Below are 57,671 nucleotides of genomic sequence, written 5' to 3'. Positions count from 1 at the left end.
TGATCTCGTTTCAGGACAGCGGTTACAGCGACGAGGTGATGCGCAGCTTCCTGCCGCCGATGGAGTGAGAGCCATCCACACGCCGGACATCAGGCCCGGTTTTTGAATGACCGGGATGGGACCGGCGGGAAGCGGGGTACTCTCGGCAGGTCGCCGCTGTCAGATGCCGCCCAGCCCTTTGCCTGCTTGGGCAGGCCTAAGCGCCTTTGCCGTGACGTCGAATCCTTGTTGATAGTGTGTGCCTACCCTCGCATCAAACCAGGCAGCACCAGCGCAACGGCCGCGGCGATGCGCTCGCGGATGTCGCTGCCCGGCGCCAGCAAGCCGAGTGCCATCTGGCGTAGCGGCTCCGCCATGGTCATCGCCAGCAGCAGGTCACTGGTTTGTGCGACGTCGAGCGCGCGTAGCCAACCCAGTTGCTGCTGGCGCTGCAACCAGTCCGCCAGCGTCGCCCTGCCGCGCGCAATGCCGTTGTCCTGATAGGCCGCCAGCAGTGCATCCCGCCCCTGAAACTCATGTTGCAGCAGCCGGAACATGCCTACCGCCGGCGCGCTCAGCACCTGGCTCGCAATGGCCTGCAACCCCTGCTCCAGCATCTCCCCCAGGGCATCGGGGCTACCGGCATCCAGCTCGAATGCCGGTTGAAATGCATCGGTCCAGCTGCGTACCGCCTGTGCCACCAGCTCGTCGCGGTTGGCGGCGAAGCGGTACAGGGTCTTCTTGGCAACCCCCGCCTGTTTGGCTACCGCATCCACGGTTGCGGTGGCGTACCCCCCCTTAAGCAACAAGGTCAGCGTTGCCTCGACCAGAGCGGCGCGCAGGTCGGATTCCGGGGTGGCCGGCCGGCCGCGTGAACGTACTATGTCATTGGATTGGTTTGACATGTTTGGCTCCTGGAAAGCATTGACAGACACAGCATACAGGCATAGCTTAAATTAAGAAACGAATTTGGTTTCCAAATTAAATCGGAGTCACATCATGAATCCTTCCGCTTTGCTTGCCCCCTGGGGCGTCAATGACATCAATGAGTTGCTCAGGCTGCAGCCGCTGCGCCTGGAAATGGGCCTGACCCGCAGTACCGACGGCTTGCTGACGGTCGCCATCCGCACCGATCTGCATGGGTGCAAGGGGCGCATGCTGGATTGGTGGTTCACGTTTTTCGAGACGACCCAGCACATCAAGTGGTGGCACCCGCATGACCACGTCGAGCACCGGGGCTGGGACCATCACTGGAAAAAAGGGGAGCGCTATGTGGGGGCCAGCATAGATGCGGTGGAGTGGCTTGCCGAACTGCCGCCGGTGGCGGCCCGCCTCAAGTTTCACAGCGCCGAAGAGGTGTTCGCCCCTCAATCGCTACACGAGGCGTGGGAGACGCAGGCACTGTCTGCCGCCATTTGCGCTCGCATCGGCTTTGGCGATCAGGTGGCTCTGGATGAGCAGGGGGCGCCGCTGGACGGCGAGATGCTGCACCTGGCGCGCGATACCCCTTATGGTTGCGTGCTGCGCAGCCGCTTCCTGCTGGGCAAGGCCTGCGCCAATCCACTTGATGAGGTGCCGGACGAAATCGGCTTCAATCTGATGCGCCACTGCTATAGCGAGTTCAGCTATCTGGCGCAGTTTTTGCCGTCGCTCTATTATGCGGAAAACGGCCGTGAATCCGCGCCGCAGCTTTGGTGAAGACGCGCCCATGGTTGGTGCCAACAAGCGTGGGGTGTCTGGTCCCATAGAAGGGGCAAGACCGGCCATCGGAGTGGTTCGTTAGCCGTCGGAGGAGTAATAAAAAACCGGGCACTTGGCCCGGTTTGGTCAATCAGTCACGCTGTGATTACTGGAGGACCAGCACCATCAGCAGGCCGACGGTAATGGCAGACACCAGGAAGGCGAAGCCATAGAACACATAGTGGTGCAGCTTGGTGGTGTGGATCCCCAGATCATGCAGACCGTGGTAGATACGGTGCATGCCATGCCAGATCGGCAGGGCGATGATCACCAGCAGTATGCAGGCACCCCACCAGGAGCTGGCGAATGCGTGGACACGATCAAAGCTCATGGTCTCCACGTCCATGATGCCCATGGGCACCAGCAGACCTGTGATGAGGACAATCACCGGCAGCAGCATGGCAACCACCATGCCACCGGCACCAAACAATCCCCAGTAGATGGGCTCGTCAGAACGTCTCATTATTAATCTCCTCAAGCCACGATGATCAGGATCAGCAGGGATACCACCGCCAACGCCACATACTGGGCGATAACGATCGGCTTCTCCGGCACCAGGTCTTCACCACGGAAGATGCGCATGGCCTTGGGCGCCAGGGCGAACCAGGTCTTGGCGTGGAACAGGCAGGCCGCCAGCGCGATGACGTGGAACAGGATGGCGATCGGGCTTTGCAGGGATTCCAGCCAGCCGTTGAACGCTTCCTGACCCTGAACCAGACGCAGCAGACCCCACATCAGCACGACGGCATAGATGGAGACGAAGATGCTGGTGCCTTCGCGGATCATGTAACCGGTGTAGAAGGCATTCTTCAGCCACCAGTCTTTCTTCATTTCGCGGACGTAAGGCTTACGTTTGCTATTGGTGTTGTTCATGGTCTCATTCCTGATCTCAATCTGGCTTGAACATGGCGATCATGTAGTCCTTGGCGCTCTCGACCTTGCCAAGCTGGATGGCTGCGGCCGGATCCACGCCCTTGGGGCAGACATCGGAGCAATAACCCACGAAGGTACAACCCCAGACACCCTCGTCCTGGCTGATGATCTTCATCCGCTCTTTGGACGCGCTGTCGCGGTTGTCGGCGTTATAGCGATAGGCCAGTGCCAGTGCCGCCGGACCGGTGAACTTCTTGTTGATGCCATACTGCGGGCAGGCCGCGTAGCACAGACCACAGTTGATGCACATGGAGAACTGGTGATACTTCGCCATGTCGGCCGGAGTCTGGGTGTACTCGCCCTCGCACAGGCTGCGCGGTTCGCTCGGGATGATGTAGGGCTTGATGCTCTCCAGCTTCTCGATGAAATCGGACATGTCGACCACCAGATCGCGCTCGATCGGGAAGTTGTTGAGCGGCTCGATTTTCATCTTGCCCGGCAGATAATCGCGCAGGAAGGTCTTGCAACCCAGCTTGGGAATACCGTTGACCATCATGCCGCAGGAGCCGCAGATCGCCATCCGGCAGGACCAGCGGAAGCTCAGGGTGGAGTCGAGCTGATCCTTGATGTATTGCAGTGCATCCAGCAGGGACATCTCTTTCAGGTAAGGTACCTGAAAGGTCTGCATCCAAGGCTCGTTGTCCTGCTCCGGGCGATAACGCAGGATTTCAATTTCGATCATCTCAGCCATTCTTCTTAGCCTCGTCTTGTTTCTCACCCTCGGAACCGTACACACGCTTGGCCGGTTGGGATTTAGTGATCTTCACATCGGAGTAATCGATGGTCGGGGCGCCTTCCTGGTTGTAGAAGGAGAGGGTGTGCTTGAGGAAGTTCATGTCATCACGCTCTTCGTAACCGTCCAGACGCTGGTGGGAACCGCGGGACTCTTTCCGGTTGAGAGCGGAGTGCGCCATGGCTTCGGCCACGTCCAGCATGTAGCCCAGCTCGATGGCGTACAGCAGATCCGTGTTGAAGACAGAGGACTTGTCGTTGATCTTGACCTTTTTGTAGCGAGCCTTCAGCTCATTGATCTTGTCGATGGTGCCTTGCATCAGCTCTTCGGTACGGTAGATACCGACACCGGCTTCCATGGACATGCCCAATTCGTTGCGGATGTCGGCCGGGTTTTCGGTACCGTCTATGTCCATCAGCGAGAGGTGTTGCTTGATCAACTGCTCGGCCTTGGCGGCCAGCGCTTGGGTATCGCCGTGTGCCTGGGTCTTGGCGAATTCACCGGCGTGCTCGCCCGCTACCTTGCCGAATACCACTATCTCGGACAGGGAGTTGGAGCCCAGACGGTTGGCACCGTGCAGACCGACGGAGGCACACTCGCCCAGGGCGTAGAGGCCAGGCATGCGGGTCGCGCACTGACCGTTGGTCTCGATACCACCCATGGTGTAGTGGGCGGTCGGACGTACCGGGATAGGTTCCTTGACCGGATCCACACCCACGTAGGCCTTGGCCAGCTCGCAGATGAAGGGCAGACGCTCTTTCAGATACTTCTCGCCGAGGTGGCGCAGGTCGAGGTGAACCACGTCGCCCATCGGGCCCTGGATCACGCGCCCTTTCTGCTGCTCTTGCCAGAATGCCTGGGAGAGACGGTCACGGGGACCCAGCTCCATGTGCTTGTTCTTCGGCTGGCCGACCGGGGTTTCCGGGCCCAGACCATAGTCTTGCAGATAGCGGTAGCCATCCTTGTTGACCAGAATGCCACCCTCACCGCGACAACCTTCGGTCATCAGTATGCCGGTGCCTGGCAGGCCGGTCGGGTGATATTGAACGAACTCCATGTCGCGCAATGGCACACCATGGCGGTAGGCCAGGGCCATGCCATCACCGGTGACTATGCCACCGTTGGTGTTGTAGCGGTAAACACGACCGGCGCCACCTGTGGCCAGAATGACAGACTTGGCCTGGATGAAGCGGGAGACACCGTTCTGGATATCGAAGGTCAGGACGCCTTGCACGCGGCCATCTTCCACGATCAAGTCCATGCAGAAGTGCTCATCGAAGCGTTTGATGGTCGGATACTTGATGGAGGTCTGGAACAGGGTGTGCAGAATGTGGAAACCGGATTTGTCAGCCGCGAACCAGGTGCGGGGGATCTTCATCCCGCCGAAGCGACGTACGTTGGCTTTGCCGTCCGGCTTGCGGCTCCAGGGGCAACCCCAGTGCTCAAGTTGAACCATCTCTTTGGTGGCATTGTTGACGAAGTAGTCGACCACGTCTTGCTCACACAACCAGTCGCCACCAGATACGGTGTCGTTGAAGTGGTTTTCGAGGGAGTCATCATCACGGACAACACCGGCGGCACCGCCCTCTGCGGCCACTGTGTGGCTGCGCATCGGGTAGACCTTGGAGATCAGGGCGATCTCCAGCTCCGGGTGGGCTTCTGCTATGGCGATTGCGGCACGCAGGCCACCACCACCGGCACCGATGATGGCGACATCGGTCTTGATAATATCCACATCTGCCTCCTTAGGGATAGATTTGCTGGGCACGATTTTGCTCTATTAAAAAAATTCAGGCTTGATGCAAGTCAAACTGGTTTGTTTTAGTGCTTGGCAATGGTGAGTTTTATTAAAATCACCCCATTCCTTGGATGAAAACGCCGTAATTATCGCCATCCTTCAGTTATCGGTATCAGCCGCTGTCATTGCTATGGTTATTTTAAGCTCAGGATTATACGTAGTTTTCTTTCAAAAAAATGAGAAACACCTCTCTTTTTAGGTATTACCCATAAAGTTTTTAAGTTTTTTATCAAAAATATTTAATAAGAATTATTCACTAATTCGTGTTGGGTTGTTTTGGTTAAAAAAACTAATCCAAATGCGGAGTGGGATTTGTTGTTTCATGACGGGGAACTGTGCTGGATGAGCATTTATTTCCTCATAGTCCAGACGGTTCATGTGGTAATAACTATTGAAACAAAAGCATTTTTTCATAAAAAAAGGGGCCTACATGGCCCCTTTAGTTTGTGCTGATCAGATGCGGAACATGCCGACCTGATTGCTCAGTTCACCTGAAATATTTTTAAGTTGTTCAGAGAGGTTGCGTGAGCTGTCGGCATCGACTGCCAGCTCGTCGGAGACATCCTTGACCGCCTGGATGTTGCGACTGACCTCGTCGGTGACGGCACGCTGCTCCTCGGCGGCACTGGATATCTGGGTCGCCATGTCGGAGATCTGGTTGATGGAGGTGGTGATTTGCTCCAGTGCCTGAGTGGCATCGTTCGCATCTTCCACGCTGTTCTGGGCCAGCAACTGGCCTTCGTGCATGGTGCTGACAGCGCCCTGGGTATTACGCTGCAGCGTCTCAATCATGCTGCGGATCTCGACGGTGGAGCTGTGAGTACGTTGTGACAGCACCCGCACCTCGTCGGCGACTACGGCAAAGCCACGACCCTGCTCACCCGCCCGTGCAGCCTCGATGGCGGCGTTGAGCGCCAGCAGGTTGGTCTGCTCGGCGATCCCCTGGATGGTCGAAAGGATGGTGTTGATCTCCTGGGCGTTCTTCTCCAGTTCCTGAATGATGCCGGAGGCCTGTTTGACCTGAGTGGCGAGATCCGTGATGGAACGCTGGTTGCGGGCGATGACTTGCTTGCCATGCTCACAACTGCTGGAGGAGCTGCGGGCCGCATCGGCGGTCTGTTCGGCGTTGTTGGCCACTTCCACCGCAGTAGCTGACATTTCGTGCACTGCCGTGGCGATCTGGGAGATCTCGTTTTGCTGACGTGCCAGACCCTGACTCGATTTCTCGGCCATGTTGTGGGAGGACTTGGCCTGGTGGTTAAGCTGACCGGAGGAGTTGGAAATATCCTGCACCATCACGTGGATGCGATCGATGAAGGTGTTGACGTGCTTGGCTACAGCACCCACCTCATCTTCTCGCTCGATCTTGATGCGGCGAGTCAGGTCGCCGTTGCCACGGGAGAGGTCGGCAATGGCTTCCCCCAGGGTTTTCAGCGGAGCCAGCGAACCGTTGATGGCCACATAGGAGAAACCGGCCACTATCAGTATGGTCAGCAAGCCTTGCAGCAGGGCGGAGGTGACCATGCGGGAGACAGACTGATAGGCCACGGCTTCGTCCACCATCATGCCGTAATACCAGTTGGTATTCGGGATAGCGTTGAAGTCATAGACCTCTTTCTTGCCGCTGATCACCAGCTCATTGATCATGCCATCGTGAGCCACCTGGTTGATGTAAGCCGCTGTCAACTCAGGTGCCAGACTGGTGGCGGGCTTCAGACTCAAGGAGGCATCAGGGTGGGCGATGATGGTGCCATTGCTGTCTACCAGAATGGCGTAGGTGCCTTCTGTGGTGACCGCCAGAATGTCAGAAACCAGCGAGCTGATGGAGAGGTCTCCGGCGATGACCCCCTGGGTATTGCCACGCTGGAAGGGTTCGGCAATGGTCACGATCAACTGGCCAGTGGTGACGTCTGCATAGGGTGAGGTGATGGCCAGTTTGCCCGCAGCCATTGCATCCTTGTACCAGGGGCGTTGGCGGGGATCGTAACCGGCCGGCAGATCGGTCGGTTTACTCTGGATCATGCGCCCATCAGTGGTGCCGGCATAAACCAGATCAAAGCCACCCGCGTTCATGGATTGAGCCAGATGGCTGATCGGCTCATCTTCTTTGGCGAAGGCCTCCTTGGTGGAGGTGACCATGTTGATCCTGGCATCGAGCCAGCGGGAGATCCCCTTGACGTTGGCCACCGAGCTTTCGTCAATGATATTCCATACCAGCCGTTGGGTTTCGCTGCGCAGTTGGGAGGTGTTGTACCAGACTTGCAGGCCTGTGATGACCAGGATAATGACCCCGATGGCGAGGACAAGTTTGTTCTTGATGGATAAGTTCATGTGTACATCCTTGTGAGCGTCAGTCTGCGATGTGAGGTGTTATTGTTATGAGCCAACTCTTATCGGCCAAAGTTGAACTTTTTGTATCCCGGTGCGCACTTAAATTTATAGCCTAAATCAGCGCTTAGGGATCTCCTGCCGAAGTAATGAGTCCCCTTGCTTCGGGGGCAGGAAGCGATCCGGCCGGTTGGTAAATATGCCGTCAACCCCCATGGCCGCCAGTGCGGTCAGATCGTCACCATGATCGACCGTATAGACCAGCACTTTCAATCCGCGGTTGTGGGCATCCTGCACCAGCGCCTCATCGACGAAGTCCACATCACAGTTGAGAGACCAGGCTCCGAGCTCGGCAGCAAAGCGCGCCAGGGTGAGTGGTAGGGTAGCGGTCAGCGCCCCAAGCCGGATCTCGGGTCGCAAGGCAGCGAAACGGGCCAGTTCCGGGTGGTGGAAGGAGGAGACGACCCACTTAGCCGGTGTGAAACCCAGTTCGGCTTCGGCGCGCCGGGTCAGCAAGGCCACCTCGCTGGCAGTGTGCGCCCCTTTCAGCTCTATGTGCAGCTCGGCGCGACCGGCAATGGTTGTCATCACCTGCCACAAGGTTGGGATTGACTCCCCTTGTCCGGCATCCAGACTGGCCAGATAGGCGCAAGATTGGGCTGTCAGCACGCCGCTTCCGTCAGTGCAGCGCTCGAGCCGCCGGTCGTGGAATACCCACAGCTCGCCATCGGCCTGCTGCACGTCTATTTCGATGGCTGCAGCCCCCAGTTCCAGCGCCAGCTGGATGGCCTTGAGGGTATTTTCCGGCGCCAGGCCACTGGCCCCGCGATGGGCGATGATCTGCATCATATAACTCCTTTTATGTCCCGTTCAGGCGCGGCTAAGTCGAATATCGATCTGCTGGTGCGGCAGTCCCATACCCTGTTGTTGCAGCTTCTCCAGCACCAGCGAGTGTACCTCGTGGGTGATGGGCATGCGGTGATCCATGCTGTTCACATAGAGGCGCATCTCGTAGATCAGCGCCGAATCGGTGAACTCGATCAGGAATACTTCGGGGGTGGGGGTCTCCAGCACCAGAGTGGAGGCCTTGATCGAATCTTCCAGAATGGTCTGTATCCGTTTGGGGTCCTGAGTCAGGCCGATGCGGATGCGCAGTTTGACCCGGGTGATGGAATCAGAGAGTGACCAGTTGATGAACTGCTCCGTGATGAAGGCCTTGTTGGGAACAATGATCTCCTTGCGATCCCAGTCCACTATGGTGGTGGCGCGGGTTTTGATCTTGGTCACTGTGCCGGTCAGCTCGCGGATGGTGACAGTGTCGCCGAGCCGGATCGGCTTCTCGAACAGTATGATGAGGCCGGAGACGAAGTTGGCGAAGATCTCCTGCAGGCCGAAACCCAGGCCCACCGAGAGGGCTGCCACCATCCACTGCGCCTTGGACCAGTCGATACCAAGAATGGAGAAGCCGCTCAGCGCCCCCACTACCAGCACTATGTACTTGGTGACAGTGGTGATGGCAAACCCTGTGCCCGGGGAGAGGCTCAGGTGCTGGAGCAGGGTCAGCTCCATCAGGCCCGGCAGGTTGCGGGCAGTGACCACCGTCAGTATGAAGGTGAATGCCGTCAGCATCAGGTCCTGCAGTGTGATGGGTGAGAGTTGCTCTATGCCGCCAATCTTGCTGGTGACGTGCCACACTTCGATGCTGCGCAGGAAACTGAACGCCGAGTTGAGTTCGGACCACTGCACCACCAACAGCATGGTGAATCCCAGCATCAGCAGGGTGCGCACCAGCCCCAACGACTGGGCACTGATGGTGTCCAGATCCAGCTCGGTATCTTCCACCACGTCCGGTATCTCGGAGCTGAGCTCGTCGTTCCCCTCTTCCCGGCCGCGTTGGGCGAGTATCTCGGCCCGTTTGCTCTTGGCCCGATCGAAGGCGAGACGACGGCGCTGGATCAGCATCCAGCGATGGGCCAGATAGTAGATGAGCAGGCAGCCGAGCCCCATCAGCAAGCTGAGCTCCAGCTGACGCAGCAGGATGCGGGAGGTGTAGAAGTAGCCGAGCAGGGAGCCGATCACCGCCAGCAGGGGGGCCAGCATCAGGCTGTTCCAGATGAAGTGGTGCAGCAGATGGGGCTTGCTCATGTCGGCCTGGCCCCAGGTCAGCGGCAGTCGCTCCCGGTTGAGGCGGGCAAAGAACAGCAGCAACCAGAGGGCGCCGACGATGAACGCCATCCGGCCGAGGGAGTCATAGAAAGCGTGTTCCTGATAGCTGTTGGCCATGCCCTGCACGAAAAAGCTGGGGATGATCACCAGCAGCAGGGTACGAAACTGGCTCCACACCTTCTGTACCCACTCCTTCTGCCAGCGAAAATGCAGGATCAGTATCCCTTTTTCCAGCGTCAGGTGGCGTGCCATCAAGAGTGCCAGCAGCAGGAACCAGATTTCACTCAGGCCCCGGGCGACCGCCACCGCGAACGGGTATTGCCAGGCGCCGTCGAGCAGGCCATGCGCCATCAGTACCATGGCGGGCAGGGGCAGGGAGGCGAGTAAGGAGCGCACCAGCAGGCGGCTGGTGAGGCTGAACTTGTCCTGGGTGACCTTGCCGATGCGCGGTGCTATGTGCTGACTGTAATGCGTCAGGTGGCGGGCGAGCTTGAACCAGCACCAGGCCAGCACCAGTATGCCGATACCGGCCAGGGTGAGGGTGATGGGATTGTTCTCGGCGATGGCTTGCGGCAGTTGCAGCCAGTTGGTCGGGTTGAAGGCAAGGCCGAGGGCCGCCGGAATGCCGAGCAGCACGGTCGGGGTGAGCGGGCGTACGTCCGGCATCCAGAACAGGTGGCTGGCGCTGAGATCGCGGATCTCGTCGATCTTGCTGTTCTGGCGGCTGTAGAGCAGCTTGAGACGGGTCTGCTCCTGGATCAGGCTGTCGGACGCGTCATTGAGACGGGTCAGCAGTTGCCGTCTGGCCTTGAGCAGATTGTCGAGTACCGCCTGCTGGGAGCGATCGAGCGCCACCTCGTCGGTGGCCATCAGCCGCTCGCGCATCTGGCGCGGATCCTTGAGGGCATCCTGCTCGGTTTCGTACTGGTATTTGGCCATGCGGGCGTTGACGATGGCGGACTCCAGCTTGTCGAGCGGGAAGTAGGCGGGCAGGTCGGAGAGCTTGCTGCGCAGGTTCTCGCCGTAGGCGTTGCTGATCTGCAGCCACTCCAATTGCTCCCGCACCGAATTGACCAGATCGTTCAGGGCCGACAGGTTCTGGTCGACGGCCCTTTGATCGTCCTGCACCCGCTCTATCTGATCTTCCAGCGCGCCTAGCTGGATGGAGAGCGCCTGATTCTGCTGTTGCTGCTCCAGCAGCAACGGCATGTCGGAGGTGAGCTGCTTGCGCAGCCGCTCGCTTTCGGCCAGCGCCTGCTCCGTCTTGTCGCGGCGCAGCTGGTTCTGCTGGTTGAGCAGGCTGGCCTGCCACTCGTCTTCATCCGTGATGGCGAGATTGAGCTCCTGCAACTTCAGCTTGCCGAGATCGTTGCGCTGCTGGGCGGAGAGCTGCTCCAGCTCCAGCATCTGGATCCGGTCGGAGAGGCTCTGCTCCTTGAGGCGGGTGGCCAGCCGCTGGGCTTCCTGCAGGCGATCCGACTCGCTGCTGAAGCTGAGTCGGTCGAGCAGGGTGCGGGTCTGCTGCAACTGCTTGCGCAGCTCGTCGACCCTCAGGTGGTACTCCTGGCCCGTGCTCTCCAACTGGTTGAGGCTGTCCATCACCGCCTGACGCTCCTTGCGCAGGTTGAGTTGACGGTTGCTGCTCAGGCCGATGGCCTGGCGCAGGGCTTCTTCTTTCAGGGAGGAGAGGGACGGGCGGGACTGGGGCTGGTAGTTGTGCAGGCTCTCCTTGAGACGGGCCGACTCCTTGGGGTAATCAATCAGGATTTGCTGATAGGCCTTGCCCTGCTCACGATAGCGCTGGGCTTCCCGGGCAAACTGCAGCGCCTGTTGATAACTCTCCCGCAATTTCTGGTTTTCCGGGGTGTCCGTCTTGGGGACGCTCTGCAGCAACTCCTCTACCTGGGTGATGGCGTCATCGGCCTGTACGAGCACGGGAAAGAGAGAGAGGGAGAGCAGCAGCAGAGAGAGCAGGCGTTGCAACATGGCGCACGTTTCCGTTCATGAGAGGTCGCCCTAGCCTAAAGCAGGGGCCGGAGCGGGTAAAGTTTTCCATATTAATGATTTGTAACATAAATAACGGGCGATCCTGGCCTTGTTTGGCTATGATTCTGGCCGTTTCTCCCTCCTTTGAGCATCTTATGTCTGCAGTCGATCTGGGCACGGCCCCACTCTCTCGCCTGTTTTTGCGCTACGTCACGCCGACCGTGGCCGCCATGCTGGTCACCGGCATCTATGTCACCATAGACGGCATCTTCGTCGGCCATATCCTGGGTCAGGACGGACTGGCGGGCATGATGCTGGCGTATCCCATCTGCGCCGTGCTCTATGCGGTGGGGGCGCTGATCGGCATGGGCTCCTCGTCGCTCGCCTCCTTCTATCTCGGCAAGGGGGAACAGGCAACTGCGCGTCACATCGTCGGCAATGCGCTGGTGATGGTGCTGATGGCCTCGGCCGTGCTCACCTTTATCGGCATTCGCTATGGTGAGGCCATGCTCTCCTGGATGGGAGCCGAGGGGGAGATCTTCAACGCTGGCATGGCTTATCTGCGCTGGTATGCCTTGCTCGGGGTATTTGCCGTGCTCTCCATGGCATTTACCGCCTTGCTGCGCAACGACGGGCGACCGGGTCTCACCACCTGGATCCTGGTCGGCGGTGGCGTGCTCAACGTGCTGCTCGACTATCTGCTGATGGCAGTCATTCCCTGGGGACTGGCGGGGGCGGCCATTGCGACCATGCTATCTCAAGCCGTGACCGGCGGACTCTGTCTGTGGCACTTTTTCACCCCCCGCAGCCAGTTGCGTATTCGCTGGGATACCCTGACGCCGAACTGGCGGCTGATGGGGGAGACACTGCGCCTCGGGATATCGAGCTTTCTGATGTACCTCTACCTGTCGGTGGTGCTGGCGATGCACAACAAGGCGCTGCTGGCGGTGGGCACCTCGCTGCACGTGGCAGCCTATGGCGTCATCAGCTATAGCGAAGCCTTCTTCTATCTCATCTTCGAGGGGATCGCCATGGGCATACAGCCCATCGCCAGCTTCAACGCGGGGGCGGGCAACTGGCAACGGGTGTTGCGTGTGCGCAACCTGGCGCTGGGGGTCACCCTGTTGGTGGCACTGTGCGGCATGATCCCGCTCTATCTGTGGCCTGAGGGGGTCGTCTACCTATTTGCCGGCGACAATGCGGCCCTCCTGCCGGTGGCGAGCCTCGGCATCTGGCTCTACTTCTGGGGCCTGCCGATGGAGGGTTTGCTGCTGGTGGGGGCAACCTACTTCCAGGCCATCAACCGGGCGCGCATCGCCTCCCTGCTCACCGGCGGCAAGCTGGTGCTGATCGGCGGCTTCCTGTGGGGCTTCTCCTCCCTGTGGGGGGTATCAGGTGTCTGGCTGGCGTTGCCGACTTGCAGCACTGTGCTGGTGCTGGTGATGTGGCGCGCCATGCGCAAAGAAGCGGGATTGCACATTTCCGCCCATTGAGCGGTATCCCCAAAACAGAAAAAGGCAGCCCTGGCTGCCTTTTCTGTTTTATCCGGTCTGCTCATCATGGCTGATGCGCTGGATTGGCTGTCTCGAGTCAGGGCTTGAAGGCCCCGATAAAGATGGCGGGATCGACCCTGGCATCGTTGAGGCTGACGTTCCAGTGCATATGGGGGCCGGTGGCACGGCCGGTTGCGCCGACTCGACCGACGATGCCGCCGCGGGGCAGGCTCTGGCCCAGCTTCACGTCCACCTTGGACATGTGACAGAACATGCTGATGAGCCCCTGGCCGTGATCGACGAACACCGTATTGCCGTTGAAGAAGTAGTTGCCAATCAGGATCACCTTGCCGGCGGCCGGTGCCTTGATGGGGGTACCGGCACCGACCGCGAAGTCGAGTCCTGAGTGGGGGTTGCGCTCCTCGCCATTGAAGAAGCGGCGCAGACCAAACGGGCTGGAGAGGGGCCCCTTGACCGGTTTGTCGAACAGCAAATTGCTGGGTTGGGTGGGACTGAAGGTCTGATAGGCCAGGGTCTGCTCGGCCAGTTCGCGGCTGATGCGCACCATGTCTTCGGCCAGCGGATTGACCTGGCGGCTGTTCTTGAGCTTGATGTGCTGCTCGCGATAGTGCTTGGGCGTGACAGTGAAGCTGAGGGTGCGGCCATCATTGACCGTCAGCTGCTGGGTTCCCTGCGGGGTTTTGAGGGGAATGCCGACGATGGCAATCCAGCGTTGGCCATCCTCTCGCACGACCAGCACAGGCTTGTCCTGATAGCGGACTGTGGGGGCCTGCAGCCCATTCCCGAGTGGTACCACGGCCACACCCCCGGGTACTGGGTGATTGAGCAGACGGCTGATAAATCCCTCGGCGAGGGCGGACTGGCTGGCCAATAGCAACAACAGACAACAAACGACTCTCATGACAGATCCACGCTATGGGTTGGGTCAAACGAACAAGGTTAAGGGCATCAGGAGGCTGGCTGGAAGTGCTGGTAGATGGCCTCCATCTGGACCGAGACCTCCTGGCGCACCAGATCCAGCTCCAGCATCTCTTGCAGCACTTTCAGCTGGCTCGGGTTCAGGAAGGCTCGGCTGCTCTCCAGCACGCGTTGGGTATAGGCCTTCTGGTTTTCCAGATAGGTACTGGCATCGCCACTCTCCTGCTGGGACAGTTGCTGGTTGGCATCACTGAGCAGACGCGTCAGGGATTGGCGCTGGTCGGGGGCCAGCAGCTCGCCGCGTTCCGCCAGCCGGCCCTGGATCTCCAGCAGCCGATTGATGTCACCCGAGTAGAGATCCTGCTCCAGCCGGGTGCGGGTATCCTCACCCAGCAGGTTGCTGATATTGCTCCAGATCCGCTGGCTCTCCTGCTCATAGGCATCGGGGTGATCGAAGCCGAGGCGGTAGAGCTCGCGCAACAGCTCCAGCACCTGACCGCGCACATCTTCCACTACGTCCAGCCGGTCGAATACCGTGGTGAGATGGCGGCCCTGCTCTGCATCGTAGAGGCGCTCGATCAGCACAGAGCCGTCGCTGGACTGGCTCCACTGGCTGATGGCGGCCTCCAGCTCCGGATTGGGGGGAATGGCTTCCTGAGTGGTAGCTGGCTCCCCTTGCGTTTTTTTGCCGGGCAGCTTGGCCATCAGGTTCTGGCCCGTGCTCTGGCTGGCGTTCGGGTTTGCAGCCCCATCGCACTGCGCCGTCCGGGGGCCGGTATCGGGCTCGGGTTGGGAATGGTCTGCGGTGGCAGGCTGGGCCTGCCATTGCCAGAGATTGAGCAGCAGTGAGGCCAGCAGGATCAGTGCCAGATGAAGTTTACGCATCTTGGATTCTCTTGAATAAGTGAATGCCCCTGGTGCGGGGGTCTCTCATGATAACCGTAACGCCTGATACAAGCAGCCATGACATGCGAAGTGCTCACCTATGGTCACCGCCATTGAGTCAGCCGGCCCATGGCTCTAGAATCGGCAGCCAGCCCGTTATCATCTGAGGAAACGTTATGAATGGATTGTCCCCCCTGCGAGCCGAACCCGCCCGTCACCCCATCGGGCGTGGCTGGGTCTGGGTACGATCCGGCTTCGATATTTTCAACAAGGGCATGGGTGTCAGCGTCGCCATGGTCCTGATCTGGTTTGCGGTCGGTCTGCTGCTGGATAGCCTGCCGGCGGGCGGCCTCATCTCCCAGTTGCTTTATATGGTGTGGGGTGCTGGCTGGGTGGTCGTGGCCCATCGGGGCTATGAGGGAAATGAGCTCAAGTTTGCCGACTTCTTCGCCGGGTTTCGCAACAAGCTGACCCCGCTGATGCTGGGGGGTCTGCTGGTGCTGGCCCTGTTCACTCTGATCGGCCTCATTTGCCTGGGGCTGCTCTCCATGTGGGGGCTGACCTCCCTGCTGACCCAGGATCCCGAATCCATGGTGGTGAGCGTGGCTCAGGCGCAAGGGCTCTTGCTCTGTCTGTTGCTGGGACTGGCACTGCTGATCCCGGTGCTGATGGCCATCACCTTCGCACCCGCCCTTATCTATTTCCACAATATGGGCATATTGCAGGCAGCCAGATTGAGTTTCAGGGGCTGTCTCACCAACATGTGGCCTTTCCTCTGGTGGGGCCTGATCACGGCTGGTCTGATGCTGTTTGGCGCCGCCCTGATGTTGATTGGCCTGCTGGTGGTGATACCAGCCCTCAACTACTCCATCTATGTGGCGTATCGGGACATCTATCTGGATGTGGCTCAGGAGGCTCAGTCCGAGGCGCCATTGACCGGTTTTGAAGCCTGATCCGGCTACAACTGACCGGAATATACAATGACAAGGGGCCTGCGGGCCCCTTTTGCATGACGTCGCTTTACTCCTGCCACATGGGGTCGGCCCCCATTCTGACCACCAAAAAATCGAGGAAGCTGCGCAGCAGGGGAGACATCTGTTTGCGGGTACCATACACACCGTAGACGCCGAGCCGCTTGGGTTGCCACTGGCTCAGCAGGGGCACCAGAGCACCGCTTTCCAGATAAGGTTGCGCCGAGTAGCGGGGCTGCATGCTGATGCCTGCCCCGCCCAGTGTGGCCTCCAGCAGCAGGTTGGAGATGTTGGCGCTGAGATTGCCGCTGACTGGCACAGATTCCGGTCCGGCCGGCCCCTGAAACTCCCACAGACTCTTGCCAAAATAGGTGTAGGTGAGGCAGTTGTGCAGGGCGAGATCCTGCACTTTCTGTGGAGTCGGGTGCCTTGCCAGATAAGCCGGGCTGGCACAGACCACTGAGTGGCAGGTGCCGAGCCGGCGGGCCACCAGGTTGGGGTCCAGATCATTGGTGATGCGAATGGCCAAGTCGATCCGCTCCTCCACCAGATTGACGGTGCGGTCCAGCAGCAGTATATCGATGGCGGTACCCGCATACTGGGCCAGGTAGTCATTGGCCGCTCCCACTAGCAGGGCCTCCGATATGGAGTAGCTGCTGGTGATACGCAGTTGTCCCTTGGGAGCCTCATCGCCCCGGATGGCGATCTGCTCCATCTCTTCCCCCAGCGCCAGCATGGCTCTGGCCCGGTTCAGTGCCTCTTCCCCCGGGCCGGTCAGGCTCAGTCTGCGTGTGGTGCGATGCAGCAGACGAGCCCCCATCCACTGTTCCAGTTCCGCCAGATAGCGCGTCACCATGGCGCGTGACATCTCCAGCTTCTCCCCGGCGCCACTCAGGCTGCCCTGTTCGACTACGCTGACAAAGACCCGTAATGCGGTCAGTCGATCCATGTGCAGGTCCTCTATATGTTCGATTAATGCAATAGTGATGCGCTTATTATGCTGTATTTGTACCGTTAATGATCCAATAAACTGTGTCCATCTGATGAACCACCCGATGACTTGATAAGGAATACCCGATGAACAATACCCTGATCCGCAATCTGACCCTGGCTACCACCCTGTTGAGTGGCGCTGCCCTGGCGGGCCCCCTGACCGTGACTGTCTACAACCCGGGCGAGAAAGCGATCTTCCCGGTCTCTTCCTCCCTGGTGGCTGGCGACAAAGAGGCCATTCTGATCGACGCCCAGTTTGATGTGAAAAACGGTCAGGCCCTGGTCGACATGATCAAGAAAAGCGGCAAGCAGTTGACCACCGTTTATATCAGTGCGGGCGACCCCGATTTCTACTTCGGTCTGGAGCCCATCCTGGCTGCATTCCCAGGCGTCAAAGTGCTGGCAGACCAGCATGTGATCGACCACATCAACAAGACCAAAGATGACAAGCTGACCTATTGGGGACCCATACTGGGCGAAGGTTCACCCAAGAGCCTGACAGTACCTCAGGTACTGACGGCCAACCACCTGACCCTGGAAGGGGAAAAGATTGAAATCAAAGAGATGAACACCCCGACCGCTTACCTCTGGGCGCCGTCCATCAAGACCGCATTCGGTGGCGTACCGGTTTATCACGGTGTTCACGTGTGGATGGCGGACAGCCAGACCAAGGAAGCCCGTGCTCACTGGGTGAAGACCCTCAACGAATTGCAGGCGATGAAGCCCGAGCGCGTCGTACCGGGCCACTTCCTGGGCACTGAGCCCAAGGGAACCGAAGCCGTGACCTTTACCCGTGACTACGTACAGCGTTTCGAGCAGGAGCTGGCCACATCCAAGAATTCTGGCGAGTTGATTGAAAGCATGAAGAAAGCCTTCCCGTCCCTGCCGGTTGATGACGGCCTGGCCATTGGTGCCAAGGTCAACACCGGCGAAATGAAGTGGTAAACCACTGAGCCTGCTTTCCCTGTGTTTTTTACCGGGCCCTGGGGCCCGGTTTTTTTTAGCCAGACAATCGAGAGTGAATCACATGAAAGAGACAAGCCTGCATTACGTATATGACCCCCTCTGCGGCTGGTGCTATGGCGCAGCCCCCTTGTTGCAAGCGGCTACCGGGATAGCGGGCCTTCGCATTGAACTCCATGCCGGCGGCCTCTGGCTTGGCGAGCGTCGCCAGCCCATGGGCCTGGCCCTGCGCGATTACGTTCGCCCTCATGACGAGCGGATCCAGGCCCTGACCGGCCAACCCTTCGGCGAGTACTACTTCAACGACTTGCTGCTCAGTGATGGCCTCTTGCTCGATTCGGAGCAGCCCATCCGTGCCATCCTGGCGATCACGGCGTTGGGTGGCAATGGCCTGGCCCTGCTTCATCGCATCCAGCAGTCCCATTATCGCGATGGCATCTGGGTCGGTTCCCTCGCGCACCTGAGCAGCCTGGCGGCAGAGCAGGGCATTGACTCAGCTGCATTTGTTGATGCCTATCAGAACGTGGATCTGACTACTCATCTGGCGGACAGCCAGGGCTGGATGCGCCGCCTCGGCGGTCAGGGCTATCCCACTCTGGGTCTGGTGCAGGGTGCCAAAGTGACGCCTGTGTCGGCTTCGTCCTTCCTGGGGGAACCGGATGCATTTGCTCGCAAGCTCCGGGAGCTGATGGGGCGTTGAATTCCTTCCCCTGCTGTTGAGGCGCAGGATGAGCAGGAGGCTTGGTGGCGAGATGCCGCTTTTCATCTACCCGCCTTGCGCCGAGCCCTTGGCTGATATGACGTTATATCGATTGACGGATAGTTTGAAAATCATCCGCTTGCACTCATCACGCTATGCTTTATGGGAAGTTGCTCGGGAGCATGGCTCCACGGGTTTGCGTCCAGCTGCCAAGGATATCAATCATGTTCAAAAATATGTCTATCGGTCAGAAGTTGAGTACAGGGTTTGCGGTGCTGGCGCTGCTTGTGTTTGTGCTGGCAGGCTTCGGGATTTCCCGGCTCTCTTACCTGAACAACAATACCCAGCTCATTACCGATAATCTGGTACCTTCCATTCGGTATGCAAGTCAGATGCAGGTAGCCTTGCTGGATGCGCGCAGAGCCCAGTTGGCCATGGTGATTGCACTGGCCAACAATGACAGCGCCGACATCACAAGACGCAACGACAGCGTCACTGAAGCAAAAGGGCGTTTTGCCAAGGCTGTGGCTGACTATGGGCGCCTGACATTCAATGCAACCGATGAAGAGCAGACATATGCAGCCTTGCAGCCAGCAGGTGAGGCATATTTCAGTGCTCATGATCAGCTCTATCAGGCTGTGATGCAGAACGATGGTGCCCGCATTGGCGAGTATCGGGACGGCTTGACACGGACGACACTGGATCAGGCGATCAAGTTAACCACGACTTTGCATGAGATTAATGATCGGATTGGGCGGACGATGGAGCGAAACGGCGATCAGACATACGAGTCCGCCAAGCAGCTCAGTGTGGCCATCGGACTGGTGACACTGATCTTTGTGGTGCTGGTGGCCTGGTATCTGACCCAGCAGGTCAAGCAACCGGTCAACAAATTGCTGGAGCTGGTGGGCAAGGTCGCAGCGGGGGACCTGGCTGCTCACCTCGACTTGAAGTGGTTCAATAACGACGAGTTGGGCAAGCTGGCCAAGGGGTTTGGCGAGATGCAGGGAAATTTGCGCAATCTGGTCAGCGAGGTGTCTGGCTCTGTGGTGCAACTCAGCTCAGCGGCGGAAGAGATAAGCGCCGTCGCCCGTCAATCCGCCAGCAATATGAACAATCAGCAGCATGAGCTGAACCAGCTGGCCACCGCCATGAACGAGATGCAGGCCACAGTGCAGGAGGTCTCCCGCAATACCAGTGACGCCGCCAGTGCCGCGACTCAGGTAAGCAGCTCCGCCGAGCTGGGAGCCAATACCGTCAACGACTCCATCAAACGCATTGAGCAGGTGGCCGGTGCCATCGAGAGCACGGCAGTGGTGATCCGCCAGCTCGGCGATGACAGCCGCAATATCGGCATGGTGCTGGAGGTCATTCGTGGCATAGCCGAGCAGACCAACCTGCTGGCATTGAACGCCGCCATCGAAGCTGCACGGGCCGGTGAGCAGGGCCGTGGGTTTGCCGTGGTGGCCGATGAAGTGCGCACCCTGGCCAAACGCACTCAGGACTCCACTTCCCAGATCAACACCATCATCGCCGAGCTGCAGCAGCGGGCCGAGCAGGCTGGCACTACCATGCAGCAGAGCCAGGAGATGATGAACTCCACCGTGAGCACAGCCCGGGAGGCGGGACTGTCCATTTCGGAGATCAGCAATTCGGTAGAGAGCATCTCCCACATGAACATCCAGATTGCCACCGCAACCGAAGAGCAGGGGGCAGTGAGCGAAGAACTCAACCGCAACGTGGTCAACATCAGCCACGCCTCGGAAGAGGTGGCGGCTGGTGCGACCCAGATGGCGCAAGCCTGTAACGACCTCAATCATCTGGCGAACCAGCTGCAGGAGATGGTTCGCCGCTTCCGGGTGTAATGACGGTTTGACACTCGCAGCTTGAGCGGGCCCGGATCCTGGATCCGGGCCCGTTTTGTTTTTCCATCCCCCCGCTTTTTCCATTCAGTCACCATCCCTTGTCCCTCCTGTCTTTCTTGGGCATGCTAATGGCCTATTTGGTTGGCAGGATTCTGGATGTATGAACCTTCGCGATCTCGAGTATCTGGTGGCACTGGAAGAGGAGAAACACTTTCGCAAGGCGGCGGAGCGCTGCTTTGTCAGCCAGCCGACCCTGAGCGGTCAGCTGCGCAAGCTGGAGGATGAGCTGGGGGTGATCCTGATTGAGCGTACCTCGCGCAAGGTGCTGTTTACCCCGGCCGGTGATGCGATGGCCCATCAGGCGCGCAAGGTGCTAAAAGAGGTGCGTGAACTCAAGAACATAGGCCAGCATTTTGCCGAGCCCATGTCTGGCGAGATCCATATCGGCTTCATTCCCACCGTCGGTCCCTATCTGTTGCCCCACATCATTCAGGATCTGCGCGAGCATTTTCCCAAGCTGGAGTTCTACCTCTATGAGGAGCAGACCCAGTTGCTGCTCAAACGGCTGGAGGAGGGAGAGCTGGATTGCCTCATCCTCGCCGAGCTGGACGGCATGGAAGGGTTTGGCGCCATCCCCCTCTATCAGGAGCCCATGTGGCTGGCGGTGCCGCAGCACCACCCGGAAGCCAAGGCCAGGGCTGTGCCGCTCAGCAATCTCAAGGGCAAGAAACTGCTGATGCTGGCCGATGGTCACTGCTTGCGGGATCAGGCGATGGGATTCTGTTTTGCCGCCGGCATCGGTGAGGATCAACGCTTCAAGGGCACCAGTCTGGAGACGCTGCGCAACATGGTCGCTGCCGGCAGTGGCATGACCCTGGTGCCCAGGCTTGCCGTACCCGCCAATGCCGAGGAGGGCGGCGTCAGCTATCGGCCTGTGGTCGACCCAGTACCGGGGCGCACCATCTCACTGCTCTATCGTCACTACTCGGTACGCAGGCCCTGCTTCAACGAGCTGGCCTCCCGCATTTCCAGCCTGATGAAGAGCCTGCTCGGCTGACATTGCAGACGTAGAAAAAGAAAACCGGCGCCTTGGCGCCGGTTTTGTCATCTGGTGTTGCTTAGAAGATATCGTCGGTGGAGACGGGGCCGTCAGTGGGCGAGCCATCGCCGCCATACACCTGATTGCCGTCCGAGCTCTGGGTCGCAAAGCGGGTCGGTTCCGTGCCTTCCTTGAAGAACTCCTCGGTGCTGCCGTCTGCGCGGTTGGTCAGCAGACCGGTTTCACGGTCGATCCGCACCGTGACGATCCCCTCCGGTACCGGCATCTTGCGCTCGGGCACCTGTTTGAGCGCCGTCTTCATGAAGTCGATCCAGATGGGCTGCGCAGCACCACCACCAAACTCGGCCCGGCCCAAACCACGCTGGTGGTTGTCAAAACCGATCCAGGAGGTGGCGACCAGATTCGGGGTATAGCCGGAGAACCAGGCATCACGGGATTCGTTGGTGGTACCCGTCTTGCCGGAGATATCGTGACGCTTGAGATCCCGCGCCGCGCGCCAGCCGGTACCACGCCAGCCATTGCCACCCCAGATGGCGGTGGTCAGGGTATCTGTGACCAGGAAGGCGCTCTGGGCACTGATGGTCTGCGGCGCCATGTTGTTGGGCACGACAGGATCGATAGGGCACTGGGCCTTCCAGTCAGGAGCTGTATTGGCATAGGCATCGGCACTGTCGAGGCCTGCCGCTGCCAGTACGCCGCAATCACGGCAGGCTGCAGCCGGATTGGCCTGATAAACGGGAACGCCAAAGCTGTCGACTACTTCCGTGATGAAGTAGGGGGTCACCTGGAAGCCGCCATTGGCAAGGACTGAATAGCCACGCACCACTTCCAGCGGGGTGAATTCGGCGGCGCCCAGAGCCAGCGATTCGTTGGCGGAGATGGTATCGCGCGCGAATCCGAAGCGGGTCAGACCGTCGATATAGGTGTCCAGACCGATGGCGCGCATCAGCCGCACCGACATCACGTTCTTGGACTTGGCAAGGCCGAGACGCAGTGAGGTGGGGCCTTCGTAGATGGCCGGGGAGTTCTTAGGCTGCCACATGGGGCCCTTGGAGGGATCCCACTGGTTGATGGGGGCATCGTTGATGAGGGAGGCCAGGGTATAACCCTGCTCAAGCGCTGTGGCATAGAGGAAAGGCTTGATGTTGGAACCTATCTGGCGGCGTGCCTGATCGACCCGGTTGAATTTGGACAGCTCGAAGCTGAAACCGCCGACCAGCCCCTCGATGGCACCATCCTGCGGATTCATGGCCACCAGAGCAGCATTGACCTCGGGGATCTGGGAGAGCAGCAAGGCTTCGCCCTTCTCCCGGACCCAGATTTGGGCGCCAACTTTCAGCACATCACGGGCGGAACGGGGGGCGTAGCCCTGGCGATCGTCTGTGATGAAGGCGCGAGCCCACTTGATGCCGTTCCAGCCAAGCTCAGCCTGCTTGCCATTTTTCAGCACCAGGGTCGCCCCTTTGTCATCCAGCTTGGTGACCACGGCCGCCATCAGGGGTTCATAAGTAGGTTGCTTGGCCAGATGGGCCATTATCTGCTCGTAATCCCAATCGACTTCACCTGATTTCCACAGCAGTGCTGTCACGCCACGGTAGCCATGACGAGTGTCATAGTCGAACACCCCATCCAGCAAGGCCTGACGGGCGGCGCGCTGGCGCTTGGCACTGACAGTGGTATAGACGTGCAGGCCCATGGTGTAGGCATCTTCACCGAACTGCTGCACCATCTTCTGGCGCACCATCTCTCCCAGATAGGGAGCATTGAGGGTGATCTCGGCACCGTGATAACGGGCCTTGATGGGCATCTTGGACGCCTCGTCATACTGGGCCTGGGTGATCTTGCCGGTTTCCAGCATACGACCCAGCACCACGTTGCGGCGGGCAAAGGCACGTTCCGGTGAACGGATCGGGTTCAGCATGGACGGTGCCTTGGGCAAGCCGGCTATGATGGCGATCTCGTCCAGGGTCAAATCCTTGACCTCTTTGCCGAAGTAGACCTGAGCGGCTGCGCCGACCCCGAAGGCACGGTAACCGAGGGGGATCTTGTTCAGATAGAGCTGCAGAATTTCGTCTTTGGAGAGATTCTGCTCGATGCGCCAGGCCAGAAACACCTCCTTGACCTTGCGCACTATGGTTTTTTCGTTGCTCAGGAAGAAGTTGCGGGCGACCTGCTGGGTGATGGTACTGGCACCCTGGCGAGCCTGGCCGGAAACAGCCCAGACAGTGGCCGCCCGAACGATACCGATCGGGTCGATACCCGGATGCTCATAGAAGCGGGCATCCTCGGTCGCGAGCACGGCATCGATCATGGATTGGGGAATTTCGTTCAGATGCAGAGGGATGCGACGAATTTCGCCAAATTGGGAGATCAATTCCCCATCCCGGCTGTACACCTTCATCGGGGTGGCCAGCTTGACGTCGCGCAGAGCGGTCACATCCGGCAATTGGGGCTTGATGTAGAAGTAGATACCGATGAGGCTGGCAACACCCAGCACTGCACCCAGTATCATGACAATAAACAGGCGTACGAGCCATTTCAGCATGGAAGAACTACCAATCGTCTTAAAATTAGCCAACGGGCGCAGAGTATAGCCCTTTTGCCTCCGTAAATTCGAGGTTTTCCTGTTCGTAGTCAGGGTCCTCGACAAGAGGCGGGAGGTTAGCATTCTGTGGCTCAATAACCAAGGGGAGGCGGGGGCAGCCAGAAAGCGAGATACATCACTTTTCGGTACAAACTTTATGACATTGATAGATAGAGCATTTAGGATGAGTTAAGCCGTCACCTTGCTGTGAGCTGTCCTACAATCAATCCTAAAACCCAATAACGCATGGATGTGTATATGTTTGGGCTATTCAATAAAGGTTCCTTGCTTCCCTTGGCAGGTATTGATTTTGGGAGCCAGACTATCAAGGCCGTGATCATCACTGGTCGTCCCGGCAAGTTGCATCTCGAATCGGTGGCGGAAGTCGTTACCCCCAAGGGCACCCTGGTCGATTACCAGTTGCAGGATATCGAACGGGTCAGCCAGTCTCTCAAGACTCTCAAGCGCCTTATCAATGGCAACAGCCAGTATGCGGCCACTGCCGTTACCGGCTCCAATGTCATTACCAAGGTGATCCAGGTCGATGCTCGCCTCAGCGAAAATGAACTGGAAAATCAGGTACAGCTGGAAGCCGAGCAGATCATCCCTTTTCCCCTCGATGAAGTGAGCCTGGATTTTGAGATCCTGAGCCTGGCCAGTGATCAGGACCGGCAGGAAGTGTTGCTGAGTGCGGCCCGTACCGAAAGCGTGAATGGGCGGGTCAGCGCCCTGGCAGAGGCGGGCATGACCACCAAGGTAGTAGATGTGGGAGCTCATGCCCTTGGGCGCGCCGTCCTCGCCTGCCAGCCCGAGCTGCTTACTTGGGAAAAACCGGTTGGAGTGATCGATATCGGGGCCAGTGCCATGACGTTTGCGGCCTTGGTCAAAGGCCAGACGATTTATTCCAGACTGCAGAATTTTGGCGGGGATCAATACAGTCAGGCACTCTCCTCTTTTTACAGCATGAGCCTGGAGGAAGCCGAGCAGGCCAAGATCAAAGGCACTCTGCCCGCTGACCATGAGCTGGATGTGCTGTTACCCCATATCAATGCCCTGTTGCAGCAAGTCAGGCGCAACGTTCAGCTGTTTTGCAGCTCCTCTGGCTATCGGGAGTTGTCAAAGCTTGTCCTGACCGGAGGCGGGAGCCTGCTGCCCGGGCTTGTCAGCCAATTGCAAGATGAACTCAATTGCGAGGTGTTGCATCCGGATCCTTTCAGCTTGTTCGGCAAGCCTAAAGGGGAGGGAGGTGTGGTCCATGGTGCCAAGTACATGACGGCGCTGGGACTGGCATTGAGGAGCTTCACACCATGTCAAATATAAACCTCCTTCCCTGGCGTGAAGCCCGCGCCCTGCGCCAGAAGAAACAGTTCGGGGTCATGCTCGGGATTTTCCTGGCGATCACCGCCTCTCTCGGCTTTGCCGCCGACTGGCTGGTGAAGCAGCAGATCAGCCATCAGCAGCAGCGCAATCAGCGTTTGCTGCAAGAGATGACCATACTCGATGCGCAACTTGGCGAGATCCGCTTGCTCAAGGAGCGACGCAAGGAGCTGATCGATCGCATGCAGTTGATTGAACAGCTGCAGATGCGTCGCAATCTGCCGGTTCGCCTGTTCAATCAGCTGCCTTCGCTGGTGCCCAATGGGATTTATCTGAACACGCTTGCTTTGCAAAGCAACCGGATCGACGTCAACGGCAAGACCGAAGCCTATGGCAGGGTCGCCAGCATGATGCGGCGCATCGATGGCTCCGGCTGGCTGAGCCAGTCACAGATCAGCACGATTTTTGCGGCAGATGTCGCACCTGTGTCGCTGAGTCAGTTCTCCATGATGTTTCTGGTCGCGACGACAGCCGGCGTCAACGTCGATGTGACTAAGGGACAACAATGAACCTGCAACAACTCAATGAACTGGATCTCAGCAGCATTGCCAGCTGGCCCAAGCTGGCCAAAGGGATTTTCATTCTGTTTTTCTGTGCGCTGCTGGGGGGGGCCATCTATTACTACGTGATAGCAAATTCGTTGACCTTGCTGACTCAGGAGACAAATAAAGAGGCGGAGCTGAAGGGGCAGTTTGAGAGCAAGGCGATGCTTGCGGCCAATCTGGGCGCATACAAGGCGCAAATGGTGCAGCTTGAACAACTGGTGGATGCCCAACTCAAGCAGTTACCCAACACCCATGAGGTGGCGGGTTTGCTGGACGATATCAGTTTCATCGCGACCGACAATGGCCTCAAATTGAATCGCATCAACTGGGAGCCAGAGATCAAGCACGAGTTTTCCACCGAACTGCCCATGCGTATCGAAGTGGTGGGCACCTACAATCAGATTGGCAAGTTCACGGCGGACATGGCGGCTTTGCCGCGCATCGTTATCCTTGAGTCGTTCAACCTTGGCCAGAGCAAGGGAGAAGATGAGCTGATCGCCATGTCGATGCTAGCCAAGACCTACAAGTACAACGGCAAGTCAGTGGGGCAGCAAAAATGAGAATGATCTGCGTGCTGTTGTCGGTGTGTTTGCTGACCGCCTGCAGTGGCCAGGATGACATGGATAACTATGTGGCTCAGACCAAGGCCAGGAAGCCGGTCCCCATTGAGCCATTGCCTGAAATCAAACCCTTTTCTCCCATGGCTTATCGCCTCAGTGAGCAGCGTAGCCCCTTTATTACTCCCCAGCCGGAGACCAGCAGTGCCAAGGTCGATGCCAAGGTAAAGCCTGATTGTGCCCAGATAGTGGCCAACCGGGAGAAGGAGGTACTGGAGAGGTACTCTCTGGCCAACCTCATCATGCAGGGCTCCCTTGGCCAGCAAGGGCAGCTGTGGGCTCTGGTCCGGACGCCGGATGGCCAATCCATACGGGTTGGTCTCAATCAGCACATGGGATTGGATCAGGGGCGGGTGATCAGGATCACTGACACTAGCGTGGATTTGATTGAGATTGTACCGGATGGCAAAGGATGTTGGGTCACCAGAGAAACCCAGTTGAGCATGGCCAATCTTGAAGCAAAACGATAATCAGGGATGAACTGCGATGAGAGCAACAATAGGTAGTGTCACCAGAGTAATCCTGCTGTTTTGCGCCGGAGTATGTGGCCAGGCCTGGGCCGTGGCCACATTGCAAGAGGTCAGGGTCAATCCGCTGATGGCCGATCAGCTGCTGCTGGAGCTGAGCTTCAGTGAACCCGTCAGCGGATTTACCGACCGCCTCTCCTATCAGCCTAACCAGCTGCTGTTGCATGTACCTGGGGCCGTGGGGGTGCTCAATGTCAATCCGTTGCCGATCAAGCAACAGGGGGTCGACAACCTCAAGGTAGAGGGTAAAGGGACGGGTCTCGACATCAAGATTGCCCTCGACCAATTGACCCCTTATCAGGTGCATCAGCAGGGCAACAAGCTGCTGGTGGCGCTGGGAGACAAGGCAAGCATGCCGTCCCCAGCCTCGTCCCAGTCATCCGGCATGGTATCGCCAGCGCCGTCTGCGCCTGTCAATACACAAGCCGTGACCCAGTCAGCCTTGATTAATACCCAGATAGTTGCCCAGTCAGCCCAGGCTGCAGCCCCTGTTACCCGCAAACCGGTTTTGCCCGTATCCAGCACTGAGGCGAGCGGTGCCTATTTCAATTCCGTCAAGGGTGTGGACTTCAGACGGGGCAAGGATGGGCAGGGGGAGTTTCTGGTGATGCTGGACAACAGCTCTGCGGCGGTGGATGTCAGCAGCCGAGGGCAGACAGTGCTGGCCAAATTTCATGGCACCCGGATACCGGATGAGCTGCTCAACCTGATCAATGTGCAGGACTTCGCCACCCCCGTCTCCCAGGTGGAGGTGTTCCGTCAGGGCAATGACACCCTGTTCGAGCTCTCCGTCAACGGCCAGTTTGATTACCGTTACGATCAGGCTGACAAAATGTTCATCGTAGAGGTGAAGAAACGCATAGCGGCAACGGCTGGAAAACAGTATCAGGGCAAGCCTATCTCGCTCAACTTCCAGGATATCCCGGTGCGAACCGTGTTGCAGCTCATCGCTGATTTCAACAACCTCAATCTGGTCACCACGGACTCAGTGGCAGGCAACATCACCTTGCGACTGGATGGCGTGCCCTGGGAGCAGGCGCTGGACATCATCCTCAAGGTGAGAGGGCTGGATAAACGGCTGGATAACAATATTTTGCTGGTAGCGCCTGCCGAAGAGATTGCGCTGCGTGAGAAGCAGCAACTGGAGAGTCGCAACCAGGTGGCCGAGTTGGCCCCACTCTACACCGAATACCTGCAGATCAACTATGCCAAGGCGACCGAGGTGGCCTCCCTGCTTTCCTCCGAGAACACCAAGCTGCTCTCTGCCAGAGGGGCGGTCAGCGTGGATGAGCGGACCAACGTGCTGGTGGTCAAGGACACTGCCGATGTGATCAGCAACATCAAGCGGATGCTGGATATCCTCGACATTCCGGTCAAGCAGGTGGTGATCGAAGCGCGCATGGTCACCATAGATGATGGTTTTGACGAGGCACTCGGGGTGCGCTGGGGCGTGACCAAGAACGACGGGCATGGTAACAGTACCTCAGGCAGCATCGAGGGCAACGATGGATCAGGCAACAACAACGGTGGTTCTGCCATCACTCGACCCGGGGTAGAAGACAGGATGAACGTCAACCTGCCGGTCACCAACGCCGCTGGCACCCTGGCATTCCAGGTTGCTCGTCTGGCGGATGGCACTCTGCTGGATCTTGAACTGTCGGCGCTGGAAAAGGAGAGCAAGGCAGAGATTATCGCGAGTCCAAGAGTCACTACGGCCAACCAGAAACCTGCATTGATCGAGCAGGGGACCGAGATCCCCTATGTGGAGTCCTCCTCCAGTGGTGCTACCTCGGTTACCTTCAAGAAGGCTGTCCTCAGCCTCAAGGTTACTCCCCAGATCACGCCGGACAACCGGGTTATTCTGGACTTGACCGTGACCCAGGATACCAAGGGGGAAACGGTACCGACCGGTACCGGTGATGCGGTTTCCATCAACGCCCAGTCCATCACGACCCAGGTGCTGGTCAACAATGGCGAGACCCTGGTGCTCGGCGGCATCTATCAGCAGACCATCAAGAGCGACGTCAGCAAGGTGCCTCTGCTTGGTGATATCCCAGGCCTTGGCGTGTTGTTTCGCAAGACAACCAGCGAGAATAAAAAGCGGGAATTGCTGATTTTCGTGACACCCAAGATAGTTACCGACGCCTTCTGAATGCTTTACATGTGAGGGTAAAACACATATAACCTTACGCCCCAATGATGCTGGGGCGTAAGGGCTGCGGTTGCCAGTCCTGATTTCTATTGAGATAATCCCTCTCCTGATCCATCGCAAGATAAGGTTCATAGGTACCCCGATCGAGTGTTTGTCGGGGTCGTACAGTTTGTAATTACTAACGAAAAGACATGGCTGAGAAACGCAATATTTTCCTGATAGGTCCCATGGGTGCGGGCAAGAGCACCATAGGTAGACATCTGGCAGAACAACTGCATATGGAGTTTTTCGACTCAGATCATGAGATTGAGCGCCGCAGTGGTGCCGATATCGGCTGGGTGTTCGATGTTGAAGGCGAAGAGGGTTTCCGGATCCGCGAAGAGAAGGTCATAGGCGACCTTTCAGAACAGCAGGGTATCGTGCTGGCGACGGGTGGCGGTGCCATCAAGAGCCGAGAAACACGGAACAAGCTCTCTGCTCGCGGTATCGTGGTATACCTCGAAACAACGATTGAGAAGCAGCTGGCGCGCACACAAAGAGACAAGCGTCGCCCACTGCTGCAAACTGAAGAGCCGCCGCGCGAAGTGCTCGAGCGTCTGGCACAAGAGCGCAATGCGCTGTATGAAGAAGTGGCTGACTTTGTCATCCAGACTGATGATCAGAGCGCGAAAATCGTTGCCAATCAAATTGTTAAGTTGATCGGCATGTAATCTAGAGGACGTCCATGGAAAGGTTGAAGGTCGAACTGGGTGAACGCAGTTATCCCATCGAGATAGCGGCGGGTCTGTTGCAGCATGCAGAAGTGCTGACACAAACCATCAAGGGAAAACGGGTCATGATAGTGACCAATACCGTTGTCGCTCCCTTGTATCTTGAGCGGATTATCCAGTTGCTGTCCGGTTTTCAGGTTGAACACCTGATACTGCCGGACGGTGAGGCTTACAAGACCCTGGCAACCTTCGAGCGGATCATGTCTGCTCTGCTGGAAACCAATCATGGTCGGGACACAACACTGATCGCCCTGGGGGGCGGTGTGATAGGAGATGTTGTCGGCTTTGCTGCGGCAAGCTATCAACGTGGCATTCCTTTTATTCAAGTGCCTACCACACTGCTCTCCCAGGTTGATTCCTCCGTCGGCGGCAAGACCGCCGTCAATCATCCCCTTGGCAAGAACATGATTGGAGCCTTCTATCAGCCCAAGCATGTGGTCATTGATACCGAGTGCCTCAAGACCCTGCCTGCCCGCGAATTTGCTGCCGGCATGGCCGAGGTTATCAAGTACGGCATCATCTGGGACGTCGAATTTTTCTCCTGGCTCGAAACCAACATGTCCCGTCTGCAGGCGCTGGAACCGGCAGCCTTGGCGTATGCCATCCGCCGTTGCTGCGAAATCAAGGCCGATGTGGTGACGCAGGATGAGACGGAGCACGGGGTTCGCGCTCTGCTCAATCTCGGTCACACCTTTGGTCACGCCATCGAGGCTGAAAAAGGGTATGGCAACTGGCTGCACGGTGAAGCGGTTGCTGCAGGCATGATGATGGCTGCCTCCACGGCCGAGGCCCGGGGCGATCTGGATGCAAGGCAGCTTGCCCGCATTCGCGATCTGCTGCTGGCGGCCAATCTGCCCATTCAGGCACCTGCCGATATGGATTTCGCTGCCTTCATTCGCCATATGCGCCGAGACAAGAAGGTATTGGAAGGCAAGTTGCGACTGGTGCTGCCGGTCGGTATCGGTCACGCGCAGGTCGTAGCCGATGTCTCCGATGATGAATTGCTGGCGGTGATTGAGTCTGGTCGTGAGTAACAATAAGCTGCTTAAATTTCCTTCCCAGCGGCAGCTGGTTGATCGGCTGCTGCATCTGATTGAATTCAATCACCCTTTTATTTTTCTCTCCGGCAAACCCGGCAGTGGCCGCGGCACCCTGTGTGAATCCCTGCTCGGCAACTTGCCCGAAAAAGTGCGGGTAGTGAGCCTGATTGGCAGTACAGCCATGAAGATGGCGGACGTGCGCCAGCTGCTGCTGCCCCAGGTGGTGGCAAGGCCGCTGTTCAATCCGCAGGATGCGCTGGCAGAAAGTTTCTTTCGCATGCTGGAGGGCAAGCCCTCCACCCTGTTGCTGCTGATCGAGCGTGCTGACGAGCTGCCTGCTGAGCTGGTCGGCGAGCTGTGGAGTCTCTGTCGTCATAACGATACCCTGCCCATGCCACACCAGCTGGCGATCGTGCTCTCCGGGAGTGACGTTTGGTGTCGCACTCAGAAAAGCCTGCTAAAAGGGCGGGCCATGCCGGCTCTGGAGCTGGAGGTCGCGCCACTGAGCGCACCGGAGCAACGTATCTTCTTGTATGAGAAAGCCAAAGAGCTCAAGATCCCGACAGCCCTCTTGCCCAAGCTGAAAGTGGAAGAGATCCTGAACGTGGCGAATGGACATCCGTCCACCATCATGCAGTTACTGGAGGATATCATGACCGACAGAAGGCCCAAGAAACGTCAGGCCGAGTTGCCCGTTAAAAAGATTGCCATAGTGTTGGCGCTGGTTGCCGGCGGTCTGCTGGCCCTGAGCTATCTGCTGCCAGCCCTGTTCAGCGACGAAAGCAAGAGCACCGGGCTCGCCCCCTCGCAAACCACTGCTTTGCCCATTCCCGTCTCAGGCGGAGATCCACTGACCGCAGGCGGTAGCAGCAATGACGGTCAGAATGGCGGTCAAAGCAGCCCGAATGCCAGCGGTGATAACCCGGGTGGTGTGGTGCGTGATTGGCAGCCTGATGCCAAGGTATTGCCCAAAGCCGTCGAGAGCGAAACGCTGACCACTGAATCGACCAACTATGAGGGGCGCCGTGTGGTGATCTCCGACGAGGTGGTCCAGAAGCTGATGAAACAACCCAATGTCAGCGGTGCCTTGCCTACTGGTGTGGTGGATGAGCTGACCGGTGTCAGTTCCCGGGCTGCTTCGACCGAGAACCCATCGACCCAGGGACTGACAGCGCAAGCTCCCCAATCGGCCACTGAGCCCAAGGCCCTGAACACGGCACTCGTTACCAAACCGGTCGCCAAGCCAGCCGTTGTCGAGCCGGCGGCTGCACCTGCGCCCAAGGTCGCCCTGACGCCGACGGCGACCCTGAACAAGAAGCCCAGAAATCACTACAGCGTCCAGCTGATGGGGGCGAGCAACACAGCAGCGGTTGACAAGTTTGTGGCCGAACACGGTCTGACTGGCAATGTCTGGGTCTACAAAACCCAGTTCCGTGGCAGCCCCTGGTATGTGGTGCTGCAAGGGGATTACGCCAACACCACTCAGGCCAAGGCCGCCATTCGCAAGCTCTCGCCCGCCCTGCTCAAGGGGCAGCCCTGGCCCAAGTCGTTTGCTCAGGTACAAAAAGAGTTGAAGCAATAGCCATTCGGCCTGAGAAGGGGGTAGAATCGTCCCCCTTTTTGGGTCTATGCCTTCTTAACACCGGATTTCCATGAAAAAAACACGCGCTTTTTTAAAATGGGCCGGGGGAAAATACTCCCTGGTTGAAGAGATTGCCGAGCGTTTGCCTGCCGGGCGTGTGTTGTTGGAGCCCTTCGTCGGGGCCGGGTCTGTCTTTCTCAACACCGACTACGATGCCTATGTGCTCAACGATATCAATCCGGATCTGATCTGTCTGTACAACCATCTCAAGGTGATGCCGGATAATTTCATCACCGAAGCACGCAAGCTGTTCGTAGCGGAGCACAATCACAAGGCGGCCTACTACCGGCTGCGCACCCAGTTCAACCAGACTGAAGCCACCTTCGAGCGGGCGATGCTGTTCCTGTTTCTCAACCGCCACGGTTTCAATGGCTTGTGCCGTTACAACAAGAAGGGCGGCTTCAACGTGCCGTTCGGTTCCTACAAGAAGCCCTACTTCCCTGAAAAAGAGCTGTGGGCCTTTGCCGAGAAGGCGCAGAAGGCGACCTTCATCTGTGAAAGCTACGCCGATGCCATCAAGCGTGCCGAGGAAGACTGGGTGATCTACTGCGATCCCCCCTATGCGCCACTCTCCAACACGGCGAGCTTCACCACTTATTCAGCCGGCGGCTTTACCCTGGACGATCAGGCCATACTGGCGCGGCTGGCACGTCATACCGCTGCCCGCAAGGGGGTGCCGGTGCTAATCAGCAACCACGACATAGCGCTGACCCGTGAGCTCTATCGTGGCGCCCGACTGGACGAGATCCTGGTCAAGCGCACCATCAGTCGCAACGGTGGCAGCCGCAACAAGGTAGCCGAGCTGCTGGCGCTTTATCCGCCCGGTATAGAGCCGGAACAGGGCTACTACCCAAGCGACGCCGAACTTGTTTCGTTCGGCTGATCCTCTGGCGGCACTTTCGGGTGCCGCTGCTGTTTCTGCCTGCCGCCATCCTGGTGTTCGCCTCGTATTTGCTGGATATGGGCGATAAATCGGGTGACCCGCTTTTTCCTGCCTGTGTTCGGGTCGTTTTCGCCGGATATGGGCGGTAAATCGGGTGGCCCGCTTTTTCCTGCCTGTGTTCGGGTCGTTTTCATCTGATATTTGCGGTAAAATTGCGCCGCTTTTTCTGCCACGCTGCCAATGGATGACGCTGATGAAAGACTTTCTGATTGCCCCCTCAATCCTCTCCGCCGATTTCGCTCGTCTGGGTGACGATGTTGCCAGGGTGCTGACCGCCGGTGCCGACGTGGTGCATTTCGATGTGATGGACAACCACTATGTTCCCAACCTGACCATAGGCCCCATGGTCTGTCAGGCCCTGCGCGACTATGGCATCAAGGCGCTCATCGATGTGCACCTGATGGTCAAGCCGGTGGATCGCATCGTTCCGGACTTCGCCAAGGCGGGGGCCAACCTGATCACCTTCCACCCGGAAGCGTCCGATCACGTGGATCGTACCCTGGGTCTCATCAAAGAGCAGGGCTGTCAGGCCGGTCTGGTGCTGAATCCTGCGACCTCGCTCTCCTGCCTGGAGTACGTGATGGACAAGCTGGACGTGATCCTGCTGATGTCGGTCAACCCTGGCTTCGGTGGCCAGAGCTTCATCCCCGGTACACTCGACAAGCTGCGTCAGGTGCGTCGCCTGATTGACGAGAGCGGCCGTGACATTCGCCTCGAGATCGATGGCGGCGTCAAGGTAGACAATATCCGTGCCATCGCCGAAGCCGGTGCCGACATGTTCGTGGCGGGCTCTGCCATCTTCAGCCAGCCGGACTACAAGGCGGTGATCGACCAGATGCGTGCGGAGCTGAGCCATGTCCAGCGCTGAGCGTGATTTTGATCTGGTGCTGTTCGATCTGGATGGCACCCTGATCGACAGTGCCCCCCAGCTGGCGTTGGCGGTCAACCGTACCCTCACTGAACTGGGTCTGGCCGAGGCTGATGAAGCTGTGGTGCGTACCTGGGTCGGCAATGGCGCCGACAAGCTGATCCAGCGCGCCCTGGATTATCGTGAGGCTCCTGAACTGTTTGCCAGGGCCCGCCCCCTGTTCGATCAGCACTATCAGGCCTGCCTGCTGGAAGGACTTGAAATGTATGACGGTGTGGAACAGAGCCTGCGCCGCCTACAAAAGCTGGGTTACAAACAGGCCGTGGTGACCAACAAGCCGAGTCACTTCGTGCAGCCAATCCTGGATGCTCTGGGCATCAGCGACTGTTTCGCGCTCTGGCTGGGTGGCAACTGTGTGCCGGTCAAGAAGCCGAGCCCCGAGCCCCTGCTGCATGCCTGCCATGAGCTGGGCGTCAGTCCGTCCCGCACCCTGATGGTGGGCGACTCCGAAAATGACGTGCTGGCCGCCCAGGCTGCCGGCATGAAAGTAGCGGGGCTCACCTACGGCTACAACTATGGCCGTCCCATCGCAGATTCCCGCCCGGACTGGGTATATGAGCAGTTTGCCCAGCTCGATGCCCTGTTAGCCGAGTAAGGTGTCGGGTTGGCCGAATAACAAGGATTAACACTCTCATGACTAAACCAATCGTACTGAGCGGGGCCCAGCCGTCGGGTCAGCTGACCATAGGCAACTATATGGGCGCCCTGCGTCAGTGGGTCAACATGCAGGATAACTTCGACTGCCTCTACTGCATCGTCGATCTGCATGCCATCACCACCCGTCAGGAGCCAGCTGCACTGCGCAAGGCGTGTCTCGATGCCGCCGCCCTCTATCTGGCGGTGGGGATCGATCCGGCCAAGAGCACTGTCTTCATCCAGTCCCACGTGCCGCAGCACGCCGAGCTGGGCTGGATCCTGAACTGCTACACCCAGATGGGCGAGCTGTCGCGCATGACCCAGTTCAAGGACAAGTCCGCCCGTTTCGAGAACAACGTCAACGTCGGCCTGTTCGGTTATCCGGTGCTGATGGCGGCAGATATCCTGCTCTATCAGGCCAACCAGGTACCGGTCGGCAACGATCAGAAACAGCATCTGGAGCTGACTCGCGACATCTGCACCCGTTTCAACAACCTGTACGGCGAAGTGTTCACCCTGCCGGAACCCTTCATTCCGACCGAAGGTGCGCGGGTGATGAGCCTGCAGGATCCGACCAAGAAGATGTCCAAGTCTGATGACAACGAGGCCAACTTCATCGGCCTGCTGGAAGATCCCAAGCAGATCGTCAAGAAGATCAAGCGTGCCGTGACCGACTCCGACGAGCCGGCAGTGGTGCGTTTTGATCCCGAGAACAAGCCGGGTGTGTCCAACCTGCTGACCCTGATGTCCGGGGTGACAGGCCGTTCCATCCCCGAATTGGAGCAGCACTTCGAAGGCAAGATGTATGGTCACCTCAAGACCGAGACTGCCGAGGCGGTCGTTGCCTTGCTGGAGCCCATTCAGGCGCGCTTCCGCGAGTTGCGTCAGGATGAGGCTCATCTGCAAACAATTTTGGCGGCAGGCGCACAAAAGGCGCGTGAAAGGGCTGAAAAAACACTGACCAGCGTATATGATGTAGTCGGCTTCGTTCCTCGAGCCTGACATACTGGGAAGGTGTAGTAGAAGAGAGCTGGGTCTTTGCCTGGCTTTCTTTGTTTTACCCGACCTGCTATTCGTTAATTCATCTTCCAATTTCAAACGCGGGCTTCTGCCCCAAGAGTGAGCATGTCTGTCGAATTAAACACCACGATTGAAGAGTTGGGTGACAAGGGTCACTGGCTGCGTAAATTCCGCAAGGCCAAGAACCTCAATACCCTGCAACTGATGGTCTCCAACGCCATCGACAAATATCACAACACCCCCGCCATTGCCGCCGCCATCTATCTGGCAGAATGCCAGCGCGAGCGCGAAATGGAGCAGGGCCGCTATCTGGATCGTTGATTCTCTGCCTCTGGTTGCCCCATGCTGTTGTTGATCGATAACTACGACTCCTTTACCTGGAACCTGGTGCAGTATTTTGGCGCTCTGGGGCAAGAGGTGGTGGTAAAGCGCAATGACGAGCTGACGCTGGATACCATAGCGCAGCTAGCTCCCCGTTATCTGGTGATCTCTCCCGGCCCCTGCACGCCCAATGAGGCGGGTATCTCCCTGTCGGCCATCAGCCGTTTTGCGGGTCAGCTCCCCATCCTTGGTGTCTGTCTCGGTCACCAATCCCTGGCGCAGGCTTTCGGTGCCAGAGTGGTGCGCGCACGTCAGGTGATGCACGGCAAGACCTCCCTTATTCGCCATCAGGGCGAGGGAGTATTCAAGGCGCTCAACAACCCGCTGCGGGTCACCCGCTACCATTCGCTCATCGTGGAACGGGAAACTCTGCCCGACTGCTTCGAGGTTACCGCCTGGAGTGAACACGCCGATGGCTCTTTTGAGGAGATCATGGGTCTGCGCCATAAGCAGTTGAATATAGAGGGAGTTCAGTTCCATCCGGAGAGCATTCTGAGCGAGCAGGGCTACCAATTGCTGGGCAATTTTCTAACCAGTTCCTGAATGGTTGTGATTGGCCTCACAGAATCGAGATGAGGCCAAAAATATTTTCCCTGACACTTTATTCACCCCCCTCCCTGTCCAAATTATCTCTTGCCAACACCCCCTGAGCCGTTATGCAATGCGGTTGCCTAAAATCTCACAGGCAATCGAACATTGTTCCCTGTAACTTGCTTTGTTGCAGACTTTTAGCTTTTTTTCTGTGACAATGCCGATGTGTTTACATGGATTTAACTTTTGGGCGGTGGATTATTCTGTCGCCAGATCGAAGGAGAGCAATATGTCAGAGTTGTTGGCAGTGACACGTGAAGTGTTTGATGAAGTGATGGTTCCCAACTATGCGCCCGCCAAGATCATCCCGGTGCGTGGTGAAGGGTCACGTGTCTGGGATCAGGAAGGCCGTGAGTATGTCGACTTTGCCGGCGGGATCGCCGTTAATGGCCTGGGTCATTGCCATCCCAAGCTGGTCGAAGCCCTGAAAACCCAGGGCGAGAAGCTGTGGCACCTCTCCAACGTGATGACCAACGAGCCGGCTCTGCGCCTGGCCAGGAAGCTGGTTGCCGCCACCTTCGCCGACAAGGTCTATTTCTGCAACTCGGGCGCCGAAGCCAACGAAGCGGCCCTCAAGCTGGCCCGTCGTTATGCCATCGAGAAATTCGGTGAGCACAAGACCCAGATCATCGCTTTCCATCAGGGTTTCCACGGTCGTACCTTCTTTACCGTCAGCGTGGGTGGCCAGGCTGCCTACTCGGATGGTTTCGGTCCCAAGCCGGCTGATATCACCCATGTGACTTACAACAATCTGGCGGAGCTGGCTGCCGTCATCTCCGACAATACCTGCGCCGTGGTGATGGAGCCGCTGCAAGGGGAGGGGGGCATCATCAGTCCCACCGACGAGTTTGCCAAAGGGGTGCGCGAACTCTGCACCAAGCATAATTCCCTGCTGGTCTATGACGAAGTGCAATCCGGGGTTGGCCGTACCGGCGATCTGTTTGCCTACATGGGCCTTGGCGTCACGCCTGACATCCTCACCAGCGCCAAGGCGCTTGGCGGCGGCTTCCCCATCGGTGCCATGCTGACCACCAATGAAATCGCGGCTCACCTGAAAGTGGGCACTCACGGCTCCACCTACGGCGGCAACCCGCTGGCGTGCGCGGTGGCCGAGGCGGTGATCGACGTGGTCAACACCCCGGCAGTGCTGAGCGGCATCAAGCAGCGTGAACAGCTGTTCCGCGCCGGTCTCGACGCCATCAATGCCAAGTACCACTGCTTCAGTGAAGTGCGTGGCAAGGGCCTGTTGCTCGGCGCCGTGCTGAACGATGACTACAAGGGCCGCTCCCGTGATTTCTTGCTGGCCTCCATCGATCAGGGGCTGATGGCACTGGTAGCAGGCACTAACGTGGTGCGCTTCGCACCGTCACTGGTTATTCCGGAAGCGGACATCAAGGAAGGGTTGGCACGGTTCGAGAAAGCGGTTGCCCAGGTGGTTAACGCCTGATCCTAATTGAGGTGGGGAGCCCTCCCGGCAGGAGCCGGGACCCCACCTGTCGTCAATGAAAGGGAGTTGTCATTTATGTTGGTTATCCGTCCTATCGAGCAAAAAGATTTTGCCGGTCTCAAGACCTGTGCCATTGAATCCGGCACCGGCATGACATCATTGCCTGTCAACGATGAACTGCTGCAGCGCAAGATAGATGCCTCGACCCAGACCTTCTCGGACAAACCGGCAGGTAAGGGAGATTGCCTCTACTTCTTCGTGGCTGAGGATCTGGAGACCGGCGAAATGGTCGGTACCTGCGCCATCGATGCGGCCGTCGGCCTGTCCCAGCCGTTCTACAACTATCACATCGGCAAGGTGGTGCACTCTTCCCCCAAGCTCGGCATCTACAACGTGGTCGAGACGCTCACTCTGTCCAATGACTACACCGGCAATTCCGAGCTGTGCACCCTGTTTTTGCGCGAATGCGCCCGCGAGGGTCTCAATGGCCGCCTGCTCTCCAAGCATCGTTTCCTGTTCATGGCCGAGCACCCCGAGCTGTTTGACAAGACCGTCTTTGCCGAGATGCGTGGCGTCTCCGATGAAAAAGGTCACAGCCCCTTCTATGAGTGGCTGCAAAAGCATTTCTTCTCGATGGATTTTCCTACCGTCGACTATCTCACCGGCATCGGCAAGAAGCGCTTCATCGCCGAGTTGATGCCCAAGTACCCCATCTACGTCAACCTGCTGAGCAACGAGGCGCGCGCCGTCATCGGCCAGACCCACGAGAAGACCCGCCCGGCCATCAAGATGCTGCAGGATGAGGGGTTCGTGAACCGTGGCTACGTTGACATCTTCGATGCCGGCCCCACCGTCGAGTGCGACGTAAAGAACATTCGCAGCGTGCGCCGCAGCCAGAAGCTGCGGGTGCTGATTGGCGAGCCCATAGGTGGCAAGACCCATCTGATCTGCAACACCCGCTACGAACAGTATCGCGCCTGCCACGGCAATATCCGGGTCGATCTGGACAAGCACGAGGCCATCATTCCGCCCAAGATGGCGGCGGCACTCAAGGTGCAGGATGGCGACATGGTGCGTGTCGTCGATCTCGACTGAGCCGCCTTGTCTGGTGTTGAAGGCAGCAGAACCGCATATGAAACAGGCAGCCAAGGCTGCTTGTGAAACACAGGGAGTGAATTGATGAGCCATTTAGTACAACTTATCGACGGCCAGTGGCTGGCGGGTGAAGGCAAGCCGTTCGAGTCAATGGATCCGGCCAAGAATGAAGTCATCTGGCAAGGGGGCGCCGCCAGTGCCAGTCAGGTGGATGCAGCCGTCAAGGCAGCCCGCGCTGCCTTCTACCATTGGTCCGATCTGGCCCTCGAGGATCGTCTGGCCATAGTGCGCCGCTACGCCGATCTGCTCGGCGAGCACAAGGAGGCGCTGGCGCTCACCATTGCCCGCGAAACCGGCAAGCCCCTGTGGGAAACCCGCACCGAAGTGGCCGCCATGCAGGGCAAGATTGCCATCTCCATTCGCGCTCATGACGAGCGTACCGGCACTGTCGAGAACCCCATGCCGGGTGCCAAGGCATTCGTGCGCCACAAGCCCCACGGCGTGGTCGCCGTGTTCGGCCCCTACAATTTCCCTGGTCATCTGCCCAACGGTCACATAGTACCGGCGCTGATCGCGGGCAATACAGTGGTGTTCAAGCCCTCCGAGCTGACCCCCATGGTGGCTGAAGCCATGCTGAAGATCTGGCAGGAGGCGGGTCTGCCCAAGGGTGTCCTCAACCTGGTACAGGGTGAGGTTGAGACCGGCAAGGCGCTGGCAGGCAATCCGGATATCGACGGCCTCTTCTTTACCGGCTCGTCCCGTACCGGCCATTTCCTCCATCAGCAGTTTGCTGGCCAGCCTGGCAAGATCCTGGCGCTGGAGATGGGCGGCAACAACCCGCTGATCGTCAAAGATGTGAGCGATGTGGATGGCGCCGTCCATGCCATAGTCCAGTCAGCCTTCATCACTTCCGGCCAGCGTTGCACCTGCTCCCGCCGTCTGTTTGTCGAGCGCGGTGCCCGGGGCGATGCCCTGGTCAAGCGATTGGTGGAGGTGGTCGGCCAGATCAAGGTCGGTCTCTATGATGCCGCCGATCAGCCTTTCATGGGGGCCATGATCAGCGAGAAAGCGGCTCTCGGCATGGTAGCGGCGCAAGCCAACCTGCAACAACTGGGTGGTGAGAGTCTGCTCACCCTCAAACACCTGGAAGCGGGCACTGGCTTCGTGTCGCCCGGCATCATAGACGTGACCGCAATCGGTGCACTGCCGGACGAAGAGTATTTCGGCCCGCTGCTGCAGCTCATTCGCTACGACGACTTCGATGCCGCCATCGACCAGGGCAATGCCACCAGCTTCGGCCTCTCGGCGGGCTTGCTCGGTGACAACGAGGCGGACTGGCAGCATTTCTTCAAGCGGATCCGAGCCGGTATCGTCAACTGGAACAAGCCCATCACGGGTGCCTCCAGCGCCGCGCCGTTCGGCGGCATAGGTGCCTCCGGCAACCACAGGGCGAGCGCCTACTACGCCGCCGACTACTGTGCTTATCCCGTTGCCTCCGTCGAGGACAGCAAGGCTTCCATGCCGGAGCAGTTGTCGCCTGGTTTGACCTTTTAACAAGGAAGAGGCTGGCAGCAAGGCCGCCACGGCTGACACTGTCCTCCCCTGCGCTGAGCGCTGATAACAGAAAGCTGAGCGCTGATAACAAAAAATAAAAGGGGCACTGAACAGGTGCCCTTGTCTGTACCCGCAATCAAAGGAAAGAGAGATGCAAAAGGATATCGACACCCTGTTCGGTCACTTGTGGGATAACTACATTCAAGTCACCCCGAGTGCCCTCAAGGTCCACACCCTGCTGGGTGGCGGCGAGCCCATCGTCAATGATCACGTGGCGTTTCGCACCTACAACCTGCCCAAATTGGGCCTCGAGAAGCTGGCCGCCCACTTCCTGGCGCTCGGTTACGAGCAGAAGGGTGAGTATGTGTTCAAGGCCAAGAAGCTCTATGCCAAGCACTTCGAGCATAAAGATCCGGATGCCCCCAAGGTGTTTATCAGCGAGCTGAAAGTGGAGGAGCTCTCCGAGGCGGCCCAGGCCATCATCCACAAGCTGGCTGAGCAGGTGCCTGATCACCTGACCGACACCCAGGCATTCCTCTACACGGGGGCGCCCTGGCAGGTATCCTGGGCCGATTACCAGACCCTGCTGGCAGAGAGCGAATACGCAGCCTGGATGGCGGCCTGGGGCTATCGCGCCAACCACTTCACCGTCAACATCAATCGCCTCAAGCAGTTCGATACCATCCAGCAGGTCAACGCCGCCCTCAAGGCGGCAGGCTTCGTGCTCAACGGCGTGGGTGGCGAGGTGAAAGGGGACCCGCAGGTGATGCTGGAGCAATCCTCCACCATGGCCGACAAGGCGGATGTACCCTTCAGCGACGGCGTGCGCACCATCCCGAGCTGCTTCTACGAGTTCGCCCTGCGCTACCCGCAGGCCGACGGCGTACTCTACCCGGGCTTCGTCGAAGCCTCGGCCGACAAGATCTTCGAATCAACCAACGCCATGTAACGGCGATGGTTGGCAAAAACGCCCCGAAAGGGGCGTTTTTTATGGCGTTTTGTGCCGGGCCCAGATCCCTTGACTTCGTAAACCCCCGTTTGTCGCTGATATGCTCTCATCCAGGCCGCTGCGCGATATCTCAGCCGAGTCGGAGTTGAACGACCGAGCCCACCCGCAAGGGTGGGCCAGGATACTCGTCTGTCACACCTGCTGCAGCGCGCCTTCGGTGGCCAGCAGGGTGGTCATGCCGCCGGCCTTGCCTGCCTGAATGCCGATCTGGGTATCTTCAAACACCAGGCAGTTGGCGGGATTGGCGCCGAGCAGCTCGGCTACCTTCAGGAAGGTATCCGGATGGGGTTTGTGGTTGTGGATGTCGTCGGCACTGACCAGCACGGAGATATAGGCATCCAGGCCGGTGTTTTTCAAAATGCGCTCGGCATGATCCCGCGATGACCCAGTGCCTATGCCCATCGGCACCTTGCCGTGGCAGCGCCTGACCAGCTCCCACATGGAGGGGAAGACGCTGACCTTGTCGATATGCGCCAGATAGAGGGCCACCTTGCGGCGAGTGAAGGCATCCACATCGATATCCAGTCCGTGCTGCTCGGCCAGCATGCTCACTATCTTGCGGGTGGGAATGCCGCCATATTCATTGAGTTGCTCACGATTGAACGGCAGACCGAACTCTGCGCTGGTTGCCTCCCAGGCATCCAGATGCAGGGGCATGGAGTCCACCAGGGTGCCATCCATATCGAAAATCAGGGCGTCATATTGATCAAACCGGAACTGCTCGGACATGGGTCTGCTTCCTCTTGGGGCAAAAGACCACACTACCAGATCCGGCGTTCGGATGCCGCGACGGCCGTCATGGTCAAGGGACTGGCCGCTGGATGGCAGTGGTTTTAGCCATCGGATAATGATTTATGAGACAATAATAAGTTCTTTGCCGCAGATTTTGGCATTTCACATTAGCGAGCCGGTTATATGTCCCCAAAAACCATCTTCTCAAGCGTGGCCCTGGTGATCGCCCTGGGTTCACTGGAAAAGAGCATAGTCACCACCCCCTTGCCCATCATTGGCGCCGAGCTGAACGCAGGCGCAGCCCTCACCTGGGTGGTGACCGCCTATCTGTTGGCAGCCACCGCCGCCCTGCCCGTGTATGGCAAGTTGAGCGACCTGTTCGGTCGGGTACGCATGCTCAATATCGGTATTGGTCTTTTTCTGGCGGGATCCGTGGCCTGCGCTCTGGCGCAGGATCTGCCGACCCTGCTGGCGGCTCGCGTGCTGCAAGGGCTGGGGGGCGGCGGCCTCATTGCACTTGCCTTTACCGTGATTGCCGACTGCATACCGCCACGGGAGGTGGGCAAGTATCAGGGTTACATCTCGGCCGTGTATGCGGTCTCCAGCATCGCCGGGCCTCTGCTCGGCGGCTACTTTACCGAGCAGTTGAGCTGGCGCTGGATCTTCTGGATCAACCTGCCTCTCGGGGCGCTCGCCATCTGGCTGGTGAACCGCAACCTCAAGCATCTCAATGTGCGTCGTCACAGCCGTTTCGACTGGAAGGGGGCGGCACTGCTCATCACAGTGACCACGCTGACCCTGTTGCTGTTATCACCCGAGACTGCGTTGCCCCCCATCTGGCTGGCGGCGGGTTTGGCGGTTGCCTTGCTGCTGCTGATCCTGGTGGAGCGACGTGCCCATGATCCTATCCTGCCTGTCCATCTGGTGCGGTTGCCCGGTTATCTGGTGAGCGTGCTGCTGGCACTGGTTTCGCAACTGCTGATGTTTGCCGTGCTGGTCTATCTGCCGTTGCAGATGCAGTGGCAGAAGGGAATGGGGGCCAGTGAGAGCGGCCTCTACATGGTGATCTTCATGGTCTGCATCACGGCGGGTGCTTTCGTCGGCGGCAAGCTGATCGGTCGCACCGGTTACTACAAGCGGTTCGTGGTGGTGGGCTTTGCACTGTCTGCGCTGGCTTTGTGGCAAATTCATTTCGATGTCTGGGCCAGTCTGGGGTTGGGCTTTGCCGGTCTGGGTCTGGGGCTGGTGCTGCCGGCCCTCGCGGTTGTGGTGCAAAATGCATTGCCGGCAGCGGATCGCGGCATCGGCATGTCCCTGTTCAACTTCGGCCGTGAGCTGGGAGGCGCGGTCGGGGTCGCCATCTGCTCCGTGCTGTTTCATGCCGCCCTGCCAGCGGGCACCAGCCACAATCTGGCCAGCCTGAGTCCGGTCGAGCTGGCTCCGGGGTTCAGCGCCACCTATATCGGCATGGCGCTGATCGCCAGTGCCGCCTTGCTCATCACACTATTGGCATTGAAGCGGCACGAGCTGGCTACCATGCCTGCCTGATGACGATCAGACTGGATGTGAAGAGGGCTCCCAACGGGAGCCCTCTTTGTTATCCGGTTTCACTGGTCGCCGGCAGGCCGATCACTCCTGCAGGGGAGCTTCCTTGCCAGCCAGCTGGCTGAGCCAGGCGAAGCGGCGGTTTGCATCCAGCTCCGCCTCCCGGTAGAGCTGGGTGGCGATCTCCGGCAGCTGACGTTCGAGGCGCTGGAAGCGGGGCTCCTGGCTCAGGGTCTCGGCCAGCGAGGCGTTCGGTGCCCGGGAGTCGAGCTCCAGCGGCAGCTTGCCCTCGTCGCTGCGGCGCGGATCGAAGCGGTAAAGCGGCCAGAAGCCGGTGGCGGTCAGCTGCTTCATCTGCTCGTGGCTCTGGGCCAGATCGTAGCCGTGCTCCTCGCAGGGGCTGTAGGCGATGATGAGCGACGGCCCCGGGTAGGCTTCCGCCTCCTGAATGGCCTTCACCGTCTGGTTCATCTGGGCGCCGAGGGAGATTTGCGCCACATAGACGTGGCCATACATCATGATGCTGGCACCGAGATCCTTGCGCCCCTTGCGCTTGCCCTGCTCGCCAAACTTGGTGATGGCACCGAGTGGCGTGGCCTTGGACTGCTGGCCGCCGGTGTTGGAGTAGCACTGGGTGTCGAGCACCAGCACATTGATGTTCTCCCCCAGGCTCAGCACATGGTCGAGCCCGCCAAAGCCGATGTCATAGGCCCAGCCATCGCCACCGATGAGCCAGACCGACTTGTCCACCAGATAGTCCGCATCCCGTGCCAGCTCAGCCGCGCCCGGCTCGGTGCGACCCTGCAGCAGACTGCGTAGCTGCGCTATATGGCCCCGTTGCTCGGAGACCGGCAGGCTGGCATCTTGCAGCGCCTGTTGCAGCTCGGCCGGGACTGCCTCGCCCAGGCTGGCCAGCAGGCGTTGCATCCGCTCGCGATGCTGATCGATGGTGAGCCTGAACCCCAAGCCAAATTCGGCATTGTCCTCGAACAAGGAGTTGGCCCAGGCCGGCCCTCGCCCCTCGGCGTTGGTGGTGTAGGGGGTGGTGGGCAGGTTGCCGCCATAAATCGACGAGCAGCCGGTGGCGTTGGCAATGAGCAGCCGGTCGCCATAGAGCTGGGTCAGCAGCTTGATGTAGGGGGTCTCGCCGCAGCCGGAGCAGGCACCCGAGTATTCGAACAGCGGCGAGATGAGCTGGGAGGTGCGAATGTCGATGCGCTCCAGCTGCTCGGCGGTGCGCTCGGGGAGTTCCAGGAAGAAGTCGTAGTTCGCCTTCTGGGCATCGAGGTGCTCCAGCCGGGAGGCCATGTTGATCGCCTTGCGGTTCGGATCGGTGCGGTCCCTTGCCGGGCACACCTCGACGCAGAGGTTGCAGCCGGTGCAATCCTCAGGCGCCACCTGCAGCACATACTGCTGGCCGCGCATGTCGCGGGCCTTCACATCGAGTACGTCGAGGCTGGCCGGCGCATCGGCCATGGCCGCCTTGTCCACCACCTTGGCGCGGATGGCGGAGTGGGGGCAGGCGGCCACGCAGTAGTTGCATTGGGTGCACAGGTCCGCCTGCCAGATGGGCACCTCCTTGGCGATGTTGCGCTTCTCCCAGCGGGTGGTGCCCACCGGCCAGGTGCCGTCCGGCGGGAAGGCGGAAACCGGCAGGCTGTCGCCCAGCCCCGCCAGCATGGCGGCGGTGACCGTCTGGACGAAGTCGGGGGCCTTGGCCGATACCACGGGGGGGCGCTGATGGCTGCTGTGATCGAGCACTTGCAACGGCACAGGGGTGAGCGCCTCGCAGGTGGCGGCCAGGGCTTGCCAGTTGCGCTCGACCAGCTCGGCGCTCTTGTTGCCGTAGCTGGTGGCGATGGCCTGCTTGAGCAACTCGGTGGCCTCTGCCGGCGGTATGATGGCGCTCAGCTGGAAGAAGGCCATCTGCATCACGGTATTGATGCGGTTGCCGAGCTGGCATTCCCGGGCGATCCTGGCGGCGTTGATGATGTAGAAACGCGCCTCTTTTGCACGCAGGGCCTGTTGCACCTCCTGCGACAATCGCTGCCAGATCTCTGTCGGGCCATAGGGGCTGTTGAGCAGGAAGATACCGCCGAACTTCAGCCGCTCCGCCATCTGGTACAGGTCGATAAACTGCCACTGGTGGCAGCCGATAAAGTCCGCCTCATCCACGAGATAGGCCGATTGCAGCGGCCGTTCGCCAACCCTCAGGTGGGAGACGGTGAGGCCGCCCGCCTTCTTGGAGTCATAGACGAAATAGCCCTGGGGATAGAGCGGGGTGTGATTGCCGAGGATCTTGATGCTGTTCTTGGCCGCCGAGACGGTGCCGTCGCTGCCAAGGCCGTAGAAGAGCGCCTCCAGCTTGCTCTGGCTCGGCTTGTGTTGCGAAGAGCCGAGCACTGGCAGCGGCAGGGAGAGGCCGGTGACGTCATCGAAGATGCCGACGGTGAAACGCGGCCGCGGGTTGTCCAGCGCCAGCTCGTCAAACACCGCCTGCACACAGGCCGGATTGAACTCCTTGGAGGAGAGACCGTAGCGACCGCCGATGACCCGTGGCAGGCTGGCCCGCTCGCCCCGGCTGACCGCCTCGGCCAGCGCCGTCATCACGTCCAGATAGAGGGGCTCGGCCTGGGCCCCCGGCTCCTTGGTGCGATCCAGCACCGCAATCTTGCGGGCGCTCTCGGGAATAACCGCCAGCAGATGCTCGGCACTGAAGGGGCGGTAGAGGCGCACCTTCACCAGCCCCACCTTCTCGCCCCTGGCCAGCAGCCGTTCGATCACCTCTTCGCAGGTGCCGATGGCGGAACCCATCAGCACCAGTACCCGCTCGGCCTGCGGGTGACCCACATATTCAAACGGCTGGTAGTAGCGGCCGGTTAGCGAGCCGAAGGCCGCCATCGCCTCGCTCACGTGGCGATAGCCCTCGTCATACCAGGGATTGCTCGCTTCCCGGCACTGGAAGTAGGTGTCCGGGTTGGCGGCGGTGCCGCGAATGACAGGCTTGTCGGGGGTGAGCGCTCGATCGCGATGGGCGCGGATGGCCGCCTCGGGCAGCAGGGCACGCAGTGTGTCATCCGCCAGCGGCACTATCTTGGCTATCTCGTGGGAGGTGCGAAAACCGTCGAAGAAGTGGATGAAGGGCAGCCGGCTGTTGAGGCTGGCCACCTGGGAAATCAGGGCGAAATCCTGTGCCTCCTGCACATTGCTGGCACAGAGCATGGCGCAGCCGGTCTGGCGCACCGCCATCACGTCCGAGTGATCGCCAAAGATGGACAAGGCATGGGTCGCGACGGTACGCGCTGCCACATGCAGCACGAAGGGAATAAGCTGACCCGCCAGCTTGTAGAGGTTGGGGATCATCAGCAAGAGCCCCTGGGACGAGGTAAACGAGGTTGCCAGCGCGCCTGTCTGCAGGGCGCCGTGGACGGTGGCGATGGCGCCCCCCTCCGATTGCATCTCAACCACGCGAGGTACATCCCCCCACAGATTTTTGCCCCGATCGCTCGACCAGGCCGACGCCAGCTCTGCCATGGTGGAGCTGGGGGTGATGGGGTAGATGGCGATGACTTCGCTGGTGCGGTACGCCACTGAGGCGACTGCGTTATTACCGTCTGTGGTGATCATGAATTGTCCACTTGCTATGCCAGTTTGAAAGCCGGCGGTTGTCCACCGGCCATGGATAGGTCGCAGGCATAGTAAGAGGGTTGGAGATATCGCATCAAACGGGATAAATAATCAATTAATACATCGTCTATTCGCCATTTATACCCTTGAAAATAATCGGGTCTATTTGTCGGGATATATCTATCGAGCCAGCGTGAATAATGGTGGCTTGTATGGGTCGGTACCGAAATCGTTGAATTAAATAAATCATGAAATTAAATAATTAGATTGAAGAGTCATGTTTGCTTGCGCAGACAGTCTGAGTTGGAAACAGGTCGCCGCTCATGGTGGATGGGCGACCTGTTGGGGTGCGGGCCTGGTTCACGCCCGTTTTCTGCCGAGGATCAGGCCGTGGCGTTGACCGGCCGCAAGACCACGATGGCACTGCCGAACAGCAGTATGGCCAGGGCTGCCAAGGCCACAGGCCCTGCGCTGTAGGCAAATCCGGCGACACCGGACCAGAGCGCCACGCCAAGGTGCATCATGGTCATCGCCAGCGACATCAGCATGCCTCTGTGAGCCGCAGAGAGCTGCGCAATATAGCCCTGCAGCGCGGGCGATCCTATGCCGCCTGCCAGTGCCCACAGCAGCAGCGGCACTATCAGCAGCATGGGCAGCAGCATGGGTTGCCCGGCCGGATAGAGGTAAAACCAGACGCTGACCAGCAGGCAGACCACCAAGGCCATACGCATCAGGGTGCGCCCGCTCTCGACCCGGCCAGACAGGCGGGGCATCAGCAGGTTGCCGATGACGCTGATGATGCCAAGCAGAGCGTACAAGCCCCCCACGGACCCGATGGACCAGTCCTGGGTATCGCGCAAATGCTGACCGACGAGATTGAACAGGCCTATGCCGCCCCCCAGACCCAGGCACATGGCGAGCAGGGCACCCACAGCACCCGGGATGGCCAGTATGCGGGTAGCCTTGCCATTCTGATGTTCCCTTGATGTCTCTGCCGGCTCCTGGTCGGCGGGCAGCAACGCCAGCGCCGCCGCCACACACCAGGCGCACACGCCGAGCAGGATGAAGGCGGCGCGCCAGGAGAGCCATTGGGTCAGCAGAGCCCCGACTGCCGGGCTTGCTATCATGCCCAGCGTCAGGCCTGCCTGGACCCAGGCAATGCGCTTCATGGCGTCTGTTCCCGCGCTGTCCGCGGCCATGGCAAAGGCGATGGGCAACATGCCGGCACTGGCAAGGCCGGTGAGCACCCGGCTTGCCAGCCCCCATTCAAAGTTCTCCACCAGGCCTGTTGCGACTGAGGCCGCCCCGAACAACAGGGCGGCGGGCAGCATCACCTTTATCCTGCCAAGTCGATCCGAGAGGCTACCCAGCAAGGGGGCGACCATCGCCAGCGCCACACTGTAAGCCGTGATAAACAGGGTGATGCGCTCGGGTTGAACGCCCAGATCCTTGCCGATGGGAGCCAGTATGGGGCCCAGCATCAGCTCATCGGCGCCCACCAGAAACGCAATCAAGAACAGCAATATTTTCACAAACATATCTTTGACCTCAAACGCAATACGTATGTTCAGCGGCAGTGAAGGCGTGAATATCCACCACCCGATCCGGCCAGTGGGCGATGAACTCCCGTTCATGGCAGACCACAACCACTGTGCCCGGGTAGTCATGCAAGGCTCGCTGCAAGGCGGCTTTGACGGTGGCATCCAGGTGTGTGGTCGGTTCGTCCAGTACCAGCAGATTCGTGGGTTGCAGGGTCAGCCTGCACAGTTTCACCCTGGTCTGCTCACCACCACTGAGGGAGGCAATCGGCCGCAATGCCAGTTTTCCCGTTATGCCGAAGCGTGCCAGATGTTGCCGAGCCACCTTGTCATCCACGCCCGGGCACACCGCTTTGACCAGATCCACCGGTGTGGCATCCGGGTCGGCCCAGCGCAGCGCCTGCTCGAAATAACCCAGTTTGAGGGCCGGTGACAGGGCGAGCTGGCCAGATACCGGGGGCAGCTCGCCCACCAGTGTTTTCAGCAGGGTAGATTTGCCGATGCCGTTGAACCCGGCGATCGCCACCTTCTCGCCCCGAGCAAGGGTCAGCGAGATGGGTGCCAACAGGGGGCGTCGATAGCCAATGATCAGCTCAGTGGCGGCAAGCAACTGCTGCCCATTGTGCGGGGCGTTACGAAACGAGAAGGCGACGGCCTTTTCCTGCTCCGGTGTTGCCAGCCTGTCTATGCGGGCCAGCTGTTTCTTGCGGCCATTGGCGATGCTGGCATTGACCCCGGCCCCGTTTTTGGCAATGAAGTGCTCAAGCTTGTCGATATGTCGCTGCTGCGCCAGATAGTGTTTCCCATGGGCGGTATCTTCAGTGGCTTTCTGAGCCATGGCTTTGTCGACGTTACCCTTGAATTTGCGGATTTGTTGCCGGTCTATGTCGCAAATGGCCGTGGCAATCCGGTTTAGAAATGCCTTGTCGTGAGAGACCACCATAAAAGCTCCCTTGAAGCCGCTCAGGTAGTTCGCCAGCCAGTCAAGGTGAAGGGTATCCAGATAATTGGTCGGCTCGTCCAGCAACAGGACATCCGGCGCGAGCAACAGCAGGCGGGCCAGCATGACCTTGTGCCTTTGTCCGCCGCTCAATTCCTCCAACCGGGTATGCATACCCAACTGAGTGATCCCCAGGCCATCCGCCACCGCATCGATGCGGCTGTCGATCTGATAAAACGACCGGCTCTCCAGGCTGGCCTGAAGGGTGGCGGCACGTGCCAGATGGCGGGCTTGGACACTTTTCGCCGGGCAGGCGTAGATGGCCATCATCTCGGCCTCCTGCCGGTAGAGATCCGCAAAAGCCGTTTGCAGGTATTCGCGCACTCTTGTTTGCGCGTCCATCTCGGCATGCTGATCCAGATAACCGAGGCTCACAGCGGGCTGCCAGAGGATCTCGCCCCCGTCGGGCAACAGCTCCGCCTGCAGCAGTTTCAGCAAGGTGCTTTTACCTGCCCCGTTTTTTCCCGTGACGCCGATATGCTCGCCGGCGAAGAGGGTAAAGTTGGCCTGCTGGTAGAGGGTTTTGTCACCCATGTGACAAGTCAGGTTTTGAATGGTGAGTAAACTCATGATGTGACATCCATAAAAAACGGGGGGCTGGTACTTGGCGTACCGGCCCCCCGTTTCAAGCAATATTGAAACTTTGTCCTGAATATCAGAAACAAAAAGGCCGGCGATGAAGCATCTCGCCGGCCTGAGTCCCCTGTTTTCATCAGATGCGGGGCCTCCTCCCTGTGAGAGGGCGTGCACGCAGCTGATGAAGATTCAGAAGAGGGATGGCTCCGGGCAACACTTCATCGTGTTAGTGCACGGAGCACAGCCTCCTGACAGAGCATTTGAACAGGATGTACAACATGGAAAAGCGGTCCAACAAAAATTCTGGTCGCAAAATACACAGAACCCGCTTGCGAGTCAAATAACCATCGGTTGAACGCCTGGATCAAGCCCTCGCTACTCGTGGTGCAAGGTGATGCAATCCAGGCCGCCGTTGCCCCTGAGCAGAGCCTCCGCCTGGTTAAATCCCCCCCGCGTGCTGCTTGCTGTCTGACCCACGAAGTAGGTGGTCAGCTCGGGCACCTCGCGTTTCAACCAGGCGCTGAAGGCCTGATTCAGGGGGGCTATGCTGGCGGCGTTGGTGATGTAGAAGGGTTGCTGCGCCGTGCCCATGATGCCGTTCATCCAGTTCACCGCCCGCTTGTTCACGTTGAAGGCGCCTGGGGTGGCGATGGGGGTCAGACCGGCGTCGGTCAGCTGCTGCCGGATGAGGGCATGGATCTTGTGCCAGCGCTCGGCCTGTTGTTTCAGGCTGGTGAGCGTCTCGGTGAGGCCCTGGCGTTCGCTGTCGCTCAGGCTGCCATCATTGGTCAGTACCTGCTGGATCAGCGCCTCGCTGGCTGCAGGGTCGTTGAACAGAATGCGGCCATCGGCCAGCGGGCGCATGGCCATGTCGAGGTGAAAACCGGGTTGGGCCAGGATCACCAGATCGCGCTCGGCCACCTTAAGCTCCTGCGCCATCAGGCGCTGGCTGATGGCCATCATGGCGAGGAAACGGCGGGTCTGCTCATCCAGCTCGGCGCCGGCCAACTCCTTGCGTTGGTAGCCGCCGGCCTGCAGCATGCGTCCCAGCCGGGTCAGGGTGGCGGCATCGGCCTGCAGGGTTTGCAGCTCCTTCTCTATTTGGTCATCAGCAAAACCAGAGTGGAGATCGGCGGTCACCACCAGGCTGGCGTACCCCTGCTTGAGGCGGGTCAGCAGATCGAAGGAGGCCGGCAGCGGTTGGCCATGGATGGCGCGATAGCGCTCGGCAATCCGCTCCCCTTGCTGCGGGCTCAGAAACATCCGCTGCTCCGCCGCCTCCCGGGTTGACCCATCCACTTCGTACTTGGCGAGCTCGGCCTTGGCACGCGCGGTTTTGGCAAAGGCGTGGCGCTGCGGCTCATCCAGCCCCTGCGGCAACAGGTTGGCCGCCTCCAGCAGGATGAGGTCCACCTCGGTGTCATGACCCTTCTGGAAGGTATAGGGGCTGCCCAGCCACTCCTCTTCGTTCAGGTGCAGCCGAAACTCGCCGTCGCGCTCCATCTTCTCCTGCAGGGCGGCGATGCGCTCACTGTCCAGCCGGCTGTGGTGCAGGGTGGTCTGCAGCAGGGCATCGCGGCCGATCAGGGCATAGGGGATGCCGTCGGCTCGCTGGCCGGTCAGCATGTTGCCGCCATCTATTATGGAAAAGGTGGGGATGAGCTCGCTCCCCTGCGCCTCGGCGAAGGTGTTGGCCTGGGAGAGCATGCTGTCGTTGAGCCCTTGGGAGGCCTGGCTGCCGAGGCTGTGGTGGCCCTCCTGTTCGGCCTCCGGGCTCTGCTCGGTCAGGGCGGTGACGAAGACGTGGTAGCTATCCTTGTCGGCCAGCGGCGCCCGGGGGCGGAAGATGAGGGCACCATCGCGCGACAGCCACATGTTGTCTTCGGTCCATTTGTACATGTCGCCATGGGTGTTGACCGAGAATCCCTGCTGCTTGCCGATCTGCTCCAGCTCAGCCACCAGCTCGGGTTCGGTCTGAATTGGCAGATGGAGCTGGTGGATCCGGTTGCCCAGATCGTCCTGCGCCAGCTGGAAGGTGCGAGCGAGGGCGGGCGTCTCTGGTCCATGGCTGGCCAGCGGGTCGTCCGGGAATATGATGGGGGTTGCCGTGGCCGAATTGAGCCAGAAGAGGGTCGAGATGGCGAGTGCCACACCGGTTTTACGCATGATGATTACCTTTTTGTTATGGCGGGATAACTATCCCGCGAGCCTGAACTGCATGTTGGCGCCGAGCGAGGATCTCTTCGCGCCGGATGGAAACCATAAGGTTCAGGCTTGGAATAACAAGGCCGCAGATTTGAATTGACTTTTAACCCTGGCTAAACAGCACAAAATACATCCTGTAAATAACCATTCAATAGACTTTAATTCGTTATTACTTCATTAGAAACAATGCATTGTGGTGTCTCTATTATCTATAAAGAGATCGGTTTTTATATTTCAGGCTGGTCGCCATCCGCCTGAAAATACGAAGTTTTTAAGTGATTAAAGATAAATGGTGCAGGCCAATAGGGAGGAGAACCATACAGGGAAATAACAGGGTCAGGATCTGGTCATGTATTGGCGGCGATAAACGAGACGGATATTGGGAGCCAGCACAAGCGGGGAGGCCATGTGCCGGCCCCGAAGCGCCGCCTGTCACTCACTCGCTTATGCCTGCATCAGCCAGACGGTGGCCTGATAGGGAGCAAAGTGAGTCGTGGGCGCGTCCGGGTAGTTGCCCATCAGCAGGGTGGCCCCCCTCTCCACCATGTCAAGATGGGGCATGGGCAAGGTGCCCGCGGTGAGATTGGCGAGCAGCAACAGGGTGTGGGTCTCGCCGGTGGCAGGATCCCGCCAGCGACGGCGGTAGCTGATGCGTTGTGGATCGTCACAATCGAGCAGCTCGAAGTCGCCGTGGCGAATGACGGGGTGGGCCTTGCGCAATGCTATCAGCTGGCGATAGTGGTGAAACAGGGAGTCGGGGCGGGCCAGTTGCCCGGCGGCATTAATCTCTACGTGGTTCTCGTTGACCGCGACCCAGGGGGCGGCCGTGCTGAAGCCCGCATGTCGGCTCGCATCCCACTGCATCGGGGTGCGGGCGTTGTCGCGGCCGATGGCATCCAGTCGTCGGCTCAGCTCGGCGGGATCCAGCTCCGCCTGGCTGGCACAGTAGTGGATGGCCTCCACATCGCGCAACTCATCGGCCTGCCAGTGGCGGTTGGTCATGCCCAGCTCCTCTCCCTGATAGATGAAGGGGGTGCCCTGCATCATGTGCAGCACCAGGGCCCACTGTTTGGCACTCAGCTCGCGCCACTCGGGCCTGTCGTCGCCAAAGCGGGAGACGGCGCGGGGCAGGTCGTGATTGCCGAGAAACAAGCTGTTCCAGCCCCGGCCGTGCAGCCCCTGCTGGTGGCGGGCCATCGCCCGCTTGAAGGTGAGGAGATCAAAGCGGGATGACCATTTATCCTGCCCCAGACCCAGATGCTCGAAGTTGAACACCATGCTGAACTCGCTGCCATTCGGGTTCGAATAGTGCTGCATATGGGCGAGATCCGCCCCCCAGGTTTCCCCGACCGTGATGATCCCCTTGTTGCCGAAGCTGGCGCCGTTGAGCTCGCGGATATAGTCGTGCAGGCGGGGGCCGTTGCTCATGGCAAGGGGCGACCACTCCTTGCTCACCATGTCGATCACATCGAAGCGGAACCCCTTTATGCCCTTGGCCAGCCAGAAGTTGATCACTTCAGCCATCTCGGCGCGTACCGCCGGGTTGTCCCAGTCGAGATCGGCTTGGCTTATGTCGAAGTTGTGCAGGTAGTAGCGATCAAGCTCTGGCACATACTCCCAGCCGCTGCCGCCAAAGATGGACTCCACCGGGTGGGCATCGACGAAGGCTTTATCCCGAAAAACGTAATAGGCCTGATAGCGGGCGTCCCCGGCCAGCGCCCGTACAAACCACTCATGTTCGGTGGAAGTATGGTTGGCGACTATGTCCATCATGATGCCCATGCCGCGTTCGGCAGCCTTCGCAATCAGCTGCTCCATGTCGGTCAGGGTGCCGAACGCCGGGTCTATGTGGCGATAATCAGCCACGTCATAGCCGTTGTCCCGTTTGGGGGAGCAATAGACAGGGGTAAGCCAGAGCATGTCGACCCCAAGCTCGGCCAGATAGTCGAGGCGCTGGCAAATGCCATGGATATCCCCCATGCCATCGCCGTTACTGTCCTGAAAGCTCATGGGGTAGATCTGGTAAATCACACAGTTATCGAGAGGGGTCATGGGTCAGGCCGGGCACAGAGAGATGACCCCATTCTAGGTGTTTGCAGATGCGTAGGGCAGGGCGTGGGAGCGTCTGAAAAGGGTTCCATAGTTGACTGATTGTCAAAAATGAGGGGAAGGTCACAGCGCCGCCCTCCCTTGCCACATGTGTGGCAGGAATTGCGGCGCCTTCAAGAGCTGTGGTGGGTAAGGGTTATCGGTTGGCCGTGACCTGTTCAGCCTGCTGGCGCTCAGCCTGTGCCTCCAGCTCCTTGCCGAGGAAGTAGTTGAGGAAGGTGCGGATCACCGCAATGATGGCGAGACGGATCAGCTCCTCCTTGCTCGGCGCGACAGTGGTGGCCAGTATGTCGGCGGCGAGCTGGAACTCCAGCGCCAGAATAAGCCAGCTGCCAAAACAGAGCCGGATCCGCGGAAAGCCGGGCTGGTGATCCCGTACCCGCGCCGCCAGCCAGAGGGTCTTGCCAAGACCAATGACCACGCAGGCGATGGAGATGATCTCCAGCAGCAGCTGGAACAGCTCGACCCCGTGCATCATCGCCTCTTTCAGGCTCGCTATCTCAAACACGTTTGGCTCCTCCAGGATGCAAAGTGGACACTATTAGCATATTGCTCGGCCAAGGCCAAATCGGACTCGGGTCATCAATCAGGCAAGCAGTTTGAATTCAATTACATAGAGTGGCGGGAGTTCAGGGTAGATATCCCGGATCACCTGTTTTAGCTCCGCCAGGGTCATGTTCTCCTGGCGGGCGTGTTCGTCGTTGAGGGCATCGAAGGCGACCGACGTGACCGACAGTACCTCAATGGTGCCGAACGGCTGGTGCTCGGGGTTGGTAAAGAGTGCCAGTCGCTGGCCCGGTTGCCACCGGGCTTCGCTCTCGTCGCGAATGGTGATGGTCTTGCGGCCCGCCTGAATATCGGTCACGAAGCGGCTGAAGAAGGTGAACTCTGGGTAGGATTGGGAATGCATGGGGATATCTCTTTGATAGCAGTTAAAGGTTGAGGTAGGTGCGCAGTTTGGCGAGATCGGCGATGGCGAGGCCGTCAGCGCCTTCGCACACGATTCCCTGCCCGACCAGCTCCTTGAGGGCGCGGCGATAGACCCGCTCCGTGGTGCCAAAGCGCGCCGCTTCATGAGCCCGCTTGCGCGAACCCAGCATGGGAGTGCGCTGGCGCTCGCGCCATAGCTCATAAGCAATGTTGTAGGCGATGGGATGCAGCAAGCGGCTGGTGGTGATGTCCAGGGTATCGAGATAATCACTGGCCAGGGCCGCGGCGAAGAAGAGTACCAGGCCGGGTTCTGCCAGCAGCCGCTGGGCCAGCTTGTGCGCACAGATGACGCTGGCATCCAGCTCGGTCTCGGCCACCACGCTCCACTGCACCGGGGTGGCACTGAAGAACTCCATCTCGCCGAAGATCTGGTTGTGGCAGGCTATTTCACCGAGTTGAAAGATGCGCCCCGAGTGCACAGTACTGTTGAGGGAGACCCGGCCCGTCTCCACCAGATAGAGGCACTCGCTCTGCTCCCCCTGCCGCATGATGGGTTCGCCCGGCAGGTAGCGGCGCAGGAACAGGCTGCACTCCTCGAGTGCCCTGGCAAATTCGGGTTCTTGCTGGCTGAGTTCGGCGTGAAAGCGGCCGAGAGGATAGGGTTGTTGCTGCATGAGAAGCCCGCGGGGGAAACGAGGGCCATGAGGCTAGCAAGAGCGCGGGCCGGATACCAGCGCCCGTGCCATCGAATGTGCCGGGCTTAACGTTTTGTCAGGGGCCGCTGCGGTGCCAGCCCCTGAAGGGGTCAGGATGAGCCTGGCTTACTGCACCAGGGCATGGAGCGCCGCGGCGATGGCCAGTCGCTCACCGGTCATCATGGCCTGCTCGGCGCTGGCGTAGTCACCTACGCCCTGCTGCACGTCCTGCTCGAATGCCACCACGTTGCAGAGCACGGCGGCGACCCGCACCTTGCGCAGGCGACCCACTGTGAGCAGGGAGGCGGTCTCCATGTCGGCCCC

49 protein-coding genes (2 of these 49 only partly in view) are annotated in these 57,671 nt (G+C 59.2%); 27 read left to right on the top strand and 22 right to left on the bottom strand.

Features of this window, described 5'->3' with window-relative positions:
• Positions 1-68 carry the end of a transporter substrate-binding domain-containing protein gene (locus tag GWQ29_RS02605; protein WP_275918691.1) on the top strand. 709 nt of this gene lie to the left of the window's left edge, so 68 of the gene's 777 nt are visible here — the last part of the coding sequence; its start codon lies beyond the left edge, outside the window; it ends in the stop codon at positions 66-68.
• A 174-nt stretch (positions 69-242) separates the two neighbouring features.
• Here the strand turns inward: GWQ29_RS02605 and GWQ29_RS02600 are convergent, their stop codons facing one another.
• The gene (locus GWQ29_RS02600) at positions 243-884 is read right to left on the bottom strand and encodes a TetR/AcrR family transcriptional regulator (protein WP_265422804.1); all 642 of its coding nucleotides are present in this window, start codon (positions 882-884) and stop codon (positions 243-245) included.
• 94 nt (positions 885-978) lie between these two features.
• Here GWQ29_RS02600 and GWQ29_RS02595 point away from each other — a divergent pair, with 94 nt between their 5' ends.
• A complete protein-coding gene (locus tag GWQ29_RS02595; protein WP_265422803.1) occupies positions 979-1,677 on the top strand; it encodes a hydrolase in 699 nt (232 codons plus the stop codon).
• A gap of 148 nt (positions 1,678-1,825) precedes the next feature.
• Here the strand turns inward: GWQ29_RS02595 and frdD are convergent, their stop codons facing one another.
• The 7 genes from frdD to mscM all read right to left on the bottom strand — a co-directional run bounded on the left by frdD (position 1,826) and on the right by mscM (position 11,663).
• Complete coding sequence (gene frdD / locus GWQ29_RS02590; RefSeq protein ID WP_168236496.1) at positions 1,826-2,182, bottom strand: fumarate reductase subunit FrdD; 357 nt, start codon at positions 2,180-2,182, stop codon at positions 1,826-1,828.
• Positions 2,183-2,193: 11 nt separating this feature from the next.
• A complete protein-coding gene (locus GWQ29_RS02585; RefSeq protein ID WP_021138209.1) occupies positions 2,194-2,592 on the bottom strand; it encodes a fumarate reductase subunit C in 399 nt (132 codons plus the stop codon).
• A gap of 16 nt (positions 2,593-2,608) precedes the next feature.
• Positions 2,609-3,343 (bottom strand): succinate dehydrogenase/fumarate reductase iron-sulfur subunit, encoded by a 735-nt coding sequence (locus GWQ29_RS02580; RefSeq protein ID WP_042867664.1) that lies wholly within the window; start codon positions 3,341-3,343, stop codon positions 2,609-2,611.
• Positions 3,336-5,120: a fumarate reductase (quinol) flavoprotein subunit gene (gene frdA, locus GWQ29_RS02575; protein WP_275918690.1), complete on the bottom strand. Its 1,785-nt coding sequence runs from the start codon at positions 5,118-5,120 to the stop codon at positions 3,336-3,338. The genes GWQ29_RS02580 and frdA overlap by 8 nt, the downstream gene beginning before the upstream one ends.
• Positions 5,121-5,636: 516 nt before the next feature.
• Positions 5,637-7,514 carry a methyl-accepting chemotaxis protein gene (locus GWQ29_RS02570; RefSeq protein WP_099994083.1) on the bottom strand — a complete coding sequence of 626 codons (1,878 nt, stop codon included), beginning with the start codon at positions 7,512-7,514 and terminating at the stop codon, positions 5,637-5,639.
• Positions 7,515-7,631: 117 nt separating this feature from the next.
• Positions 7,632-8,357, bottom strand: coding sequence for a glycerophosphodiester phosphodiesterase (locus tag GWQ29_RS02565; protein ID WP_275918753.1), 726 nt, complete (start codon positions 8,355-8,357; stop codon positions 7,632-7,634).
• A gap of 24 nt (positions 8,358-8,381) precedes the next feature.
• Positions 8,382-11,663, bottom strand: a complete 3,282-nt coding sequence (gene mscM, locus GWQ29_RS02560; protein ID WP_275918689.1) for a miniconductance mechanosensitive channel MscM — start codon at positions 11,661-11,663, stop codon at positions 8,382-8,384.
• 155 nt (positions 11,664-11,818) lie between these two features.
• Between mscM and GWQ29_RS02555 the strand changes: the two genes are divergently transcribed.
• On the top strand, positions 11,819-13,156 hold the full coding sequence (locus tag GWQ29_RS02555) for an MATE family efflux transporter (RefSeq protein WP_275918688.1): 1,338 nt from the start codon (positions 11,819-11,821) through the stop codon (positions 13,154-13,156).
• Between the two features lie 97 nt (positions 13,157-13,253).
• On the opposite strand, the gene GWQ29_RS02550 is transcribed toward GWQ29_RS02555, so the two are convergent.
• Together GWQ29_RS02550 and GWQ29_RS02545 are read right to left on the bottom strand one after the other, a co-directional pair.
• Positions 13,254-14,078, bottom strand: a complete 825-nt coding sequence (locus GWQ29_RS02550; protein WP_275918687.1) for a peptidoglycan DD-metalloendopeptidase family protein — start codon at positions 14,076-14,078, stop codon at positions 13,254-13,256.
• Positions 14,079-14,125: 47 nt separating this feature from the next.
• A complete protein-coding gene (locus GWQ29_RS02545) occupies positions 14,126-14,980 on the bottom strand; it encodes a hypothetical protein (protein WP_275918686.1) in 855 nt (284 codons plus the stop codon).
• Positions 14,981-15,156: 176 nt separating this feature from the next.
• Between GWQ29_RS02545 and GWQ29_RS02540 the strand changes: the two genes are divergently transcribed.
• Positions 15,157-15,933, top strand: a complete 777-nt coding sequence (locus tag GWQ29_RS02540) for a BPSS1780 family membrane protein (protein WP_265452530.1) — start codon at positions 15,157-15,159, stop codon at positions 15,931-15,933.
• A gap of 67 nt (positions 15,934-16,000) precedes the next feature.
• Here the strand turns inward: GWQ29_RS02540 and GWQ29_RS02535 are convergent, their stop codons facing one another.
• A complete protein-coding gene (locus GWQ29_RS02535) occupies positions 16,001-16,900 on the bottom strand; it encodes a LysR family transcriptional regulator (RefSeq protein ID WP_275918685.1) in 900 nt (299 codons plus the stop codon).
• Between the two features lie 128 nt (positions 16,901-17,028).
• Between GWQ29_RS02535 and GWQ29_RS02530 the strand changes: the two genes are divergently transcribed.
• From GWQ29_RS02530 to oxyR, 4 genes are all read left to right on the top strand, one after another.
• A complete protein-coding gene (locus tag GWQ29_RS02530; protein WP_111587363.1) occupies positions 17,029-17,889 on the top strand; it encodes a Vmh family MBL fold metallo-hydrolase in 861 nt (286 codons plus the stop codon).
• Positions 17,890-17,971: 82 nt separating this feature from the next.
• The gene (locus GWQ29_RS02525; protein ID WP_275918684.1) at positions 17,972-18,607 is read left to right on the top strand and encodes a DsbA family protein; all 636 of its coding nucleotides are present in this window, start codon (positions 17,972-17,974) and stop codon (positions 18,605-18,607) included.
• Between the two features lie 224 nt (positions 18,608-18,831).
• Complete coding sequence (locus tag GWQ29_RS02520) at positions 18,832-20,472, top strand: methyl-accepting chemotaxis protein (protein WP_275918683.1); 1,641 nt, start codon at positions 18,832-18,834, stop codon at positions 20,470-20,472.
• A 160-nt stretch (positions 20,473-20,632) separates the two neighbouring features.
• Positions 20,633-21,529, top strand: coding sequence for a DNA-binding transcriptional regulator OxyR (oxyR, locus tag GWQ29_RS02515; protein ID WP_201302890.1), 897 nt, complete (start codon positions 20,633-20,635; stop codon positions 21,527-21,529).
• 61 nt (positions 21,530-21,590) lie between these two features.
• Here oxyR and GWQ29_RS02510 read toward each other — a convergent pair whose 3' ends face one another.
• A complete protein-coding gene (locus GWQ29_RS02510) occupies positions 21,591-24,077 on the bottom strand; it encodes a PBP1A family penicillin-binding protein (RefSeq protein ID WP_275918682.1) in 2,487 nt (828 codons plus the stop codon).
• Positions 24,078-24,362: 285 nt separating this feature from the next.
• Between GWQ29_RS02510 and tapM the strand changes: the two genes are divergently transcribed.
• From tapM to GWQ29_RS02420, 18 genes are all read left to right on the top strand, one after another.
• Positions 24,363-25,436: a PilM family type IVa pilus assembly protein TapM gene (gene tapM / locus GWQ29_RS02505; protein ID WP_275918681.1), complete on the top strand. Its 1,074-nt coding sequence runs from the start codon at positions 24,363-24,365 to the stop codon at positions 25,434-25,436.
• Complete coding sequence (tapN, locus tag GWQ29_RS02500; RefSeq protein WP_275908535.1) at positions 25,424-26,002, top strand: PilN family type IV pilus biogenesis protein TapN; 579 nt, start codon at positions 25,424-25,426, stop codon at positions 26,000-26,002. Before tapM ends, tapN begins: the two co-directional genes overlap by 13 nt.
• Positions 25,999-26,598, top strand: a complete 600-nt coding sequence (gene tapO / locus GWQ29_RS02495) for a PilO family type IV pilus biogenesis protein TapO (protein ID WP_059111487.1) — start codon at positions 25,999-26,001, stop codon at positions 26,596-26,598. Before tapN ends, tapO begins: the two co-directional genes overlap by 4 nt.
• Positions 26,595-27,125, top strand: coding sequence for a pilus assembly protein PilP (locus GWQ29_RS02490; protein WP_275908534.1), 531 nt, complete (start codon positions 26,595-26,597; stop codon positions 27,123-27,125). The genes tapO and GWQ29_RS02490 overlap by 4 nt, the downstream gene beginning before the upstream one ends.
• Positions 27,126-27,141: 16 nt before the next feature.
• The gene (locus GWQ29_RS02485) at positions 27,142-29,334 is read left to right on the top strand and encodes a type IV pilus secretin PilQ family protein (RefSeq protein ID WP_275918680.1); all 2,193 of its coding nucleotides are present in this window, start codon (positions 27,142-27,144) and stop codon (positions 29,332-29,334) included.
• A gap of 191 nt (positions 29,335-29,525) precedes the next feature.
• Positions 29,526-30,044, top strand: a complete 519-nt coding sequence (gene aroK, locus GWQ29_RS02480; protein WP_005317117.1) for a shikimate kinase AroK — start codon at positions 29,526-29,528, stop codon at positions 30,042-30,044.
• Between the two features lie 14 nt (positions 30,045-30,058).
• Complete coding sequence (gene aroB / locus GWQ29_RS02475; protein ID WP_275918679.1) at positions 30,059-31,138, top strand: 3-dehydroquinate synthase; 1,080 nt, start codon at positions 30,059-30,061, stop codon at positions 31,136-31,138.
• A complete protein-coding gene (locus GWQ29_RS02470) occupies positions 31,131-32,726 on the top strand; it encodes an SPOR domain-containing protein (RefSeq protein ID WP_275918678.1) in 1,596 nt (531 codons plus the stop codon). The genes aroB and GWQ29_RS02470 overlap by 8 nt, the downstream gene beginning before the upstream one ends.
• Positions 32,727-32,796: 70 nt before the next feature.
• A complete protein-coding gene (locus GWQ29_RS02465) occupies positions 32,797-33,669 on the top strand; it encodes a Dam family site-specific DNA-(adenine-N6)-methyltransferase (RefSeq protein WP_275908531.1) in 873 nt (290 codons plus the stop codon).
• A 253-nt stretch (positions 33,670-33,922) separates the two neighbouring features.
• Positions 33,923-34,597, top strand: a complete 675-nt coding sequence (gene rpe / locus GWQ29_RS02460) for a ribulose-phosphate 3-epimerase (RefSeq protein WP_005317108.1) — start codon at positions 33,923-33,925, stop codon at positions 34,595-34,597.
• Entirely contained in the window at positions 34,584-35,252 is a 669-nt protein-coding gene (locus GWQ29_RS02455; protein ID WP_021140400.1) for a phosphoglycolate phosphatase, read from the top strand. Before rpe ends, GWQ29_RS02455 begins: the two co-directional genes overlap by 14 nt.
• A 38-nt stretch (positions 35,253-35,290) precedes the next feature.
• On the top strand, positions 35,291-36,295 hold the full coding sequence (gene trpS / locus GWQ29_RS02450) for a tryptophan--tRNA ligase (protein WP_275908530.1): 1,005 nt from the start codon (positions 35,291-35,293) through the stop codon (positions 36,293-36,295).
• Positions 36,296-36,418: 123 nt separating this feature from the next.
• A complete protein-coding gene (locus GWQ29_RS02445) occupies positions 36,419-36,634 on the top strand; it encodes a hypothetical protein (RefSeq protein WP_005317103.1) in 216 nt (71 codons plus the stop codon).
• A gap of 21 nt (positions 36,635-36,655) precedes the next feature.
• Positions 36,656-37,237, top strand: coding sequence for an aminodeoxychorismate synthase component II (locus GWQ29_RS02440; protein ID WP_275918677.1), 582 nt, complete (start codon positions 36,656-36,658; stop codon positions 37,235-37,237).
• A gap of 277 nt (positions 37,238-37,514) precedes the next feature.
• Complete coding sequence (locus GWQ29_RS02435) at positions 37,515-38,732, top strand: aspartate aminotransferase family protein (protein ID WP_275918676.1); 1,218 nt, start codon at positions 37,515-37,517, stop codon at positions 38,730-38,732.
• A gap of 75 nt (positions 38,733-38,807) precedes the next feature.
• Entirely contained in the window at positions 38,808-39,827 is a 1,020-nt protein-coding gene (gene astA, locus GWQ29_RS02430; protein ID WP_005317100.1) for an arginine N-succinyltransferase, read from the top strand.
• An 84-nt stretch (positions 39,828-39,911) separates the two neighbouring features.
• Positions 39,912-41,381 (top strand): succinylglutamate-semialdehyde dehydrogenase, encoded by a 1,470-nt coding sequence (gene astD / locus GWQ29_RS02425; protein WP_275918675.1) that lies wholly within the window; start codon positions 39,912-39,914, stop codon positions 41,379-41,381.
• A gap of 151 nt (positions 41,382-41,532) precedes the next feature.
• Positions 41,533-42,330, top strand: a complete 798-nt coding sequence (locus GWQ29_RS02420; RefSeq protein WP_058393827.1) for a DUF1338 domain-containing protein — start codon at positions 41,533-41,535, stop codon at positions 42,328-42,330.
• A gap of 192 nt (positions 42,331-42,522) precedes the next feature.
• On the opposite strand, the gene GWQ29_RS02415 is transcribed toward GWQ29_RS02420, so the two are convergent.
• Positions 42,523-43,119, bottom strand: coding sequence for a beta-phosphoglucomutase family hydrolase (locus GWQ29_RS02415; RefSeq protein ID WP_219597633.1), 597 nt, complete (start codon positions 43,117-43,119; stop codon positions 42,523-42,525).
• A 186-nt stretch (positions 43,120-43,305) separates the two neighbouring features.
• Between GWQ29_RS02415 and GWQ29_RS02410 the strand changes: the two genes are divergently transcribed.
• Positions 43,306-44,670 carry an MDR family MFS transporter gene (locus tag GWQ29_RS02410; RefSeq protein ID WP_021140393.1) on the top strand — a complete coding sequence of 455 codons (1,365 nt, stop codon included), beginning with the start codon at positions 43,306-43,308 and terminating at the stop codon, positions 44,668-44,670.
• Positions 44,671-44,751: 81 nt separating this feature from the next.
• On the opposite strand, the gene nifJ is transcribed toward GWQ29_RS02410, so the two are convergent.
• From nifJ to GWQ29_RS02365, 9 genes are all read right to left on the bottom strand, one after another.
• The gene (gene nifJ / locus GWQ29_RS02405; RefSeq protein WP_275918674.1) at positions 44,752-48,294 is read right to left on the bottom strand and encodes a pyruvate:ferredoxin (flavodoxin) oxidoreductase; all 3,543 of its coding nucleotides are present in this window, start codon (positions 48,292-48,294) and stop codon (positions 44,752-44,754) included.
• A 383-nt stretch (positions 48,295-48,677) separates the two neighbouring features.
• Positions 48,678-49,832, bottom strand: a complete 1,155-nt coding sequence (locus GWQ29_RS02400; protein WP_275918673.1) for an MFS transporter — start codon at positions 49,830-49,832, stop codon at positions 48,678-48,680.
• A gap of 10 nt (positions 49,833-49,842) precedes the next feature.
• The gene (locus GWQ29_RS02395) at positions 49,843-51,402 is read right to left on the bottom strand and encodes an ABC-F family ATP-binding cassette domain-containing protein (protein ID WP_275918672.1); all 1,560 of its coding nucleotides are present in this window, start codon (positions 51,400-51,402) and stop codon (positions 49,843-49,845) included.
• Positions 51,403-51,783: 381 nt separating this feature from the next.
• Positions 51,784-53,574: a hypothetical protein gene (locus GWQ29_RS02390; protein WP_275918671.1), complete on the bottom strand. Its 1,791-nt coding sequence runs from the start codon at positions 53,572-53,574 to the stop codon at positions 51,784-51,786.
• Between the two features lie 483 nt (positions 53,575-54,057).
• Entirely contained in the window at positions 54,058-55,665 is a 1,608-nt protein-coding gene (locus GWQ29_RS02385; RefSeq protein ID WP_275918670.1) for an alpha-glucosidase, read from the bottom strand.
• 193 nt (positions 55,666-55,858) lie between these two features.
• Positions 55,859-56,230: a DUF1622 domain-containing protein gene (locus tag GWQ29_RS02380; RefSeq protein WP_021141165.1), complete on the bottom strand. Its 372-nt coding sequence runs from the start codon at positions 56,228-56,230 to the stop codon at positions 55,859-55,861.
• Positions 56,231-56,308: 78 nt separating this feature from the next.
• Positions 56,309-56,632, bottom strand: a complete 324-nt coding sequence (yqfB, locus tag GWQ29_RS02375) for a N(4)-acetylcytidine aminohydrolase (RefSeq protein WP_058393835.1) — start codon at positions 56,630-56,632, stop codon at positions 56,309-56,311.
• 22 nt (positions 56,633-56,654) lie between these two features.
• Positions 56,655-57,326, bottom strand: coding sequence for a Crp/Fnr family transcriptional regulator (locus GWQ29_RS02370; protein ID WP_234576449.1), 672 nt, complete (start codon positions 57,324-57,326; stop codon positions 56,655-56,657).
• A 147-nt stretch (positions 57,327-57,473) separates the two neighbouring features.
• Positions 57,474-57,671 carry the 3' end of a nucleoside phosphorylase gene (locus GWQ29_RS02365; RefSeq protein ID WP_275918669.1) on the bottom strand. It continues 528 nt past the right edge of the window, so the window shows 198 of its 726 coding nt (coding positions 529-726); its start codon lies off the right edge, out of view — the gene reads right to left on this strand; it ends in the stop codon at positions 57,474-57,476.

It is taken from the genome of Aeromonas sp. 2HA2 (genome assembly GCF_029237345.1).
Lineage (GTDB): Bacteria > Pseudomonadota > Gammaproteobacteria > Enterobacterales > Aeromonadaceae > Aeromonas > Aeromonas salmonicida.
Note: the sequence above shows the minus strand (reverse complement) of the source record. Positions and strands in the feature narration are given on the sequence as shown.

Excerpts from the sequence above, each read along its gene's own strand:
- GWQ29_RS02600 (WP_265422804.1), bottom strand. The coding sequence starts at position 884 with ATGTCAAACCAATCCAATGACATAGTACGTTCACGCGGCCGGCCGGCC.
- GWQ29_RS02595 (WP_265422803.1), top strand. The coding sequence starts at position 979 with ATGAATCCTTCCGCTTTGCTTGCCCCCTGGGGCGTCAATGACATCAAT.
- frdD (WP_168236496.1), bottom strand. The coding sequence starts at position 2,182 with ATGAGACGTTCTGACGAGCCCATCTACTGGGGATTGTTTGGTGCCGGT.
- GWQ29_RS02585 (WP_021138209.1), bottom strand. The coding sequence starts at position 2,592 with ATGAACAACACCAATAGCAAACGTAAGCCTTACGTCCGCGAAATGAAG.
- GWQ29_RS02580 (WP_042867664.1), bottom strand. The coding sequence starts at position 3,343 with ATGGCTGAGATGATCGAAATTGAAATCCTGCGTTATCGCCCGGAGCAG.
- GWQ29_RS02570 (WP_099994083.1), bottom strand. The coding sequence starts at position 7,514 with ATGAACTTATCCATCAAGAACAAACTTGTCCTCGCCATCGGGGTCATT.
- GWQ29_RS02565 (WP_275918753.1), bottom strand. The coding sequence starts at position 8,357 with ATGCAGATCATCGCCCATCGCGGGGCCAGTGGCCTGGCGCCGGAAAAT.
- mscM (WP_275918689.1), bottom strand. The coding sequence starts at position 11,663 with ATGTTGCAACGCCTGCTCTCTCTGCTGCTGCTCTCCCTCTCTCTCTTT.
- GWQ29_RS02555 (WP_275918688.1), top strand. The coding sequence starts at position 11,819 with ATGTCTGCAGTCGATCTGGGCACGGCCCCACTCTCTCGCCTGTTTTTG.
- GWQ29_RS02550 (WP_275918687.1), bottom strand. The coding sequence starts at position 14,078 with ATGAGAGTCGTTTGTTGTCTGTTGTTGCTATTGGCCAGCCAGTCCGCC.
- GWQ29_RS02545 (WP_275918686.1), bottom strand. The coding sequence starts at position 14,980 with ATGCGTAAACTTCATCTGGCACTGATCCTGCTGGCCTCACTGCTGCTC.
- GWQ29_RS02540 (WP_265452530.1), top strand. The coding sequence starts at position 15,157 with ATGAATGGATTGTCCCCCCTGCGAGCCGAACCCGCCCGTCACCCCATC.
- GWQ29_RS02535 (WP_275918685.1), bottom strand. The coding sequence starts at position 16,900 with ATGGATCGACTGACCGCATTACGGGTCTTTGTCAGCGTAGTCGAACAG.
- GWQ29_RS02530 (WP_111587363.1), top strand. The coding sequence starts at position 17,029 with ATGAACAATACCCTGATCCGCAATCTGACCCTGGCTACCACCCTGTTG.
- GWQ29_RS02525 (WP_275918684.1), top strand. The coding sequence starts at position 17,972 with ATGAAAGAGACAAGCCTGCATTACGTATATGACCCCCTCTGCGGCTGG.
- GWQ29_RS02520 (WP_275918683.1), top strand. The coding sequence starts at position 18,832 with ATGTTCAAAAATATGTCTATCGGTCAGAAGTTGAGTACAGGGTTTGCG.
- oxyR (WP_201302890.1), top strand. The coding sequence starts at position 20,633 with ATGAACCTTCGCGATCTCGAGTATCTGGTGGCACTGGAAGAGGAGAAA.
- GWQ29_RS02510 (WP_275918682.1), bottom strand. The coding sequence starts at position 24,077 with ATGCTGAAATGGCTCGTACGCCTGTTTATTGTCATGATACTGGGTGCA.
- tapM (WP_275918681.1), top strand. The coding sequence starts at position 24,363 with ATGGATGTGTATATGTTTGGGCTATTCAATAAAGGTTCCTTGCTTCCC.
- tapN (WP_275908535.1), top strand. The coding sequence starts at position 25,424 with ATGTCAAATATAAACCTCCTTCCCTGGCGTGAAGCCCGCGCCCTGCGC.
- tapO (WP_059111487.1), top strand. The coding sequence starts at position 25,999 with ATGAACCTGCAACAACTCAATGAACTGGATCTCAGCAGCATTGCCAGC.
- GWQ29_RS02490 (WP_275908534.1), top strand. The coding sequence starts at position 26,595 with ATGAGAATGATCTGCGTGCTGTTGTCGGTGTGTTTGCTGACCGCCTGC.
- GWQ29_RS02485 (WP_275918680.1), top strand. The coding sequence starts at position 27,142 with ATGAGAGCAACAATAGGTAGTGTCACCAGAGTAATCCTGCTGTTTTGC.
- aroK (WP_005317117.1), top strand. The coding sequence starts at position 29,526 with ATGGCTGAGAAACGCAATATTTTCCTGATAGGTCCCATGGGTGCGGGC.
- aroB (WP_275918679.1), top strand. The coding sequence starts at position 30,059 with ATGGAAAGGTTGAAGGTCGAACTGGGTGAACGCAGTTATCCCATCGAG.
- GWQ29_RS02465 (WP_275908531.1), top strand. The coding sequence starts at position 32,797 with ATGAAAAAAACACGCGCTTTTTTAAAATGGGCCGGGGGAAAATACTCC.
- rpe (WP_005317108.1), top strand. The coding sequence starts at position 33,923 with ATGAAAGACTTTCTGATTGCCCCCTCAATCCTCTCCGCCGATTTCGCT.
- GWQ29_RS02455 (WP_021140400.1), top strand. The coding sequence starts at position 34,584 with ATGTCCAGCGCTGAGCGTGATTTTGATCTGGTGCTGTTCGATCTGGAT.
- trpS (WP_275908530.1), top strand. The coding sequence starts at position 35,291 with ATGACTAAACCAATCGTACTGAGCGGGGCCCAGCCGTCGGGTCAGCTG.
- GWQ29_RS02445 (WP_005317103.1), top strand. The coding sequence starts at position 36,419 with ATGTCTGTCGAATTAAACACCACGATTGAAGAGTTGGGTGACAAGGGT.
- GWQ29_RS02440 (WP_275918677.1), top strand. The coding sequence starts at position 36,656 with ATGCTGTTGTTGATCGATAACTACGACTCCTTTACCTGGAACCTGGTG.
- GWQ29_RS02435 (WP_275918676.1), top strand. The coding sequence starts at position 37,515 with ATGTCAGAGTTGTTGGCAGTGACACGTGAAGTGTTTGATGAAGTGATG.
- astA (WP_005317100.1), top strand. The coding sequence starts at position 38,808 with ATGTTGGTTATCCGTCCTATCGAGCAAAAAGATTTTGCCGGTCTCAAG.
- astD (WP_275918675.1), top strand. The coding sequence starts at position 39,912 with ATGAGCCATTTAGTACAACTTATCGACGGCCAGTGGCTGGCGGGTGAA.
- GWQ29_RS02420 (WP_058393827.1), top strand. The coding sequence starts at position 41,533 with ATGCAAAAGGATATCGACACCCTGTTCGGTCACTTGTGGGATAACTAC.
- GWQ29_RS02415 (WP_219597633.1), bottom strand. The coding sequence starts at position 43,119 with ATGTCCGAGCAGTTCCGGTTTGATCAATATGACGCCCTGATTTTCGAT.
- GWQ29_RS02410 (WP_021140393.1), top strand. The coding sequence starts at position 43,306 with ATGTCCCCAAAAACCATCTTCTCAAGCGTGGCCCTGGTGATCGCCCTG.
- nifJ (WP_275918674.1), bottom strand. The coding sequence starts at position 48,294 with ATGATCACCACAGACGGTAATAACGCAGTCGCCTCAGTGGCGTACCGC.
- GWQ29_RS02400 (WP_275918673.1), bottom strand. The coding sequence starts at position 49,832 with ATGTTTGTGAAAATATTGCTGTTCTTGATTGCGTTTCTGGTGGGCGCC.
- GWQ29_RS02395 (WP_275918672.1), bottom strand. The coding sequence starts at position 51,402 with ATGAGTTTACTCACCATTCAAAACCTGACTTGTCACATGGGTGACAAA.
- GWQ29_RS02390 (WP_275918671.1), bottom strand. The coding sequence starts at position 53,574 with ATGCGTAAAACCGGTGTGGCACTCGCCATCTCGACCCTCTTCTGGCTC.
- GWQ29_RS02385 (WP_275918670.1), bottom strand. The coding sequence starts at position 55,665 with ATGACCCCTCTCGATAACTGTGTGATTTACCAGATCTACCCCATGAGC.
- yqfB (WP_058393835.1), bottom strand. The coding sequence starts at position 56,632 with ATGCATTCCCAATCCTACCCAGAGTTCACCTTCTTCAGCCGCTTCGTG.
- GWQ29_RS02370 (WP_234576449.1), bottom strand. The coding sequence starts at position 57,326 with ATGCAGCAACAACCCTATCCTCTCGGCCGCTTTCACGCCGAACTCAGC.